At 55.9% G+C, this 55,421-nt stretch carries 61 protein-coding genes, 5 tRNA genes, 1 other RNA gene and 2 pseudogenes (1 of these 69 running past the window's edge); 53 read left to right on the top strand and 16 right to left on the bottom strand.

The features are described 5' to 3' along the window. From uvrB to G5179_RS15325, 3 genes are all read left to right on the top strand, one after another. On the top strand, nt 1-233 hold the 3' end of the coding sequence (gene uvrB / locus G5179_RS15335) for an excinuclease ABC subunit UvrB (RefSeq protein ID WP_421258679.1). 1,780 nt of this gene lie to the left of the window's left edge; the window shows 233 of its 2,013 coding nt (coding positions 1,781-2,013); its start codon lies beyond the left edge, outside the window; it ends in the stop codon at nt 231-233. Then, a complete protein-coding gene (locus G5179_RS15330; RefSeq protein WP_005360976.1) occupies nt 230-487 on the top strand; it encodes a YkvA family protein in 258 nt (85 codons plus the stop codon). Before uvrB ends, G5179_RS15330 begins: the two co-directional genes overlap by 4 nt. 179 nt (nt 488-666) lie before the next feature. After that, nucleotides 667-1,314 (top strand): DedA family protein, encoded by a 648-nt coding sequence (locus G5179_RS15325; RefSeq protein ID WP_047437729.1) that lies wholly within the window; start codon nt 667-669, stop codon nt 1,312-1,314. A 79-nt stretch (nt 1,315-1,393) separates the two neighbouring features. Here G5179_RS15325 and dsbB read toward each other — a convergent pair whose 3' ends face one another. Then, complete coding sequence (dsbB, locus tag G5179_RS15320; RefSeq protein WP_005336895.1) at nt 1,394-1,915, bottom strand: disulfide bond formation protein DsbB; 522 nt, start codon at nt 1,913-1,915, stop codon at nt 1,394-1,396. Between the two features lie 98 nt (nt 1,916-2,013). Further along, a complete protein-coding gene (gene nhaB / locus G5179_RS15315; protein ID WP_151286897.1) occupies nt 2,014-3,594 on the bottom strand; it encodes a Na(+)/H(+) antiporter NhaB in 1,581 nt (526 codons plus the stop codon). A 333-nt stretch (nt 3,595-3,927) separates the two neighbouring features. Here nhaB and fadR point away from each other — a divergent pair, with 333 nt between their 5' ends. The 4 genes and pseudogenes from fadR to G5179_RS15295 form a co-directional block, all read left to right on the top strand. After that, entirely contained in the window at nt 3,928-4,641 is a 714-nt protein-coding gene (gene fadR / locus G5179_RS15310) for a fatty acid metabolism transcriptional regulator FadR (RefSeq protein WP_026034983.1), read from the top strand. 265 nt (nt 4,642-4,906) lie between these two features. Then, nucleotides 4,907-5,047 (top strand): TIGR02808 family protein, encoded by a 141-nt coding sequence (locus tag G5179_RS15305; protein ID WP_005345965.1) that lies wholly within the window; start codon nt 4,907-4,909, stop codon nt 5,045-5,047. 188 nt (nt 5,048-5,235) lie between these two features. Next, a complete protein-coding gene (locus tag G5179_RS15300; RefSeq protein WP_005352343.1) occupies nt 5,236-5,793 on the top strand; it encodes a YaeQ family protein in 558 nt (185 codons plus the stop codon). Nucleotides 5,794-5,805: 12 nt separating this feature from the next. Continuing rightward, nucleotides 5,806-6,303 (top strand): annotated as a pseudogene (locus G5179_RS15295) (AEC family transporter); the annotation flags it as partial. A 276-nt stretch (nt 6,304-6,579) separates the two neighbouring features. On the opposite strand, the gene G5179_RS15290 reads toward G5179_RS15295, so the two are convergent. Beyond that, complete coding sequence (locus tag G5179_RS15290; RefSeq protein ID WP_421258678.1) at nt 6,580-7,326, bottom strand: LexA family transcriptional regulator; 747 nt, start codon at nt 7,324-7,326, stop codon at nt 6,580-6,582. A gap of 408 nt (nt 7,327-7,734) precedes the next feature. Here G5179_RS15290 and G5179_RS15285 point away from each other — a divergent pair, with 408 nt between their 5' ends. The 12 genes from G5179_RS15285 (at nt 7,735) to G5179_RS15230 (ending at nt 14,320) form a co-directional block, all read left to right on the top strand. Then, on the top strand, nt 7,735-9,948 hold the full coding sequence (locus G5179_RS15285) for a DNA-binding protein (RefSeq protein ID WP_421258677.1): 2,214 nt from the start codon (nt 7,735-7,737) through the stop codon (nt 9,946-9,948). A gap of 42 nt (nt 9,949-9,990) precedes the next feature. Continuing rightward, nucleotides 9,991-10,713, top strand: coding sequence for an AAA family ATPase (locus tag G5179_RS15280; RefSeq protein WP_029300291.1), 723 nt, complete (start codon nt 9,991-9,993; stop codon nt 10,711-10,713). A 45-nt stretch (nt 10,714-10,758) separates the two neighbouring features. Continuing rightward, nucleotides 10,759-11,361, top strand: a complete 603-nt coding sequence (locus tag G5179_RS15275) for a hypothetical protein (RefSeq protein ID WP_421258676.1) — start codon at nt 10,759-10,761, stop codon at nt 11,359-11,361. Next, complete coding sequence (locus G5179_RS15270) at nt 11,345-11,896, top strand: transcriptional regulator (protein WP_421258675.1); 552 nt, start codon at nt 11,345-11,347, stop codon at nt 11,894-11,896. Before G5179_RS15275 ends, G5179_RS15270 begins: the two co-directional genes overlap by 17 nt. Before the next feature lie 56 nt (nt 11,897-11,952). Then, nucleotides 11,953-12,201 (top strand): hypothetical protein, encoded by a 249-nt coding sequence (locus G5179_RS15265; protein WP_005353401.1) that lies wholly within the window; start codon nt 11,953-11,955, stop codon nt 12,199-12,201. Nucleotides 12,202-12,220: 19 nt separating this feature from the next. Then, complete coding sequence (locus tag G5179_RS15260; protein WP_421258674.1) at nt 12,221-12,400, top strand: hypothetical protein; 180 nt, start codon at nt 12,221-12,223, stop codon at nt 12,398-12,400. A 10-nt stretch (nt 12,401-12,410) separates the two neighbouring features. Beyond that, entirely contained in the window at nt 12,411-13,031 is a 621-nt protein-coding gene (locus G5179_RS15255) for a DUF3164 family protein (RefSeq protein ID WP_421258673.1), read from the top strand. A gap of 12 nt (nt 13,032-13,043) precedes the next feature. Further along, nucleotides 13,044-13,238 carry a hypothetical protein gene (locus G5179_RS15250; protein ID WP_005345945.1) on the top strand — a complete coding sequence of 65 codons (195 nt, stop codon included), beginning with the start codon at nt 13,044-13,046 and terminating at the stop codon, nt 13,236-13,238. Between the two features lie 7 nt (nt 13,239-13,245). Beyond that, nucleotides 13,246-13,315, top strand: an RNA gene (locus tag G5179_RS15245) — hammerhead ribozyme type II. A gap of 45 nt (nt 13,316-13,360) precedes the next feature. Then, entirely contained in the window at nt 13,361-13,618 is a 258-nt protein-coding gene (locus G5179_RS15240) for a hypothetical protein (RefSeq protein ID WP_148610690.1), read from the top strand. Continuing rightward, nucleotides 13,605-13,871, top strand: a complete 267-nt coding sequence (locus G5179_RS15235; protein WP_421258672.1) for a hypothetical protein — start codon at nt 13,605-13,607, stop codon at nt 13,869-13,871. The genes G5179_RS15240 and G5179_RS15235 overlap by 14 nt, the downstream gene beginning before the upstream one ends. Next, nucleotides 13,871-14,320, top strand: a complete 450-nt coding sequence (locus G5179_RS15230; protein WP_421258671.1) for a gp16 family protein — start codon at nt 13,871-13,873, stop codon at nt 14,318-14,320. Before G5179_RS15235 ends, G5179_RS15230 begins: the two co-directional genes overlap by 1 nt. A 51-nt stretch (nt 14,321-14,371) precedes the next feature. Here G5179_RS15230 and G5179_RS15225 read toward each other — a convergent pair whose 3' ends face one another. Then, complete coding sequence (locus tag G5179_RS15225) at nt 14,372-15,736, bottom strand: hypothetical protein (protein ID WP_421258670.1); 1,365 nt, start codon at nt 15,734-15,736, stop codon at nt 14,372-14,374. Then, a complete protein-coding gene (locus G5179_RS15220; protein WP_005353386.1) occupies nt 15,736-16,269 on the bottom strand; it encodes a hypothetical protein in 534 nt (177 codons plus the stop codon). Before G5179_RS15220 ends, G5179_RS15225 begins: the two co-directional genes overlap by 1 nt. 224 nt (nt 16,270-16,493) lie before the next feature. Between G5179_RS15220 and G5179_RS15215 the strand changes: the two genes are divergently transcribed. Next, nucleotides 16,494-16,913, top strand: a complete 420-nt coding sequence (locus tag G5179_RS15215) for a Mor transcription activator family protein (protein ID WP_421258669.1) — start codon at nt 16,494-16,496, stop codon at nt 16,911-16,913. 7 nt (nt 16,914-16,920) lie between these two features. Here the strand turns inward: G5179_RS15215 and G5179_RS15210 are convergent, their stop codons facing one another. Beyond that, the gene (locus G5179_RS15210; protein WP_421258668.1) at nt 16,921-17,739 is read right to left on the bottom strand and encodes a DUF2971 domain-containing protein; all 819 of its coding nucleotides are present in this window, start codon (nt 17,737-17,739) and stop codon (nt 16,921-16,923) included. A 124-nt stretch (nt 17,740-17,863) separates the two neighbouring features. Between G5179_RS15210 and G5179_RS15205 the strand changes: the two genes are divergently transcribed. The 11 genes from G5179_RS15205 (at nt 17,864) to G5179_RS15155 (ending at nt 27,171) form a co-directional block, all read left to right on the top strand. Next, nucleotides 17,864-18,439, top strand: coding sequence for a glycoside hydrolase family 108 protein (locus G5179_RS15205; RefSeq protein ID WP_421258667.1), 576 nt, complete (start codon nt 17,864-17,866; stop codon nt 18,437-18,439). Further along, a complete protein-coding gene (locus tag G5179_RS15200; RefSeq protein WP_421258666.1) occupies nt 18,436-18,753 on the top strand; it encodes a hypothetical protein in 318 nt (105 codons plus the stop codon). Before G5179_RS15205 ends, G5179_RS15200 begins: the two co-directional genes overlap by 4 nt. Next, the gene (locus G5179_RS15195; RefSeq protein ID WP_005353373.1) at nt 18,746-18,967 is read left to right on the top strand and encodes a hypothetical protein; all 222 of its coding nucleotides are present in this window, start codon (nt 18,746-18,748) and stop codon (nt 18,965-18,967) included. The genes G5179_RS15200 and G5179_RS15195 overlap by 8 nt, the downstream gene beginning before the upstream one ends. A 166-nt stretch (nt 18,968-19,133) precedes the next feature. Beyond that, nucleotides 19,134-19,361 (top strand): TraR/DksA C4-type zinc finger protein, encoded by a 228-nt coding sequence (locus G5179_RS15190; RefSeq protein WP_421258665.1) that lies wholly within the window; start codon nt 19,134-19,136, stop codon nt 19,359-19,361. Continuing rightward, nucleotides 19,342-19,656 carry a DUF2730 family protein gene (locus G5179_RS15185; protein ID WP_016350122.1) on the top strand — a complete coding sequence of 105 codons (315 nt, stop codon included), beginning with the start codon at nt 19,342-19,344 and terminating at the stop codon, nt 19,654-19,656. Before G5179_RS15190 ends, G5179_RS15185 begins: the two co-directional genes overlap by 20 nt. Before the next feature lie 79 nt (nt 19,657-19,735). Then, nucleotides 19,736-20,032 carry a hypothetical protein gene (locus G5179_RS15180; protein ID WP_098968945.1) on the top strand — a complete coding sequence of 99 codons (297 nt, stop codon included), beginning with the start codon at nt 19,736-19,738 and terminating at the stop codon, nt 20,030-20,032. 2 nt (nt 20,033-20,034) lie between these two features. Further along, nucleotides 20,035-20,610, top strand: a complete 576-nt coding sequence (locus G5179_RS15175; protein WP_005353368.1) for a DUF3486 family protein — start codon at nt 20,035-20,037, stop codon at nt 20,608-20,610. Next, on the top strand, nt 20,610-22,169 hold the full coding sequence (locus G5179_RS15170; protein WP_421258664.1) for a terminase large subunit domain-containing protein: 1,560 nt from the start codon (nt 20,610-20,612) through the stop codon (nt 22,167-22,169). Before G5179_RS15175 ends, G5179_RS15170 begins: the two co-directional genes overlap by 1 nt. Then, entirely contained in the window at nt 22,169-23,461 is a 1,293-nt protein-coding gene (locus tag G5179_RS15165; protein WP_421258663.1) for a DUF935 domain-containing protein, read from the top strand. Before G5179_RS15170 ends, G5179_RS15165 begins: the two co-directional genes overlap by 1 nt. Before the next feature lie 176 nt (nt 23,462-23,637). Continuing rightward, nucleotides 23,638-26,721, top strand: a complete 3,084-nt coding sequence (locus G5179_RS15160) for a hypothetical protein (RefSeq protein ID WP_421258662.1) — start codon at nt 23,638-23,640, stop codon at nt 26,719-26,721. A 132-nt stretch (nt 26,722-26,853) separates the two neighbouring features. After that, nucleotides 26,854-27,171, top strand: coding sequence for a phage virion morphogenesis protein (locus G5179_RS15155; protein WP_421258661.1), 318 nt, complete (start codon nt 26,854-26,856; stop codon nt 27,169-27,171). A gap of 85 nt (nt 27,172-27,256) precedes the next feature. Here the strand turns inward: G5179_RS15155 and G5179_RS15150 are convergent, their stop codons facing one another. Next, nucleotides 27,257-27,703: an HNH endonuclease gene (locus G5179_RS15150; RefSeq protein WP_421258660.1), complete on the bottom strand. Its 447-nt coding sequence runs from the start codon at nt 27,701-27,703 to the stop codon at nt 27,257-27,259. Between the two features lie 190 nt (nt 27,704-27,893). Between G5179_RS15150 and G5179_RS15145 the strand changes: the two genes are divergently transcribed. The 9 genes from G5179_RS15145 (at nt 27,894) to G5179_RS15105 (ending at nt 33,734) form a co-directional block, all read left to right on the top strand. After that, the gene (locus tag G5179_RS15145) at nt 27,894-28,094 is read left to right on the top strand and encodes a hypothetical protein (RefSeq protein ID WP_083243779.1); all 201 of its coding nucleotides are present in this window, start codon (nt 27,894-27,896) and stop codon (nt 28,092-28,094) included. Continuing rightward, nucleotides 28,095-28,286: a hypothetical protein gene (locus G5179_RS15140; RefSeq protein ID WP_156852870.1), complete on the top strand. Its 192-nt coding sequence runs from the start codon at nt 28,095-28,097 to the stop codon at nt 28,284-28,286. It begins immediately after the preceding gene. Next, complete coding sequence (locus G5179_RS15135) at nt 28,276-29,334, top strand: LPO_1073/Vpar_1526 family protein (RefSeq protein WP_421258659.1); 1,059 nt, start codon at nt 28,276-28,278, stop codon at nt 29,332-29,334. The genes G5179_RS15140 and G5179_RS15135 overlap by 11 nt, the downstream gene beginning before the upstream one ends. A gap of 33 nt (nt 29,335-29,367) precedes the next feature. Beyond that, the gene (locus tag G5179_RS15130) at nt 29,368-30,543 is read left to right on the top strand and encodes a phage protease (RefSeq protein WP_421258658.1); all 1,176 of its coding nucleotides are present in this window, start codon (nt 29,368-29,370) and stop codon (nt 30,541-30,543) included. Nucleotides 30,544-30,623: 80 nt separating this feature from the next. Continuing rightward, a complete protein-coding gene (locus tag G5179_RS15125; RefSeq protein WP_227342528.1) occupies nt 30,624-31,532 on the top strand; it encodes a Mu-like prophage major head subunit gpT family protein in 909 nt (302 codons plus the stop codon). Between the two features lie 205 nt (nt 31,533-31,737). After that, complete coding sequence (locus G5179_RS15120) at nt 31,738-32,115, top strand: Rho termination factor N-terminal domain-containing protein (RefSeq protein WP_421258657.1); 378 nt, start codon at nt 31,738-31,740, stop codon at nt 32,113-32,115. A 1-nt stretch (nt 32,116) separates the two neighbouring features. Next, nucleotides 32,117-32,542, top strand: coding sequence for a gp436 family protein (locus G5179_RS15115; RefSeq protein ID WP_041217425.1), 426 nt, complete (start codon nt 32,117-32,119; stop codon nt 32,540-32,542). Further along, entirely contained in the window at nt 32,539-32,985 is a 447-nt protein-coding gene (locus G5179_RS15110; protein ID WP_421258656.1) for a phage tail terminator protein, read from the top strand. The genes G5179_RS15115 and G5179_RS15110 overlap by 4 nt, the downstream gene beginning before the upstream one ends. Continuing rightward, complete coding sequence (locus G5179_RS15105; protein WP_421258693.1) at nt 32,985-33,734, top strand: hypothetical protein; 750 nt, start codon at nt 32,985-32,987, stop codon at nt 33,732-33,734. The genes G5179_RS15110 and G5179_RS15105 overlap by 1 nt, the downstream gene beginning before the upstream one ends. A 52-nt stretch (nt 33,735-33,786) precedes the next feature. Here G5179_RS15105 and G5179_RS15100 read toward each other — a convergent pair whose 3' ends face one another. Both G5179_RS15100 and G5179_RS15095 read right to left on the bottom strand, forming a co-directional pair. Further along, nucleotides 33,787-34,236: a hypothetical protein gene (locus tag G5179_RS15100; protein ID WP_421258655.1), complete on the bottom strand. Its 450-nt coding sequence runs from the start codon at nt 34,234-34,236 to the stop codon at nt 33,787-33,789. Continuing rightward, nucleotides 34,229-34,909, bottom strand: a complete 681-nt coding sequence (locus G5179_RS15095; protein WP_421258654.1) for a S1C family serine protease — start codon at nt 34,907-34,909, stop codon at nt 34,229-34,231. Before G5179_RS15095 ends, G5179_RS15100 begins: the two co-directional genes overlap by 8 nt. A 194-nt stretch (nt 34,910-35,103) precedes the next feature. Between G5179_RS15095 and G5179_RS15090 the strand changes: the two genes are divergently transcribed. The 11 genes and pseudogenes from G5179_RS15090 (at nt 35,104) to G5179_RS15040 (ending at nt 50,112) form a co-directional block, all read left to right on the top strand. Continuing rightward, a complete protein-coding gene (locus G5179_RS15090; protein ID WP_421258653.1) occupies nt 35,104-37,722 on the top strand; it encodes a tape measure protein in 2,619 nt (872 codons plus the stop codon). Further along, nucleotides 37,719-38,093 carry a hypothetical protein gene (locus tag G5179_RS15085; protein WP_421258652.1) on the top strand — a complete coding sequence of 125 codons (375 nt, stop codon included), beginning with the start codon at nt 37,719-37,721 and terminating at the stop codon, nt 38,091-38,093. The genes G5179_RS15090 and G5179_RS15085 overlap by 4 nt, the downstream gene beginning before the upstream one ends. A 4-nt stretch (nt 38,094-38,097) precedes the next feature. Continuing rightward, a complete protein-coding gene (locus tag G5179_RS15080) occupies nt 38,098-41,715 on the top strand; it encodes a curculin (mannose-binding) lectin protein (RefSeq protein ID WP_421258651.1) in 3,618 nt (1,205 codons plus the stop codon). 83 nt (nt 41,716-41,798) lie between these two features. Further along, the gene (locus G5179_RS15075) at nt 41,799-43,001 is read left to right on the top strand and encodes a hypothetical protein (RefSeq protein WP_421258650.1); all 1,203 of its coding nucleotides are present in this window, start codon (nt 41,799-41,801) and stop codon (nt 42,999-43,001) included. 3 nt (nt 43,002-43,004) lie between these two features. Next, on the top strand, nt 43,005-44,159 hold the full coding sequence (locus G5179_RS15070) for a hypothetical protein (protein ID WP_421258649.1): 1,155 nt from the start codon (nt 43,005-43,007) through the stop codon (nt 44,157-44,159). A 2-nt stretch (nt 44,160-44,161) separates the two neighbouring features. Next, nucleotides 44,162-44,566: a hypothetical protein gene (locus tag G5179_RS15065; protein ID WP_167569316.1), complete on the top strand. Its 405-nt coding sequence runs from the start codon at nt 44,162-44,164 to the stop codon at nt 44,564-44,566. A gap of 11 nt (nt 44,567-44,577) precedes the next feature. After that, entirely contained in the window at nt 44,578-46,530 is a 1,953-nt protein-coding gene (locus G5179_RS15060) for a hypothetical protein (protein WP_421258648.1), read from the top strand. Next, nucleotides 46,527-46,751, top strand: coding sequence for a hypothetical protein (locus G5179_RS15055; protein WP_040069247.1), 225 nt, complete (start codon nt 46,527-46,529; stop codon nt 46,749-46,751). Before G5179_RS15060 ends, G5179_RS15055 begins: the two co-directional genes overlap by 4 nt. Before the next feature lie 122 nt (nt 46,752-46,873). Next, nucleotides 46,874-47,263 (top strand): annotated as a pseudogene (locus G5179_RS15050) (AEC family transporter); the annotation flags it as partial. Between the two features lie 265 nt (nt 47,264-47,528). Next, nucleotides 47,529-47,993, top strand: a complete 465-nt coding sequence (locus tag G5179_RS15045; RefSeq protein WP_421258647.1) for a hypothetical protein — start codon at nt 47,529-47,531, stop codon at nt 47,991-47,993. A gap of 283 nt (nt 47,994-48,276) precedes the next feature. After that, nucleotides 48,277-50,112, top strand: coding sequence for a sigma 54-interacting transcriptional regulator (locus tag G5179_RS15040; RefSeq protein ID WP_421258646.1), 1,836 nt, complete (start codon nt 48,277-48,279; stop codon nt 50,110-50,112). Nucleotides 50,113-50,281: 169 nt separating this feature from the next. Here G5179_RS15040 and G5179_RS15035 read toward each other — a convergent pair. From G5179_RS15035 to G5179_RS15005, 7 genes are all read right to left on the bottom strand, one after another. Further along, a tRNA-Val gene (locus tag G5179_RS15035) sits at nt 50,282-50,358 on the bottom strand. 38 nt (nt 50,359-50,396) lie between these two features. After that, nucleotides 50,397-50,473: transfer RNA gene (locus G5179_RS15030), tRNA-Val, on the bottom strand. Nucleotides 50,474-50,507: 34 nt separating this feature from the next. Next, nucleotides 50,508-50,584, bottom strand: a tRNA-Val gene (locus tag G5179_RS15025). A gap of 18 nt (nt 50,585-50,602) precedes the next feature. After that, nucleotides 50,603-50,679 (bottom strand) — tRNA-Val (locus G5179_RS15020). A 12-nt stretch (nt 50,680-50,691) separates the two neighbouring features. Then, nucleotides 50,692-50,768, bottom strand: a tRNA-Val gene (locus G5179_RS15015). Between the two features lie 159 nt (nt 50,769-50,927). Further along, nucleotides 50,928-52,307 (bottom strand): MATE family efflux transporter, encoded by a 1,380-nt coding sequence (locus G5179_RS15010; RefSeq protein ID WP_106843628.1) that lies wholly within the window; start codon nt 52,305-52,307, stop codon nt 50,928-50,930. 149 nt (nt 52,308-52,456) lie between these two features. Continuing rightward, nucleotides 52,457-52,663 (bottom strand): YaeP family protein, encoded by a 207-nt coding sequence (locus G5179_RS15005; protein ID WP_005345813.1) that lies wholly within the window; start codon nt 52,661-52,663, stop codon nt 52,457-52,459. Between the two features lie 133 nt (nt 52,664-52,796). Between G5179_RS15005 and G5179_RS15000 the strand changes: the two genes are divergently transcribed. Beyond that, nucleotides 52,797-53,414: a riboflavin synthase subunit alpha gene (locus G5179_RS15000; RefSeq protein ID WP_421258645.1), complete on the top strand. Its 618-nt coding sequence runs from the start codon at nt 52,797-52,799 to the stop codon at nt 53,412-53,414. 522 nt (nt 53,415-53,936) lie between these two features. After that, nucleotides 53,937-55,217: an MFS transporter gene (locus G5179_RS14995; RefSeq protein WP_421258644.1), complete on the top strand. Its 1,281-nt coding sequence runs from the start codon at nt 53,937-53,939 to the stop codon at nt 55,215-55,217. Nucleotides 55,218-55,421: the final 204 nt, after the last annotated feature.

The following is a 55,421-nucleotide window of genomic DNA, read 5'->3' as shown; positions in this document are numbered from 1 at the left end:
GCGATGTGATGGACATGGGGGGCAGCCGCACGGCAGGCAAACCTGGCAAGGGGATGCGCAAGGCGGCCGAGCCGCAAGGGGAGTACCATGTCCGCTCTGCCAGCGAGATTGCCAAAGAGATCAAGCGGATGGAGGAACAGATGTTCCAGCATGCCCGGGATCTGGAATTCGAACAGGCGGCGGCACTGCGGGATCAGATCCAGCGGCTGCGCAGCGAGTTGATCGAATCATGAGCCGCAAACGCTGGCTGATTTGGCAACGACTGCGTCGTCTCTATCAGGGCTTTCGCCATCCCGGTACCCCCTGGTGGGCGAGGGGACTGGTGATCCTTATCCTGCTCTATGGCATCAGTCCGGTGGATCTTATCCCTGACGTGGTGCCCTTGCTGGGATGGTTCGATGATGTGACCCTGCTGCTGGTGTTGCTATGGGGCTGGGAGCGTTGCCTTCCCCCCGCAGTGCGCAGCGATCTGGAACAGGCCTCCTAGTTCACCTTTTCAACTCCATGCTCGGCATCTCTCTTTGTGCTCCCACCCTCGAAGGAAGCAGAAAAACGGTTTCATTTGAAGATGGGCGCTGCGGGATGAAAAAGAGGCTGCCTCGGTGATTGTCGCCCGAATGGCATTGGCGTAGACTCCACGCCGTTCACTTTATGGGTATGGAAAAAATGGATCTGATCCTCTTTGCAATCGACTTTATCCTGCACGTTGATGTGCATTTGAAAGAGCTGTTCGAGAACTATGGCGTCTGGGTTTACGCCATCCTGTTTCTCATCATCTTCTGTGAAACCGGGCTGGTAGTGACGCCGTTCCTGCCGGGTGACTCCCTGCTGTTTGCCGCCGGTGCGCTTACCGTGGGCAGCGTGCTGGACGTCCATACCCTGGCGGCCGTGCTGATCATCGCTGCCGTGCTGGGCAACGTGGTCAACTACACCATTGGTCACTTCTTCGGCGAGCAGCTGTTCCGTAACCCGGACTCCAAAATCTTCCGCCGGGATTATCTGGAGAAGACCCACGCCTTCTATGCCAAGCATGGTGGCAAGACCATCATCATCACCCGCTTCCTGCCAATTGTGCGTACCTTTGCGCCGTTCGTGGCAGGGATGGGGGCCATGACCTATCCGCGCTTTTTGGCGTTCAACCTGGTTGGCGGCCTGCTGTGGGTACTCTCCTTCGTATATGCCGGCCACTTCTTTGGCAATCTGCCGGTGGTGCGTCACAACTTTACCCTGCTGATCTTCGGCATCATCGGTATCTCCCTGTTGCCCATGGTGATTGGCGCGGTCAAGGCCAAGATGGGTACTGCCAGGGCGTAACCAGAAATACGGTCAGCCAGAACGAGAAAGGGGGGAGCCATAATGGTTCCCCCCTTTTATCTCCACACGGCCATGATGATCAGTTGCAGCAACGCCCTTTCACCAGATTGCCGATGGCCACTACGGTGAAGACCAACAGGTAAGCGGCGAAGATGACGACCAGCCACTGGGGCATGGAGTAACCGAAGAACTGCCAGGTGATCTGGGCACAATCCCCTTCCGGCATAAAGAGCCAGGGGAGCCACTGATCGAGCGGAGCCCAGCTCGGGAAGTCGGCAAACGGGCTGCAGACGTTGAACGGGGAGGGGTTGACCTGATAGTCCACATGCTTGAGGGCCAGCTGGAAGCCGCGGAAGGCACTGTAGCCCCACAGCAACATGGCACTCCAGCGAACATACCACTTATCCGGCGCCACCATGCCGAGCAGTCCAGCGGCCAGCACACCCAGGGTCGCCAACCGTTCGTAAACACACATCACGCACGGGGAGAGGCCCAGCACATGCTGGAAGAAGAGGGCGCACAACTCGAGGAACAGGGCTGATGCTGCCAACAGACCCCAGGCCAGCCGATGGGCGGCGATACGGCGGAGAAACTCGATCATCTCATTGATCTCTCAGAAAAAACAGTGGCTGAATTAGAGCAGAGCGGAACCGAAAAGAAAAGGGCCCTGAAAGGGCCCTCGGAAACCGTCGCAACGGATTAATGCAGTGCCGGCTGTACCGCTGGCAGCGCACTCTCCATCACCAGCCATCCGTGCTGATAGAACCACTCAGTGGCAGGACCAAGCAGCAATTCGACAGAGAAAAAGCCGATCAGCCCCAGCACCAATGTGTAGGGCAGCGCCATCCAGACCATGCGGCCATAGGAGAGGCGCAGCAGCGGCGCCAATGCCGAGGTGAGCATAAACAGGAAGGCGGCCTGACCATTGGGGGTGGCGACCGATGGCAGGTTGGTACCTGTGTTGATGGCTACCGCCAGCAGATCGAACTGGGCGCGGTCAATGGCGCCATTGAGCAGGGCAGTCTTGACTTCGTTGATGTAGACGGTTCCGACAAAGACGTTGTCACTGACCATGGAGAGCACCCCATTGGCCAGATAGAAGAGAGCCAGCTGGTTCTCCGGCTTGGCAGCCAGTACCAGCTGGATCACCGGCTTGAACAGCTGCTGATCGATGATGACGGCGACCACGCTGAAGAAGACCGCCAGCAGGGCGGTGAAGGGGAGTGCCTCCTGGAAGGCTTTACCCAGCGAGTGCTCCTCGGTGATCCCGGTCAGGGAGGTGGCCAGCACGATGACCGAGAGGCCAATCAGACCAACGGCTGCCAGGTGCATGGCCAGACCGACGATCAGCCAGACCGCAATCAATGCCTGAACGATCAGCTTGGCCTTGTCTTGCGGGCTGCGTTTTGCCTCTTCGTAGCGGTTGTACTCCTCCATGATGGCGCGCACTGTGTCCGGCAAGCGGGCGCCATAGCCAAACCAGCGAAACTGCTCCACCAACACGCAGGTCAGCAGACCGCAGATAAAGACGGGGACGGTCACGGGGGACATGCGAATGGCAAATTCGGCGAAGTTCCAGCTGGCTTGCTCGCCGATGATGAGGTTTTGCGGCTCGCCCACCAGGGTGCAGACACCGCCCAACGCGGTCCCGATAGCGGCATGCATCATCAGGCTGCGGAGGAAGGCGCGAAAATCATCGAGATCCTGGCGATTGCGCTCAGCCACTTCCTTATCGTCGGTATGGTCATGGCTGTGACCAAACTCCTTGCCGGAAGAGACCTTGTGATAGATGGCATAGAAACCGGTGGCAACGCTGATCACCACGGCAATGACCGTCAGTGCATCGAGAAAAGCCGACAGGAAGGCGGAGACCAGACAGAAGGAGAGGGAGAGCAGGATCTTGGAGCGAACGCCGATCAGCAGCTTGGTGAAGACATAAAGCAGCAACTGCTTCATGAAATAGATGCCTGCCACCATGAACACCAGCAGCAGCAGCACTTCGATATTGGCGACCAGCTCGTGCTTGACCTGATCGGCGGAGGTCATGCCGATCAACACGGCTTCGATCGCGAGCAGGCCACCCGGTTGCAGGGGGTAGCACTTGAGGGCCATGGCCAGGGTGAAGATAAACTCAACGACCAGTAACCAGCCCGCAATGAAAGGATCAAGGTAGAAAGCGACCGGATTGATCGCCAGAAATAGCAAGATGGCGCTTTTATACCACTGTGGTGCATTGCCCAAGAAGTTCTTGGCGAATGCCTGCCCTAGGCTTATTGGCATGATAATGGGTCTCAACTTTGTTGTTAGGATCTGCTTCTATGCAGTCAAGGATGATTCGACCTGTGCCTCCGGATGTTGGCCTTTATCTGTCTGATTCCTCGTGATTTTAATCAAAAAGCGTGACGATTATAAATGATAGCCGATGGATCTCTGCCCATCTGTCTGTTTTATAACCACCTTGTCGGGGTTGGCTGGCTCCCTCGTGGCGATTAGATACATATTCCCAACACTATATTTGCCATATGTGAGCAGAGGACTGACCTTATGCTTGCCAGCCATCATCGCTTTGATATCATTCGTCAGCCTTTTTACGCATTACAACAGAGTCAATTCATGGTTATAAAAGCGCAGAGCCCAGCTGGGTTTGCCGAGGAATACATCATCGAGTCCATCTGGAACAATCGCTTTCCTCCCGGATCTATTCTGCCCGCCGAGCGTGAATTATCCGAGTTGATCGGGGTGACGCGGACGACCTTGCGCGAAGTGCTGCAGCGACTGGCCCGTGATGGCTGGTTGACCATACAGCATGGCAAGCCGACCAAGGTGAACAATTTCTGGGAAACCTCCGGCCTCAATATTCTGGAGACGTTGGCTCGTCTGGATCAGGACAAGGTACCTGATCTGATAGCTCAGCTGCTCTCCGCCCGTACCCACATCTGCACCATCTTTATCCGCGGAGCGATCCGTCACAATCCGGAACAGGCAGCCGAGATCCTGCGTGGCGCCGATGGGGTCGAGAACAACGCCCAGGCTTATGCCGAGTTCGATTATCGCCTGCACCACCAGCTGGCGTTTGCTTCCGGCAATCCGATCTACGCTTTGATCCTGAACGGTTTCAAAGGGTTGTACAGCCGGGTCGGCAGCTACTACTTCTCCGACAAGCAGGCCCGCGAGACCGCAGATGCCTACTACAAGACCCTGCTCAATCTGGCGGAGACCAAGAACCACGAAGCCGTGTTCATGACGGTGCGTCAGTACGGTATCGAGTCCGGCAAGCTGTGGACCCGCCTGCGTCAGGACATGCCAAGCGATCTGTGCGACAACTGATCCCTTGCCTGTGCTGTCCAAGAAACGCGCCATCCGGCGCGTTTTTTTATTCTGCCGTGTTTGTGTCTATCCTTGATTGGCGGTGGTAATTGCTTGAACTGCATGGATATTTGGCCAAAAAGCTTGATCCAGCGCAAATGAACCCTGCATTTATCACTTTGGTGGCATAGGACCCAACCGCTGATTGAGGTCAAATGGAGGCATCAAGAGCGGAGCCAATATCCGCCAGAAGGAACACACCTTTCACCGGATGAAGGACACAACAATGAGTCTTCTTGAACACACCATCTGGACAGTACTGGGATACGGGGCCATGCCCTTTATCTTTCTGAGCGGATTCGTGGCGGTGGCAGTGACCTGTTGCATGCTGCTGAATGCGTTCGGGGTACAGTCCGCCGAGAAGTGAGTCGCTTCTCCATGCCGCCAAATGCCAGTCTTCGGACTGGCATTTGTTTTTTGTGTCTTTTAAAGCACTTATCCCGGCAGGGAAGGGAAAATCTATGGTCAGGATGGTCGAACCTGCCGCCGATTTTGATTACACTGGCGCCCGTATTTCCCACTCACCCTTCTCTTATCAGGTGTTCAAGGTTTTCTATGGCTCTCAAGGCAACCGTATTCAAGGCCCAGATCAGTTTGTCTGATATGGATCGCAATCTGTATCAGGACTTCTCCCTCACGCTGGCGCGCCACCCCTCCGAAACCGATGAGCGGATGATGATCCGGCTGGCGGCTTTTGCCTGGCACGCTGCCGAGCGACTGGAATTCACCAAGGGATTGAGCGCCGATGATGAACCTGAGCTCTGGTGCAAGAACTACTCGGACGAAATAGAGCTCTGGATCGAACTGGGCCAACCCGATGAAAAACGGCTGAAAAAGGCCTGTAACCGCGCCCGTCAGGTGGTGCTCTACCTCTACGGCGGTCGTGGTACAGCCGTCTGGTGGAAGCAGAACCAGGGCAAGCTGAGCCAGCATGACAACCTCAGCATCATCGAACTCTCCGACAGCCAGACTCTTCCGCTGACCGCCATGGTCGAGCGCACCATGCAGCTCACCTGCACTATCTCCGATGGTCAGCTCTGGGTAAGCAATGGCGCACTGGAAGTGACGCTGGATCCGGTGGTGCTGATGGGCAAACCGGCCCGCGAACTGTAACGGACGCCGCCCATGTTCAGCGCCTTGCTCAATATCGTCATTCCGGTGTTCGGTGTGGTCGGGCTCGGCGCCCTCTACGGGCGATTGCGACCGGGGGCTGCGCTCGGTTACGTCAATCGAGCCAATATCGAGCTGTTTACCCCGGCGCTGGTCTTCTCCGCGCTGGTCAAGTATCCGCTGGCGCTGGCGGAGCATATGCCGCTGATTGCGGCGGGGGCGCTGGTTATTCTGTTACCCGGTCTGCTGCTCGCACTGCTCAAACTCAAAGGGATTGAGCGGGCAGCCCTGATCTTGCCCGCCATGTTCCGAAATACCGGCAATCTCGGTATCCCCTTGATGTTGCTGGCATTTGGCGAGCAGCAACTGGGGGCTATCGTGATCCTTTTTGTGCTCTCCAATCTGCTGCACTTCTCGGTCGGTATGTTTATCCTCTCGGCCAATACCTCCCGCTGGCTGTGGCTGCGCAGCCCGGTGTTGTGGGCCGCGCTGGCCGGTTTGCTGGTGGCCAACTGTAACCCATCACCAAGAATGAAAAACCGGGAGCTGGTGAAAACAAGTGGGAGATGGCGGGACAAACTCAGGAATGGCGGGGCTTGTGGCGTGATGCGGTTAAACCAAGCCGCTTAACCGCAAAATGAAAAGTTGGTACGCTCAGGCGATTGGGATGCGCTGAAAATGAAAAACAGGCTGGCGCCTGTTTTTTCTTTTGTGTGACCGCTAGTAGTGGTTTAAATCTGGGTTTAAGGGCTGTACAAGCGAGACTCTCTCACTTGTGAGCATGTCTCGTTAAAAGAAATCGTGCCCTGCCCAGACTACCTTGCCGATCACGGCCAGGTTTTCCAGCTGATTGGCTGGAACGACCTGCAGGGGGTAATCATCGCGGTTGTCGCTGATGATAGTGATCCCGCCATCGAAGTTTTTCTGCAGGCGCTTGGCGTAGAGCTCTTCCCCCAGGCGCAACACGAAGATGGATCCATCTTCGATCTGATTCTTGCTGATATCGACCAGGATAGAGTCACCAGAGTGGATGGTGGGCTCCATGCTGTCGCCTTTGGCGAAGACCACCACCAGGTTATCCGGGTTTAACTTGCGAAACGTGAGCCACTTACGGCGAAAGGCCAGCTTGCGTTTAACCTCATGATCATCATTAAACGCACCATGGCCGGTACTGACGGTGACATGGTAGCCGTCGATCAGCGCGTACTCCTCATCAAACTCCTCACGTTGCACCATCTGCTCGGCCGTTCCATCGGGGTGTTTCGGGCCCTGACCGGTGGCCAGCCACTCCAGATTCACATTGAACGTCCGCGCGATGCGCAGCGCCTTGTCGATGGTGGGCAGTGAATTAAACGGAGGGAAGTATTTGCGTATCCCCGACTCACTCATTCCCACCAGTTCGGCAAATGCCTTGTAGCTCAGGCTCCCGCGCAGCTCATCCAGACGGTCACTCAAAGTATCCATTCCCGCTGTCAGAAAAGATACCTCACCGTCTTTTTGTACTGCTTGTGGTTTTTCTTCATAACGCTCTGACATACAAGGAATTCTCGGCTAGTGGCTAATGCTGGTGAGTCGATAGACAAAAAATCCCGCACAAAAAGACTTGTTAATCTTTTTGGGGTGATCAATCATTCATATGTGACGCGCTGCGACATAAAATCATTCTTTTATGAATGATAAAGATACGCACTGCGACACTTGATGATACCGAAACGGGGTGAGTATGTCAGGGAAAACACCAGAGTGGATCAGGGCTGAGCTCATAAAATGCGGATATTCCCAAGCTGCTTGGGCCCGCGCTAAAGGGTTGCACCCCCGAGCCGTACAGCGTTGCATCAAACACTATGCTCCGGCCAGAGGGATTAGCCCCAAGCGTCGGGAAAGCCGCGCCATCATGGCCCTGCTGTCCGAATCGCTGGGGATCGATCTGCTGGGAGGTGACCAATGAGCACCTGGTACACCGCTCAAGCACTGGCCGGATTGGTTGGCATGCCCGCTTACCCCGATGGTGTGCGCAAAAAGGCCGAGCGTGAAGAGTGGCAAAGCCGCAAGCGTGAGAAAGGCAAAGGGGCCGAATACCACATTGGCTCACTGCCGATTGAAACCCGCCGTTACCTGGCAGAACAAGCGGTGGCCGCACAAGGTCATGCGGTGACCGACCATGCGGCGGGTGGCAAGGCCATGGCCAAGTTGCTGGCACGCGAGGTGCCGGTCAAACCGGAGGCAGGCCGCAAATTGCTGACACTGGGGGAGGGGCCTCGCCAGAAGGTCGATGCCAGACTGCTGATCCTGCAGGCCGCCGATATCTTCCTGGCCCCCTATCACGCCTGCCAGCAAGGGGAGGTGGGGCGCCGCGCCTTTATCGAGGCATACCGTGCCCGCACTCTCGCCCTGCCTGTCAGCGTTTATGAAAGGCAAAAGCCATTCAGTCTGATCACCCTGCGCCGCTGGCAAAGTGCGCTGGCGGATGAAGGCCCCGCAGCCCTGGCTGGCAACTATCAGCGGGAGCGGCCATCAACCGTCGAACAGAGCCCGGATCTGGCCCAGTTTCTCACCGCCCTAGTCACCACCAAGCCCCATCTGGCCAACAAGTGGGGGGCGCTGCACGAACTGGCCAGCCAATACAGCGAAATGAATCAGCTGGGATGGCAGATCCCCAGCCAATCCTCCTTGCGTCGTTGGATGGTGAAATGGTTGGCAGAGAACAAGGTGGCCTTTACCTACACCACCAACCCGGATGCCTACAACAACAAATACCGCAGCGCGATCGAGGAGATGTACCCCTGGATGGCCCAGCCCAACGACGTCTGGGAGTTCGATAGCACCCCGGTCGATGCCATGTTGGTGGATGGCCGTCACAGCATCATCGCGGTGATCGATGTGTATACCCGCCGCGTCCGTCTGCTGGTAGCCAAGAGCTCATCGAGCGAAGGGATCTGCCTGTTGCTGCGCAAGACCCTGCTGGCCTGGGGCACGCTCAACGATAACGGCGTGATGCGCACCGATAACGGCTCTGACTATGTGAGCCAGCGGGTCATGTCCATCTGCACTCTGCTTGGTATGAACGTCAGCCGCTCCAACGCCTACTCGGGGTGGGAGAAACCCCATATCGAGCGCTTTTTCCGCACCTTGAGCCACGGCCTGATCGAGCTGTTGCCCTCCTATATCGGCCACTGCGTGGCAGACCGTCAGGTGATCGAGGCGCGCAAGAGCTTTGCCCAGCGGCTGGAGGAGAAGCGCAAACCGGATGCGCAAAAAGAGATCTACGAGCTGGCCATGACGGCCGCAGAGCTGCAAACCCTGCTCGATAACTGGCTCGATGCCCGTTACCACAACCGCAAGCACAGTGCCCTAGGGGTCAGCCCCAATGAAAAGTACCAACTGGCCCGTTATCAGCGCCGCGCCATCCCCGATGAAGCTGCGCTGGATCTGCTGCTCAACCATATCGGCGAGGCGACTGTCTCCAAAGGCTTTATCAAGGCCGGTGGCCTCAAATACAGCGCCCCCGAACTGTTGGAGCACAACTGGAAGAGCCAGCGGGTCAGCGTCTTTCTCGATCCGAGCGATGTGGGCCGCGCCATTTTGTACCGCACCGGCGATTGGAACGAGCGGATCGAGGCCATCAACATCGATCTGCTGGGCAATGGCATCAGCCCCGATGCCTTCCGGGCGGCCAAAAAAGCCGATGCCAAGGCGTTGGCCAGCTTTCGCCGCGAGATGCGCAACCTTGCCAAGACCTTTGGCATCGACCAGCTCCATCAGGATGTGGTGCGCCACTTCGTCGATCAGGCCAAGGGTATTGAAGCGTTCAGTCGGCGCGATCTCACCCTCGATAACCCGGCATTGGCCGCGCTCACCGGGGTCTCAACGCCCGCTGAACCCGCCCGTTTCAATGCGGCAGAACTGGCCGCCATAGAAGCCAGACGAGAAGCGAAAGCACAGCGGGCGCAAGCCACCGCAGGGCAGGAATCGAGAGCACTCAAGACCGAGTATGAGCAAGCCATCTATCTGGCAGAGCGGGAGCTGGATACCCCGCTGACAGGGCGGGAGAAGGAGTGGCTGACCCGATACCTCTACAGCCACAAGCTGATGGCAAAACGCATTAACCGCCATCTGGATGAAGTTCGGGCTACCCGCCGCACCCAGGCAAAAGGTTAGCGAGTAGCCCGAAAAGGCCCAAAAACAAAGGACAAACCCACTATGAAACACAAGATCGTTGAGGTCAAAAACATGATCAAGACCGAGCAGCTGCTCGACAACTTGCTCAACCGCTCCAGCATAGTGCCAGGCATTGGCCTGATCCATGGCCCCTCCGGCTTTGGCAAGACCACCGCCGTGGAATGGCTGTTCAACCAGGACGAAGTGAACGGCATCTATGTCCGCTGCTACAAGGCCGACACGGTGACCAGCCTGCTGGAGCAGATTGCCAAAGAGATCGGCATTCCCCAGCGCCACAACCTGCGTGCTCAGGTCGATAGCATCATCGAATCCGTGCGCGCCGAAGAGCTGGCCATCTTCGTGGACGAGGCCGATTACGTGGTCGGCAATGCCCGCATCATGGAGACCCTGCGCGATATCTACGATGCCACCGAACAACCTCTGATCCTGGTCGGGATGGAAGAGATTGCCCGCCGTATCAGCCAGCGCAAGCAGCTGTTTAACCGCATCTCCCAGTGGATCGAATTCAAACCGGCTGATCTCGATGATGTGTCCCTGATTGCCAGCGAAATGCTGGAGGTGGACGTGGAGATCGACGATGCACTGCTGGATCTGATCCGCAAGCGTTCCAACGGTGTGGTGCGCACCATCGTCTCGGCCCTCGACAAGATTGAAAAAATGGCGATGGCCTCCGATGCCCGGATTATCCGGCTGGAGGACGTTGACGCCAGCGAGCTGCTGCATGACGTGCGTCGCAGCCGCTAGCCGTCAGGCTACAGCCAATAAAAACAAAGCACGGGAGGGATTCCAGTGGTTGATACAAAAGCAACGCTAATGACGTTGCAAGCCTGGGAATGGATGTGCCAGCAAGAGACTTTTCTGATCAAGGACGTGATCGCCGTGACGGGAATGTCGGAGGCACATATCTACAAGGTCGTGCGTGACTGGTTGGCCGCTGGCCACCTCATTAAACACCCGGACGGCGTGGTATCCCGCCCGGCCTATTTCAAAGTGGTTAGCGCTCAATACATGCCACCGATTGGCAAAAGCAGTGGCCAGAAGCGGCCTAAATGCCGGAACAAGCGCAAAACCAATCAACAGAAAATGTGGAACACCATGAAGATCAGCCGCTTCTTCACCCTGACAGACCTGATGCTGACGGCAGAGACGGGTCAGAAACAAGCCTGGTTTTACACCGATAGGTTGGTGAAAGCCGGTTACGTCAAAGTGCTGTTCAAAGTTGACAGTTTGCTGCCTGTGCCCGCCAGACACGGCCTGACAGGACGTTATCAGCTGGTCAGGGATACAGGCCGTTACGCCCCGCTGTGTCGTGACCATGGTTGCTGGGATCAAAACCAGCAGCAGTTATACCTGTTCCAACGGGAGGAGGAGACACATGGAAACGTGGCTTGAGGTGTTGCAGGCCGAAGTGGCGGCCAGCTCGCTGGCTCAGGTGGCCGAGAAGCTCGGGCTCTCTCGTACCACCATCAGCCAGGTCTGCAACGAAAAGTATCCCGGCGATATGGCAAGGGTACAGACCCTGGTGGAAGGGGCCTTGATGGGCAACAAGGTGAGGTGCCCCATCCTGGGGGATATCCCGGCTCATCAGTGTCTCGCTCACCAACGCCGTGGCCCGAGCGAAGTGGGCAGCAGTCCGATGGATATCAAGCTCTGGAAGGCATGCCGCAGCGGTTGTCCCCATAGCCAGCTGACCGAGGCGCAGCAACTGCGCCGCCCGATGCGGTTATCGGTAGAGCAGGGCAAAGGGCCGCAGAAAACGGCTCGCTATGACGCCGAGGCCACCCTCTCGAGATTGCGCCGTCAGGCCAAAAGCGATGGCGACAATGCCAGCAGCAGCCTGCGCATTCTGAGTGAATTGCTGGCCGAAGAGCTGAAAATCATGGCCATCAAATACAACCGTCTGCTCGACAAGCAAGAAGGCAAATAAGGGTTGGTGGGGCTCTTTCGCGGTGGGCCCGGTGACGAGATCACAAGGAGAACGGGATGAAAAAGCATCTGCACAGCAATTTGCAAAAGACCGCCGAGCAACTCAGCCACTGGCTGACGGCCAAGGGATATGACGTTCGCACCAGTCGGGTTTGCCATACCCCGCTGCTGGCGGTTACCGGGCCACTGCCCAAAGAGATGCAGGCGCGCGCCGTGTTGAGCCGTGAATGTCTGGCGGGCGTGGTGCGTGAAGTTGCCCTGGTGCGCTTTGGCGGCTGCCTGCTCCACTGGCGCCAAGAATCCTGAAACCGGCAAGGGGGATGAGATGAGCAAGATCCAGCTTGATATAGAAGACGAGGCGCTGGCGCGGGTGGTACTGCGCCAGTTACCCAAGTTTCTCGAATTCTGCAGCGCGACCCATCAGGAGGAGCTGGCGAGCGCGACAGCAAAGCAACACTGCGCCGTGATGTGCCCTCCGGTGCCCGGCAGCAACAAGATCCATTAAGGAGAAGCCCATGCAAGAAGCACAAACCGCCAGCACAACTCCGATGCGCCAGAACGCTCAGGGGCACTGGGTACCGGAAAACCTGATCGCCCCGGCAGACAAACTGCGCGATGAAGTGGTGCTGGCCATTATCGCTGCAGCCCGCGTGCAGCGCGCACAGCTGGCCGCCTTCAAGATTGGCGCCATGCAGCAGATCGCCGACTTTGTGGATCTCTCCGCCGAGCAGTACGGGGTGGCATGGGGCGGTACCAAGGGCAATGTGACCCTGCTCAGTTTTGATGGCCGTTACAAGCTTATTCGGGCGGTGGGGGAGCACCGCAAATTTGATGAACGGATCCAGGCCGCCAAAGCGCTGATTGACCAGTGCATCGAACGTTGGAGCGATGGCGCCAGCAGCGAGATCCGCGCCCTGGTAGACCATGCCTTTCGGGTATCCAAGAGCGGGCATATCGACGTGAACCAGGTGCTCTCCCTGCGCCAGCTCAATATCGATGACCCGGATTGGCTGCTGGCCATGCAAGCCGCTGTTGATGCCATCCAGGTGACCGGCACCAGCCAATATCTGCGGCTCTACGAGCGTGACGCTCACGGGCGTTACATCCAGATGAGCCTGGATCTGGCCAAGGTATAGGGGGGAGGTGTGATGGAAATCAACGTGGAAAAAGCCGAAGAGCAGCTGCTGCTCTGTGAGCAGATCACCGAAACCGAGGGCACCTGCTACCCCGACGACACCTATGAGGATGGCATCAAGGCCGCCTTGCTCTGGGCGCTGGGGCTGGGGCCTGCCCCCCTCAATGCCGAGGAGTATCAAGGGGTGACGCCACTGCAGTTCGAGTAATGGCCCGCTGCGAAACAGGGCGGCGCTGCCGCCCTGTCTACCCGGTGTGGTGGCCGGGTACTGATGAGCAACCAAACGATCTGGGCCCAGGTCTTCACCGTCTTGATACAAGGAGCACGGCGATGACCAAAACAGAGATGGATATTCGGCTTACCAAGATATTCAGCAGCGCAGCCATTGCACTGGTAGCGGCTGACAAACGGGCTGTGTGCAAACAGCTCAAACAGTTTGATAAAGAGGCGCGCGCCCGTGGTTTTCATGCGCTGGCCGGAGAAGCCTGCCAGATGCGCTGGCAGCTGGTGGCCGAATTACAGCAGGCGAAATCGGCCAGAGATTGTGGCGGGGTACACGAAGCCGGGGATCGCCATGGCCATCTATAGCCCCCTGTTGGCTCCCCATATTCTGGCCTGTCGCCTGCAAAGCGGTCGGGCCTGCATCACCGAACTGGGGCTGGAGCAGCGGTGCCCCCGTTGTGGCGAGTTCTGGCCATGGGATACCGAGTTTTTCGGTTTGGCGAGTGATGCCACCCGGCTCTCCAGCTGGTGTCGGGGGTGCCTCAATGAGCACTACCAACAGCTGAGAGTGGCCGGGCAGCACCATGACAGCAAGGCAGAACGGGGAGGGGATAGCTGATGGACAAGCGCAGCAGACTGATCCGGTTGGTACAGTTAGGGCGCCGTGCGTTGGCGCTCGATGACGAGTGTTACCGCGACCTGTTGGCCAGCCACACCGGCAAGCGCAGCGCCGCCCTATTGAACGAGCAGGAGCTGGAACAGGTGCTGGCCGCCTTCAAGGCGGCGGGCTTTATTCCCAAGCCTGCTCGCCATGCAGCCAACAGACGGCTGAGTCCGGCGACCGGTAGTCACGTCAGGGTCAATGAAATTGCCAAGATCAGGGCCATCTGGTGCGAGATGGCCCGCCTTGGCATCGTCAGGGATGGTTCGGAAACCGCATTAAACCAATGGGTGCAACGGATGACCGCCCGTTTAAACGGCGGGGTAGGGGTGGCCGAGGTGGGCTGGTTGGATGCGCCTCTGGCTGTCAAAGTGCTTGAGGCGCTGAAGAAGTGGTCTGCAAGATAATATATTTACCTTTAAGAAAGCCCCGCGATGCGGGGCTGCATTTTACCAAGCCTATATCACGATGTGAGGGAGCATCTTAAGCTGTGTATCCAGCTCCTGATGAATGGCTCTGTAGTCAGCCATTATCTCGGTCTCAACCAGCTTTGCTCTCTCTTTTTCTTGGCCATAAATCAAATACATCATTTCTGGCATACCATAGCGCAGCAGCGTTAAAACGAGTGGCCAGCTAATAGATAAGGGGTTGCTGGTCACTGTCACTTTGCCTGCATTGATCACACCGGCCACACCATGTGCAATCAGCAGCTGGCGACGAAGTTGCGGATGCGCTGCATTGGGAAATGCCTCGGCCAGTGTCGCACCTGCATTGAGCTTTCTCACCATAAAGCCAAGCCGAACAATCAATTCACTGATCGCCAATGGCACTGATGCCGCAATGAAATGACGCAGGTCATATCCACTGCGATACATCTGTCTTGCAACTTCTGCGATGGTGTAGCCTTGCTTTCCTATCGTTCCGAATTGAAAGAAAGAGAGAAGGGGCATCAGGGGGGCGGGCAGGCCTGCTGATGTTGCTACATCTGATGCCAGATGACCGCCAACTTTTCTGATGGCCTCCAGGAGCCTAATAATAAAATGCTCCCCCTCCAGTAATGGCGCAGCAGTTTGTTGGACAATCACGTTGCCAAACTTATCAATGGCAGTAAATTCACCGCACAACACATCTTTGACCCCAAAAATGAAACCTAGGATGGGGTCATGTCCCAATGATTGGTAACGATGGGTGCGAGGGCCCAATCCAGCAACCGCTTCTTCCAGACCTTTGCTAGTTGAGGGATCGAAAGAGACTTTGTACAACCCCTCAAGCTCTTTGATCTTTTCTGGTGGCAGAACTTCGCCAAAAAGCTCCTTGACCTTGTTGGATAGCCATCCCCCTTCCGAAGCAGGGCTACCCAAAAACCCCGGATGTGCGGGCACCTGGACAAGAAAGATATCGATAAGCCCGGAGAGGATGCCCGCAGAAACAGCCAGTGCAACATCGTATCGATCAAGGCTGCCGAGCCAACCCAGGTGCTCACCGAGTTTCTGATGTTTTGCCAATACAGCATCAATTTCCGCTGGCGTCAGTACATCATTAAAATCGACCTCACCAGGTATTGCTTGTTTAGCCTCTGCAAGGATTTCTTCCCATGATTTTGTCCTGACAGGGGTAATTACGTGCAAAGAGTTTGACGTGCTGGAGTCCTTTACCGGTAATGCCTTACCCAAGCGTCGGAGCAAGGCTTCACTGGAGTTGATCGCAGCATCAAGGCTATGACGCTGTTCATCATGTTCGGAGCCCAGTTGATCAAGCATTTGCTTGTGATGAACTGCAACCCTCAATCCATCGGTGAGATAATCACCCTTGTCATTGCTCATCAGGCAGCCACCTTCAAGTCACCCTCAAGGTCAATGATGATTGATTGCAGGAGTGTGTTGAGTTTGGTCAGATAGTCTGCCCTTGCTTTGTTGTCGTCTGAGGATTTGCGCAGTTCTGAAATGATGGCGTTCTGCTTTTTCATCGCTTCTTGCAGCAACATCTCTTTCTTTTCTTTCAACTTGCGTTTGTTACGTTGTGATACGAAAGCGTAAGCGCCAACACCCAGCAGCACGGCAGGTGCCGCTAGAACAGCTACACCTGCAGCCATACCGCCACCCACGAGGCCACCTGCTGCAGCCAGACCAGAGGTAATGCCAGCAGCGGAGAGACCAGTTACGCCGCCGAAATAAAGACCTGCAAACCCAATACCCGCACCGGCACCGACACCGCCAGCGGCAGCCAGCACTTCCTTGATATCATCACTGTCAGAATCAATTCGTTCCTTATCGTTTAAGGCTTTGTCCACTTCCCCGAGTACCTTTACGACCGGTGCCAAAGATTCCAGATTTTTATAGATAGCTTCCTTACTCATCACATATCTCCATATGGCTACAAAAAAACACGCAGAGAAGTAATGTATACCCAATTCATACCTGTTCAATGGCAAATTGATGACATTGTTAATTCGGTCACGGTAAGGGACTCACACATGGCAGTTGATTCCATGGTGGCTGGCTGCAGTGCAACTAATATGTGCGCATAAAATGGCCTGTGTTCTAATCGGCGCACCGCTTTTTCTATTTTGCCGGGGGAGTCATGGAACAGCATCAGGATCTCTTTGCCGATGATCACGCCTCGCTGGGGCAACTGGTCGATCGTCTCGACCAGATCCCGGCCTCCGAACTGACGGCCAAATGGCCCAAAGCCCTGAGCGAGCTGGTGGATGTGCTGGCCTGCGAATTGGTCAGAGGGGGGATGGGGCAGGATCTAGCCAAGGCTCAGGCCCGCAAGCTGGCGCTGGTACAGGCCCACTATATGGGGGGCCGTGCCTACTACATCCCCACTGGGGATCATCTTAAGGCTGCGCTGCGAGACCGTGCTATCTGGGACGAGTTCAACGGCCGCAATATCGATCTGCTTGCCCGCAAGTACGGACTCTCTGTGCCGCAGACCTATGCAGTAGTCGCGGAGCAAAGAAAATTTTTAGTCAGCCGTTTACAGAGAGAGTTGTTGTAAAAAAGAGTTAAAAGCATCTAAATGGGATATTTGACTTTATAATAGAAAATTCATAACCATTAATACGTTTAAACTCACTCAAGGCGATAGATGCCAACTCTTGATGTTGCATCGGGCCAATAATAACTTGAGTGACTATATCTTTTGGAATATAAAGTGGTTTATATGGAGTTAATACGCTGCCTTTGGTGAAAAATTTTATTTCGTCGTTTATTTCAGTTGGTGCGCTCGTTGTATATATTCGAACTTCATTTTCGGTTTTAAAGTATGATTGTTTTGATGTTGCTAAGACATGTTCTATTTTAGTGACCAAATCGTACATAGTCATATCTCTATTGACACGATTTGATAGATCCACGAAGTTGTAATTATACTTTATGCTGTTTATTTGTGAGATTAATGTGTTTAGGCTGTTTACGTAATTGACTGGTGAGAAATTGATTTTATGATTTGTTTGATTTAGATGATTTTTAAGTTTTTCCTTGTCAAATCCTATAGCATATCCACCTTGCTGAGGGCAGTATGATAGCCATTGAGATAACTGCTCTGTCTCGAATGAGAATGATGTGCTGTAGAAGCTTTTTTGTGCAATTGAACCAAGAATCATACTCATGAATTCAGTATGTGTAGGGATACCAGGTAGAGTGGATTCAGCGTTATTACTATACTCATTAATTACTGCTTCAACTAGTTGGCTTCCATGTGTTATCTCTTCTTTGTCGTTTAGAAAACGGGTGTCAGTCATTCTTAAACAGACTTCTTTACTATCTAAAATCCCTTTTAATCCTTCTGCGCCAGTGTAGTGATAAATAATATCTCTATTCATTGATTTAGTATTCCTTTGTCTCAATAGTGTTTGCAAAACTGTTACTTGGAGTAATATACCATAAACCCATGCCATAGAGGCCCCTCGGTACGCTGCTGATAACGCAGTTCACCGAGGGGCCTTTATGTTATCACTCGCACTTAAATGGCTGCTTCGTCCCGATGTGGAAGGGGGCGAAGTCAACCATCACGCTGACCGTGGTGGCCATACCAAGTACGGCATCGCCGATGCCGCCGATGGCAAGAAGGACGGCATGGCCGACCTCGATCGGGATGGGGTACCCGATATCGCTATCGGTGATCTGACCCCGGCCCATACCGAGCCCTTTTACCGCCAGAACTACTGGGCGCCCGCCCGCTGTGACCTGATTGCCAGCTTAAGCCCGGCCCTCTCTATCGCCGTATTTGATGCAGCGGTGCATCACGGGCCGAAACGCGCCATCCAGCAGCTGCAGCAGGTCTTGGGGGTGATGGCAGATGGTCGCCTTGGCCCGTTGTCGATTGGCAGACTCAAGCAGCAATTGGGTGCCAAGGACGAGGGCCAGTTGTTGCTGGCGCTGATGATGCAGCGGGCCAGTTTCATGCACGGCATTGTGCGCAAAGACCCGAGCCAATGGGCCAATGCTGATGGCTGGATCAACCGGCTGCTGCGTCTGCAGAGCTACCTCCTTTCCGACGTGGTTGGCGAGGTGGTGGCATGAGCGTGCTGACCATCAAGCAACAGAAGGCTGCTGCCGCGATCCAGGCTGCGGGCTGCTTTGGCATCCCTGAGCTCAAAAACCCCCGTTATCTCGCTTGCTTCAAGGATGGGCGCAAAGCCCATCTCAAGGCCGCTTTGGCCAATCAGATCGCTGACCCGAAGGCGATCCCGCTCTATAGCCACCACCAGACCCGTCAATCCCTCTTCGAGAAAGGCTGGCGTTCGGTGACCGAACTGGATCGCCTGCGGGCCCGGGCCCGTCATTGCCAACCTCCGTTATTTCAACCCAAAAAGAAGGAAGCCCATCATGCCTGATTCCCTGTTACCTCAAGCGAAGTCTGCCTTTAAAAGCCGCACCGTGATCGGTGGTGTGATTGCCGTGGGGGCCGGTATTGCGGGTCTGTTCGGTGTGCCGGTCGATGCGGGTACCCAAGCCAGCTTGGCATCCACTCTGGTGGATCTGGCCAGTGCGGTGGGTGGCCTGCTTGCCATCTGGGGCCGCATCAAGGCGACTCATACCGTCCGTTAGAACACTGTATGAGCCTGTTCCAGTAGGCGTTATTGGCGCAGCCAGTTTGGTCTCGGACAGCGCGCAGAAACCGCAGCGTACACGCAGTACGTGAGGCTTTCGAGCACTGCCCAGGGCCAAAATGGCAAGCGAAATAGCCTGATGGATGGGCTCCGGGAGAGGTCATGTGACAGACCATATAGACCGCGCCCAGCAGGCCGATGCCGATCGGACTGGGCGCATTATCGAAGCCCACCAGAACAGGGCAAGGCCACACGGTGATGGTATCTGCTGCGATTGTGACGACGCCATCCCGCCCTCCCGCCTTGCAGCCGAGCCTGGTGCCGAGCGCTGTATCGAGTGCCAGACCCTGTATGAGCGCAAGGAGGCGACCCGTGTGGGAATTCATCGTTAAGAACTGGGGGCCTCTTTATGCATTGGCCAGTTTGGTTGGGCTGGTGGTCATCATCTTGCTCTCCAAGACCTACGCCAAGCGCGAAGACCTCACAGCCCTGGTGCAGAGGGTGCAGCGGGTGGAGCAGGTACTGGCTGATCTGCCGAGCGAGCGTGAGCTGCACAAGCTGCAGTTGGAGATCAGCGAGCTGCGGGGGGAGCTGCGGGAGGTAAAGCCGGAGCTGCGCCAAGCCCGCCGCCTTGCCGATCTGCTGTTGGAAAATGAGCTCGCTGCCGTACAGAAGGAGAAGCCATGAGCATTCAACAAATTCTGTTATGTGAGGCCCAGCAGTGTTTCACCAGGCTGCCGTTACCAATCGCACTTAAGGAGAAGGCATGAGTATTCAAGCGATATTGGACGCCCAGCAGCGGCTGGTGATCCTGCGCTCCCTGCTGGATATCGGTGGTGCCGCCAACGAGTCAATCCTCAATGACTGCCTCGACCAGCTGGGTACCGGCCGGGTGACGCGGGATCGGGTGAAGACCCTGCTGGCCTGGCTGGAAGAGCAGGGGCTGGTGCGCATCGAGCGGCTGGCCACGGTGCAGGTGGCTCACCTGACCGGGCGGGGCCAGGACGTGGCAGAGGGCCGGGCAACTGTGCCCGGCGTCAAGAAGCCCAGGGCGGAGGATTGACCATGGCCGATAAACCGACCCGAGGCCGCGCCAGCAAGGTGTGGCTGCTGCCTGAGTCAATCCGCAACGCGCTCAACGAGATGCTGCGGGACAAGGGCAACAGTCAGGCGGCCATCCTGGATGAAATCAACGGCCTGATCGAGGAGGCAGGGCTGCCCGATGATCTCAAGCTCTCCCGCTCAGGGCTAAGCCGCCATGCCAGCCAGGTTGAACAGGTCGGCCAGCACCTGCGGGATTTGCGAGAAACCACGGCCGCCTTGACCTCTCAGCTTGGCGATAAGCCGATGGGGGAGACCACCAAGCTCATTCTGGAGCTGGGTCGTTCCCAACTGTTCAAGGCGATGCTGGCTCAGGTGCAGAACCCGGAGGAGGCGGTGGATATCGACATGCTGAAAAACGCCATGCTGGCGGCCCAGCGGCTCGAATCGACCGCGATGCAGAGTCACAAGCGGGAGAAGGAGATCCGCCAGGCATTTGCCGAAGAGATCGCAGCCAAGACCGAAGCCATTGTGACTCAGGCGGGCTTGAGTGGTGAAGCCGCCGCCGAGATACGCCGCGAAATCCTGGGGATTGCCTGATGACCGCCCTTGCTCAGACCCCTATCGCCCAACAGTTGGCCCAGACCCTGGGTACCGAATACAACCCCGACGAGGTGTTGCTGCCGTACCAGCGCATCTGGATTGCCGACGAGAGCCCGCTCAAGATCGCCGAGAAGAGCCGCCGTACCGGTATCACCTGGGCAGAGGCTGCTGATGCTGCCCTGACGGCCTCCAAGACCAAGACGGCCGGGGGTTGCCACCACTTTTATGTGGGCAGCAACAAGGAGATGGCCCGCGAGTTTATCGATGCGGTGGCGATGTGGGCCAAGGCGTACAACAAGGCGGCCGGTGAGATCCAGGAGGAGGTGTTCACCGACGACGAGGATAAGGCGATCCTCACCTTCGTGGTCTATTTCGCCTCGGGTTTCAAGGTGCAGGCGCTCTCCAGCAACCCCTCCAACCTGCGGGGGATGCAGGGAAATGTGACCATCGACGAGGCCGCATTCCACGACCGACTGGCCGAGGTGTTGAAGGCCGCCATGGCGCTGACCATGTGGGGCGCCAAGGTGCGGTTGATCAGTACCCATAATGGTGTCGATAACCTGTTTAACCAGCTCATCAACGACAGCCGAGCGGGCCGCAAAGAGTATTCCATCCATACCATCAGTCTGGACGATGCTTGCCGCCAGGGGCTCTATCGCCGGATCTGCCAGGTCAAGGGCGGCCTTTGGACACAGGAAGCAGAGGACGCCTGGAAAGCGGGGCTGCTCAAGGCCACCGCTACCGAAGAGGATGCCCTTGAGGAGTATTTCTGCATACCCAAGCAGAGTAGCGGCGTCTATATCAAGCGCACCTTGATCGAGCGGGCGATGCAACCGGATATCCCCATCCTGCGCTTTACCGCCCCCAAAGACTTCGAGCTCTCGAGCGAGGAGACCCGCAAGGCAGTAGTGGATATCTGGTGCGAGGAGAACCTCAAGCCCTGTCTGGAAGCGCTCGATCGCAGTTGTCGCCATGTGCTGGGGGAGGACTTCGCCCGCAAAGGGGACTTGTCGGTATTCGTGCCGCTCTCCCTTGCCACTAACTTGCGCAAACAGGTGCCTTTTGTGGTGGAGCTGGTCAATGCCCCCTATGAGAGCCAGCGCCAGATCCTGTTCTACCTGCTGCATGGGTTGCACCGTTTCACGGCGGCGGCCTTCGATGCCACCGGTAACGGCGGCTATTTGGCAGAGGCGGCCCGCTTGCGCTGGGGGGCCGGGATGATCGAGTGCGTGATGCTGAACGATCCCTGGTATCGGGAGTGGATGCCCAAGCTCAAGGCAGAATTTGAGGATGGCAACCTGACCATCCCGCGCCATGCAGACGTGCAGGATGACTTGGGGAAAATCCAGGTCATCAACGGCATCCCCAAGATCGACAAGGGCAAGAACACCGGCCAAGGAGGCCAACAGCGCCACGGTGACTTTGCAGTGGCCTTGGCCATGGCGGTGCGGGCCAGCTGGATGGAGGGGGGCGCTATCGAGTTTACCCCGCTGCCCAACAAGCGCGATGAAGCAAGGGGCGATAACCATCATTCGTTCGAGAGAGGAGCCTGGTAATGGGCAGGATCATCGATATCAACGGCAATCCCCTGCGGATGGAAAAAGAGCCGCAGACCGAGAACTCGGCGGCGCTTGCCCAGTTGCGCCGTCACTATAGTGAACACCCCACGGTGGGGCTCACGCCGAGCAGGGTGGCAGCCGCATTGAAGGAGGCAGAACAGGGCAACCTGATCGCCCAGTGCGAGCTGGCCGAAGATATGGAGGAGAAAGACGCCCACCTGCAGAGTGAACTCGGCAAGCGTCGCCGCGCTCTGTTGGGGGTCAGCTGGACAATCGAGCCGCCCCGCAACGCCACCCCGGCGGAGAAGCGTGACAGCGAGATGATCCGCGAGCTGATTGAGGACTTTACCTGGTTTGATGATGCCATCTTTGACGCCACCGATGCGGTGCTCAAGGGGTTTTGTGCCCAGGAGTTTTGCGGCTGGGAGCTGGTGGAGGGGTTGCAGCTTCCCAAGGGCATCATCTGGCGCGATCCCGCCTGGTTTCAGACCCACCCTGATGATCGCAATCAGCTGCGGCTGCGGGATAACAGCCACGAAGGGGTTGCCCTCAACCCGTTTGGCTGGCTGCTGCACAAGGCCAAGTCAAAATCGGGTTATCTGGCCCGCACCGGCCTTGTCCGTACCCTGATCTGGCCGTTTCTGTTCAAGAACTACAGCGTGCGGGATCTCGCCGAGTTTCTGGAGATCTACGGCCTGCCGGTGCGGCTGGGCAAATACCCGGAAGGAGCGACCGAGAAAGAGAAGGCCACCCTGCTGCAGGCGGTGCTCTCCATCGGGCATAACGCTGGGGGCATTATCCCTCGCGGGATGGAGATTGAGTTCCAGAACGCTGCCAGCGGTCAGGCCGATCCCTTTGTGGTGATGATGGAGTGGTGCGAGCGCTCCATGAGCAAGGCCATTCTGGGGGGCACCTTGACCTCACAGGCCGATGGCAAGAGCTCGACCAATGCTCTGGGTAATGTTCATAACGAGGTGCGCCAGGAGGTACGGGATGCCGATCTCCGCCAGCTGGCCGCTACCCTGACCCGCGATCTGGTCTATCCGCTCTATGCCCTGAACGGCAAGAGCTATCAGGGGCCGCGCCGTAGTCCCCGGCTGGAGTTTGATGTGACCGAGCCGGAGGATATCTGCCGTTATGCCGACAGCCTGCCCAAGCTGGCCGCCTGCGGCATGCGCATCCCGCTCGACTGGGCTCACAAGAAGATGCAGATCCCGCAGGCCGAGCCCGATGAGCCGCAACTGGTTGCCGCTACGTCGGCCAGCAAACCTTTACTTGATAGAGACTGAAACAGCATAAAGCTCAAGTCTGGCAATCAACTGGATATAGGTAACAGTGTAGAAAAATAATGTGATTTATGTAGTAAAACAATAGTTTATGACTCGCATCCCTTGTATAAGCAGGCACACTGACATGTTTCAATTGAGGCATTTTGTCATAAAGTCGATACATAAGGTGGTGTGTTGTGTCTGATTCCGAAAATCATTTGTTTTATGGCCGCTCAGAAGAGCTTAAGCATCTTTTTAAAGCTTGGACATCTGCCAGTGATGGTGAACCTCAGTGGGTGACACTAGTAGCTGAATCTGGCACAGGCAAAACTCGCCTTTTGCATGAGTTTTATCGTTGCATCAGTGATCTGGAGTATCGACGTGAGAAAATGCCTAATGACATTCAGTGTGTGAAAGAGTTTGATGCCAATGATTATTGGCCCAATAGCCTTCCTATTGAAGGTGAGTGCTTGAAAATAAATCCAGAACCTGAACGTTTTGGTGAAATTACAGTAAGGGATTGCAATCAACTACCTTGGTTATGGTGGGGGCTCCGTGGAATTCCTAATGGTGTTCGTAATCGTACTGAGAGTCTGAGCTGCCTTCGTGATGCGTTGCCCCACCTTCAGCCTCATATCTCGATACTGGTAGAGCAACGATTGCGTCATGAATCCAATATGGATGCGGCGTTAGATATTGCAAAAAAAGCGGCTAATTTATTGACTGGCGGCTGGATAGATCCTTTGATCACGGTATGTGAACTTATTCAGAATGGTAAGGCACCATTACAGCGATTATTTGGTGGTTATGGTGTTGAACTGAGGGAGCAGCAAGGGAAAGCTCAAGTTGAATTAACTCAGACATTACTTGATTCGCTCGGCCGTTTTTTAGATGAAGGCATCCCAGTTATTCTGGTTTTAGATGACTGCCAATGGCTTGATAACAATACAGTAGACTTTTTAGCAAGATTAATTGAGCTGCGGCGGGTAAAAAAAAGCAAGTTGTTGATTATCACTACTAGTTGGGCGAGGGAGTGGGCTAGTTCATCAGATGGTGATATTTCTGATTTATTTTATAATCATTTTTCAGGAAGTAAAACAATAATACCCCTTGGGCGAATTGAACCCGAGTTTGCTGGTTTATATGTTAAAAAAATGCTCGCCGACCTGATTGATAAAGATGTACAGTTGTTGTTGGAAAGAGCTGATGGGAATATGCGCTACTTACGTGAACTTTGCTTGGCTGTACTAAAAGATAAAAGAAGTTATTTAACCAGAGAGGGAGGTTCGTTCTGTTTTACAGAAAGGGCAAAAGAGAAGTTGGAACAAAAAGAATTCGATATGGATCGACTGATCGAGCAAAGATTTCTGGAGTTAAGCGAGGATTCACAAATTGCGCTGGAGCGTTGCAGTTATCAAGGTGTGCGATTTGATCCTGATATCACTTGCAAGATTGGTGATGTTCTAAAGTTAGATAATATTAATACGCTTGAGGCTATTCGGAAGGCAGAATCACCAGGTTCCATGGTGCTTGAGGTAAAGCAGCATAAATTATGGGAGTTTTTACAAGGTCCTTACTGGCGCCTGATACACAAAAGATTCAGTGAAGTCGCAGAAAGTGAGCAGGTGATTTCAGCGTATAGACACTGGATAAGTGATAATTTGAATCAAGATATAGATAGCCGTGGCATGGAGCAACTCGTCAGAGCTTGGGCAAATGAGCTGCTAATAATAAATGTTGACATGCAACAGCAGCATGATTCTGGCATACCTGATCAGGTTGCGACAAAAAATATACTTCAGGAAGTACGATTGCGCTTCTGGTTGTTGAGGAATGCCATAAATCATAATGAATACACGTATGCCATCAAAACACTTAATCGTTTGAAAGTATTGTATTCATGTAATGCGTACGAGCTGTTACCAGAATTAACATTGAAAAATGCCTACTACTGCTTGTTGGTCATGAATCAATACCCATTCTATGGAGTAACTAATGCATGCCGTGATAAAAACTCCTCCGAACCAATTTTTTACATACTGATTCAAGGCGTTATAAATAAGGAGGTTTCAGCTGTTGCAAATAATTTCGAGCACTATGAAATGGATCATATTTTACATATGTATGAGTGCTCAAGGGCTCTTTACCTGAATCGACGTTATTGTGGTCATATGCATGATGCTCAATTATTATTGGGGAGACTTGTGATAATTGAAAAAAAAGCGACATCATTACTTACAAACAATAATAGTTTCTCTTTGCATGAAAGGTATGTGCTGGACTCTCTTCGCTATTTTGAGTATTTGGCACAACGTGCAAAGGATCAAAAAACATGGCAGTATATATTTGACCAGTATGCAGAATTAAATAGTTTCATAGAAATTTTCCCTAGTCATACGTTAAAGGATATTTTTTGGTCGTTATGGCAAATTGAAGTTTTGTATTTCGGATATGCCGCTCGGAAATATTATCCAGAAGATACTAACTGGGGTAACACTTATCATGCTTATTGCCGGGCAGCAAATAAAATAGGGGATATTATTTTCTCCATATCAGACCCTGATGCCATAACAGAATTTTGCGATAAATACAGTTATATAGAACAAGAGGCGATCGTGTATGCTGGCACGTTGATAAGTGAGTTTGCTGTCTCCCATCAATATGAGTTGGCCACAGAATTTAACGATCGTCTTGACGTATTGGTTGATGCCATTTTGGATAGGCAAGAAACAGGTAATAGTGTTTCGTTGGATTTAATCTCTACATGTCTGGATATGAGAGTTGCAACCGCCATTATGCAAGAAAGATCTATTAATAAAATTGAAAACGCAAATGATCATTATGCTTTGTCAGGCATTTTTGGGGAGAATGTTCTAGAGTATACCATAAAGTCTCGTGAGGTCGGTGATAAAGAATATATTGCATCACTGAAGAGAGTAATTGACGTTGGTCAACGTTATTTATCTAAAGATTTTATTACAGTTGAGTTGATAGTGGTAATGACGAAAGCGAAAATGATGCTTGCTAATGATCTATCAACCGCAAAAGACGCTTTTGATGAAGTATTGACTTACGTGTCACTTATACAAGATGATCTTCGAGCTTTATATGGAGAGCAAATACTCTTATTACCTCATCTGGTATGGTTTTATGATCGTTGGTTGTGTGGCACGTCATCAGAGGGGGAGGAGATGTGGTTAAAATTAAAGATGAGTTATGGAACATTAAGTAATCAGCACTTTGCTGAAGCAGTATCCAGGGTCAGAACTATGCTTAAATGAGATAGTCTCATTCTGCATTATCAATATATAAATTTTATTCCCCTGTCTCTTTTACACCGAGGAAAGAGACAGGGCTAAAGGATTTACAGTTGTGTTGAATTGAGTCTCCTTGGTGGTGAGGCGAGGAAACCGATGTCCAATAATGAGATGGTGCTGCATATGGTGGGGTTGGTGGCGGTGAGCGACTATCTGGCCAGCTTGCTGGCACGGCTCGCTGCACTGGAGCAGGGGAACGGTATGGCTGCGGTCAGCGCTTTGCCAGAATTGCTGGCTGCCCAGCCCGATCCCCAGACCCTCTACTTCGGTACGCCCATGGTATACGGTGCCGCCCACCAGTTCGGCCGTCCCGAGATCAACCTGCCAGAGCGCCGCGCTCTGGGGCTGTCAGAAGGGGATAAACAGAGCGTGCTGGAGACGCTGGAGGGGTATCTCAGCCCTGAGACATTGTAATGCTCCATACTCTGTTTGTGTCCCCAGCCGGTGCGGATGGTCAGCCTGATAGCAAGGAGTTGACCATTGGCGCGGTTAAACAGCCTTAAACACCATTGGTTTTGTTCCCCTTGACCTTGCTGGTGATCCCTTTAGGAAACCAGCTCCCTTTACCCACCCGTGACCGCACCTTTTTCTGATACTGCTCAGGGGATAGCACCTTGGGCGTTTTGTGACGGGTGCCGTTGCAGTGCCGACAAGCGGCCACGATATTGGTGGTCTGGTTCGAACCGCCATTGCTGCGTGGTTGTAAATGTTCCCCCGTGCACTGCAATAGCCGGGCTTCGGCAGGGGTGAGGCGGTATTGCTGCATCAGTGCGGCAGGGGAGGCTTCCCACATCGGCAGTCCGCAATAGAAGCAGTGAAAAGATTGACGAACGGCAGCTTGGTGGCGTTGTTTGGCGATGTTACCCATGGTCGTGACCTCAATAAGGTTGATATTGAAGTCCGTGACGGGATGGATTGGAGAATGGCCGGACGGACTTCGGTTCAAGTTGAAGTCCCGTCCTCCACATGTTCGCGGCGGCGGGTACCGACCAGAGGTCTCTGGGCAGCCTTACACCGCTCACCTTACGATACAGCGGCAGTCAATTGATAGCTGGTTTTATAATGACTGTAAAGTCATTAACGCAAAAAAACAAACATGATACCCTAGCTGCAAACAGGTCCACTCTGGAGAGGTTATGGAAGATACAGTGTCGGTTGTTGTTGAAGGGGTTGAATATAGCGCCAGCTATGAGGTTTTTGGCGATACCCTTGTGGTCACCCTACCTGATGGTTCACAGCGTAAAACGGAGTTAAGGGGGTTGTCCCCTACGAGTGCTGCAAAAGTGCATCTGAGAAGTTACGCATATGAAGCTAAGAGAGTCGGTCAGGGGGCTTAAATGGTTGAGTGGATTATTGCTAATAAAGAGTGGTTTTTTAGTGGTGTTGGCGGGGTTATTTTGACCATCGTTGTTGGGCTTTTCATTCGTACTGGTAATCAACTCAAGCAGTCACAAAAGTCTGGTAATAACAGCACAAACTATCAGGCTGGCACTTCGATTACCGTGGAGCATAAAGCCAATGATAAATGATCGCATTCAACGGCAGGAGGCTGGTGATAACAGTACCAATTATCAAGCGGAAAATATTAATATAAATCAAGGCATAACTTATCGGGATGCCAAGGATATTGCCCTAGATATTTACAGACAAAATTTCATGCAGTTGTCTGAACAGGCGGCAAAAGTTGCATTGGAGAGGGTTGAGGAGTTTGTAGATGAATTTCTCGACAAGTTACAATCAAAGAGTCCAAGTTTACTAGATGTAATGAATCAGCCCAGTATCCAACACTCCTTATATTCTGCACAGAAACAATATGCAGTTACCGGGGATGAGGAGTTGAAGGGGTTGTTACTGGATTTAGTTGTACAACGATGCGAAAAAGAAAATAGAAGTATACATCAAATCGTTCTTGATGAGGCTATTGCTGTTGCATCCAAGTTAACTGTTGAACAAATGGATGCTTTAACAATTAATTTTATAATATCAAGAACTGTTGATAATAATATTGTAAATCTTGATGCTTTTTTTGAGCATCTTGACACAAGTGTAATACCTTTTCTCGAGTCACTTAGGTTCGACTCTTCATGTTATGACCATCTCCCATATGTTGGTGTTGCGACAATCGAGTACACAGGTTTGATTCCGCAATTATATGAGCAGTATCGAGAAAAATATGCAGCCGCCTTTTCTAAAGGGCTTTCTAAAGAAATTGTTGATGAGGTTGTCAGTAGCGATCCATCTCTATCGAAACACTTTATGATATGTCATGAATACCCCAATTTGCTTCAAGTATGTGCCTTGAATGAAAATTCGTTGAGGTTTGTATGTCAGAAGGATGGGGTTTCTAATGAAGGCATCGATAAATTAATTTCCTTGCTAAGGCAAAGTACAATGTCAAGTGAGGAAGCGAAGGTGTTTTTGTTGGACAGAAGGCCAGCCTTAAAGAAATTATTTTCAATTTGGGAAAAAACACTAATAAATAAAATATTTCTGACTCCGGTTGGAGTTGCTATTGCGCAAGCCAATTTACAACGTAGAACAGGTAAAATGTTAATGCTTGATATGTGGGTAAAATAGCTCACTAACCCACCATAAACCCCATCTCCCTTCATGCCGCCGCACTATGGCGGCATGAACATATCCAAGATTCCATACTCAGCGCCCTTCGTGGCCATCCTCCAAGCCAACCCCGTCAGCGGGGAGCGGCTGGCGGTGCTCGATGCGCAGCTCACCCCCCAAGGCGATGGCTGGTACCAGCTGCTGCCGGTCGGCCCGTTCAAGGCCCGTGATGGTCGCCCGTTCGATGTGGCGAGTGGCCACTGGCAACTGGACGGGCAGATCGCTGCTGCCCTGATTGCCCGAGCCAAAGCCCTTGGGCAAGACATCCTGATCGACTACGACCACCAGACCCTCCATATCGAAAAGACTGGCAAGGAGGCTCCGGCTGCCGGTTGGTTCAACGGTGACGAGATTGAATGGCGTGAGGGGCTGGGCCTCTTTATCAAACCGCGCTGGACGGATCGTGCCGCTGCCATGGTGGCTGCCAAAGAGTACCGATTCCTTTCTGCCGTCTTTCCCTATGACGCCCAGGGCCGCCCGCTGGAACTGCGAATGGCCGCCATCACCAATGATCCCGGTGTGGTGGGTATGCAGGTTCTGGCGGCGCTCAGTGCGCTACCCGCTTCCCAACCTGGCCAGCTGGCCAACCCCTCCAAGGAGACATCCATGAATGAACTGCTGAAAAAGCTGCTGGCCAAGCTCGGCATCGAGCTGACTGGCGATCCCACTGACGAGCAACTGCAGAAGGCGCTCACCGAGCTCGATAGCCTGCAGGCCAGCGCCAAGAAAGCGCCGGAGCTGGAGGCAGCACTCACTGCCGAGAAGGCATCGCTGGCCGCGCTCAAAGCGCAGCCGGGTGGCCAAGTTGACCTGGCGCAATTCGTGCCGGTGGCGACCTATAACGCCCTGGTGACTCAGGTAGCGAGTTTAAGCGCCAAGGTGGAAACCACGGATGCCGCAACCCTGATCAAGGAAGCCCGTACCCAGGGCAAGGTGGTGGCCGCCGAAGAGGAGTATTTGACCGCCTATGCCGCCCAGAAAGGGGTAGCTGCCCTCAAGGCGTTGCTGGATCCCCGTCCGGCGATTGCCGCACTGTCCGCCAGCCAGACCACTCAGGTGACCCTGCCCGATCGAGCGGGGAATGCGGTGCTCTCGGCGGATGACAAGTATGCCGCCGACCAGCTCGGCATTTCCTATGAAGAGTTTGCCAAGGCAAAAGGCCGGTAGGTTCGATTAGCCGCGCAGCGGCGTAATCGGACGAACGCGACCGCCAGACCAACCTGTTTAACCAGAGAAGGAACACCCGTATGGCCATGATTACACCCGCGCTGTTGCAGTCCCTCTTCACCGGCTTCAAGAAGAACTTTGAAGACGCCAAGAGTGAAGCGCCTGCCCAGTACACCAAGATCGCCACCGTGATCAAATCGACTACCAAGTCCAACACCTATGGCTGGTTGGGCAAGTTCCCCAATCTGCGTAAGTGGGTCGGTGATCGGGTGATCGAGTCGATGAAGGCGCACGGTTACCAGATCGTCAACGAAGACTTCGAGGCCACCGTCGGCGTCGATCGCAACGATATCGAAGATGACGAGCTGGGTATCTACGCGCCGATGTTTGCCGAGATGGGCCGTTCGGCTGGCATTCACCCCGATGAGCTCTGTTTCGGTCTGCTCGGTGCTGGCTTCACCACGCCTTGCTATGACGGCCAGTATTTCTTCGACACCGATCACCCGGTCTATCCCAAGGCCGATGGCACCGGTACCCCTGTGATGACTGCCAACGTGGTGGTGGATGCCGGTTATCAGGGGGAGCCCTGGTTCCTGCTCGATACCAGCCGTGCCCTCAAGCCGGTCATCTTCCAGGATCGCAAGTCACCGCAGCTGATTGCCATGACCAAGATCGATGACGAAGCGGTATTCACCCGCAAGGAGTTCCGTTACGGGGTCGATTGCCGTGATGCCGCAGGCTTTGGCTTCTGGCAACTGGCCTTTGCCAACAAGCGGGCGTTGACCCCCGACAACCTGTGGGACTCCTTCTCCAAGATGCGGGAGTTTCAGGCTGATGGCGGCCGCAAGCTTGGGGTGAAGGCCACCATGTTGGTGGTACCCCCCTCCCTTGAGAAGCTGGCGACCCAGATGTTGGAGCGAGAGCTGTCGAGCAGCAGCAGCAACGAGCTGAAAGGCAAGTTGGAGCTGGTGGTGGCTGACTACCTCTAACCCTGCGTTATGCCTGTTTAAAGCGGGGTTAAACAGCTGCCAGGCACTGTTTAACCCCCGGTTTAAACAGCCTCTCTATCAGATACGACGAGGAAAACATGAGATGGAACAAGAGATGGAACTGGCTATTCGAGTGGGGATTACGTCAACAGTTCGTCAGGTCTATTTTCGCGCGGGCCTGCCGATTGTACCGGGCAAGTCTGAGATGGTTGTGTCGCCTGAGCAGTGCGCGACCCTGGAGAACGACCCGCGTCTGGTGGTCGTCCGGTTGGCTGAAGACACCAGCTTTCAGGCAGGTGATGCACCATCGGCGCCTGGGGATCTGGACGCAACACTGGGCGTCCTGACCGGTTCGGACTATCTGGCCGGTGTTGCCACCCAGCATAGTGACGCCACCGAGGCGGGCAAGGTCACGCCGCTGGCCGAGATGAAGGTCGATGAGCTGCGCGAGCTGGCGCTGCAGATGGGTATCCCGGAGGCGGCCAAGCTCAAGAAGGCCGAACTGGTGACAGCGATCGCCGCGACCGAAGTGCAATACCCGGTCAAGGATGAGCAGTCATCCGGCCAGAACGGAGAGCAGTGATATGTATGCCAGCGTCAATGACATGGTGATCCGCTTTGGCGAGGCTGAGTTGCTGCGCCTGGCCATGACACCGACCGGTGAGCTGGATCAGGCGGCCATCACCATCGCCCTGCAGGATGCAGGCGCCTTGATCGATGGCTATCTGGCGGGTCGCTATCCCTTGCCGCTGGCCCATATCCCGAGTGCCCTGGTACCTATCTGCGCCGATATCGCCCGTCACCGTCTCTATGGTGAACAGGCCCCGGAGCAGATAGCCAAGCGTAATGAGGCGGCCCTGGCCTTTCTGAAATCGGTTGGCAAGGGTGAGCTGGCGCTGGGGTTGGCATCCGATGGCGCCACTCTGGAGAGCCAGAATCTGGCTCAACTGCAGTCGGATGGGCGCGTCTTTGGCCGGAGTCAGGGGCGCGACAAGGGGGGCTTTTTATGAGCCAACCCGCCAACCAGTCGGGTACCGAACTCGACTACCTGCAGGCGGGCGAGCGGCTGCGTGAGCTGCTGGCCCCACTGAAAACTAAAGGGCTCAAGGATGTGTTTGTGGCCACCGATGTGGCGGCCATCGCCAATCTGGGCCAGCACAGTCCGGCGGTGCATGTGGTCTATCAGGGCGAACGTGAGAGCGAAGGCACTCAGTCAGGCCGAGCCAGCAGCTTTGATCAGCTCTGGTTGCTGGTGCTGGTGCATCGTGCCAGCCCCAGGGAGGTCAGTGCCGGGGTGTGGCTTGGCCGCATCCTGCAGGCCGTCAGTGGGCGAGCATGTGGTGACAGTACCTTTCGCCGGGTCACCCCACCGGTCAAACCCAGTTACAGCGGCGGTGCGGCTTATTTGCCGCTTGCCTTTACTACCCGAGTGAAATTCAAAGGAGAGCGATGATGAGCGAAACACTGCACCTGGAAGGGGATCTCTTTATCGAGACCTTTACCAACGTGGTCTCGGCCGGGGTGATTGGCCCCATCGATGTGGATAGCCTGGAAGTGAAACCCGACAGCCAGAAGATCTCGATTCCCAGCAAGCGCAAGGGGCAATACGGTCAGGCGCGGGAGAACTACCACATTCCCAAGCCTGCCATGGTCACCATCAAGACCACCGAGATCCCGCCCGTGCTGCTGGCCGCTGCCTTTATGGGTCTGGAGAGCCCCATCAATCAGGGGGCCGGGACGCTGACAGATCTGCCGGTCGTGCTCCCCGCCTGGCCGAAGTGGGCTCCGCTCGGCAAGATCAATATTGCCTCGACTGGCCTTGCTATCAAGGAAGGGGTCACCGCGCTGGTGGTGGGTACCGATATCGAGGTCAACTATGCGCTCGGGCTGGTACGGGCGATCAAGGGGGGCTCGGTAGCGGATGGCGGTAGCCTGACGGTCAGCGGTACCTATAACGCAGTGACCGGTACCCGCATCGCGGGCAACATCCAGCCGGAGATCAAGGCGCGGCTGCTGCTCGATGGCCGCAGTATCGTCAGCGGCGAGGCCATCAAACTGACGGTGCCCCGTGCCAGCTTGTCCCCCAAGAAGGCAGTGGACTTTATGAGCGACAAGCCCATCGAGATCGAGCTGGAGGGGGAGTTGCTGGCCGTGGATGGCGAGACCGCCCCCTTCTATGTGGATCGGCCGGTGACGGTGTGATGTTTGATGGTAAAACGGCGGGGAGACCCGCCGTCTTTTATATATACCGCATTTACTCTGGAGTGTTGACTTTGCACCAAGCGTTCTTTCCTATTTTTAGAACGCTTAGCAGCGCTATCGTCACTGCGCCAGTTACAACTCCAATAGCAATGTGAAAGCTCGAGGCAATCGCTGTAGCTAAAATTGTAATTAGCTGTTTAATAGTGGTTCCTGCCTCCCCTCTTTCTTTTGAATATTTTCTAGATGTTGTGCACATGTAATCATAAACTTCACGTTTGACCGCTCCCCATAGACTTCCGTCTGAGTTGTTTGGGGCTGATGTGGGAATTATAAAGCTTAATTCCTTTTTCTCTCCAGTCAAAGACAATCCCATTTGATCGTACTCTATTTCGTTATCTTGGGATGACTCTATGAAACTTATTATTTTTTTACGCTGAAATGCAGGTATCAACTCACCTACGGCTTCGATGAATTCTTGTTGGTTATACATTAATTCAGACATTCAATCCCTCGCTTTTCATAAGTTCAAGGGCGTAGTTGATAGATGTTGCATATGAAATTGTACTTTCAGTTCCAAGTGCATGGTTGCCTATGCGAACAGTTCCACCATTGCCTGTTGGGCTAAAACGCCCACTAATTATTCCGATTATTTTTCCAGATGCTAGTTCGATCAATGGACCTCCACTATTACCTTCGTGAATCATCGCATCCAATTGAAATTGTTTTGTTCCACTTGTGGACTTTACCTTTGAGCTAATAATGCTTTGTGAAATTTTTAGAGTATGTAGACCACTATGACCGAAGGGATATCCAAGATATCCGACACTAGAACCTACTTGAACAGAGCTTTCATTGCCAAATATATTATCTGGAACAGATACCGTAGGGAGGTTTTCTATCTTCAATAATGCCACATCATTATCAGAGTCAAATTGTGACACTGAAACGTTAATGAAGCTTACTTGTTCCAAAGTTGGCTGATTAAAATCATTCAAAGGTTGGGGTGGGATTATGGCAATTTTGTCGGTTAGGTTGATCGTGTGTGCACATGTGAGGATGTAACCATTGCGATGACATAAAAAACCACTTCCAATAAATTCTAGTCCTTGCTCATCTGTTTTTTTTACGATCATCATGCAGCCACCACCATGGTGCTGTGCTATTTGTTTAAACATTATTTACGGTCTCCTTGGTTCTTTAACCATTTTGATGCGACGAGTGGCTACGACTCCGAAGCCTTGCTTTGATTGATGTAACGTAACCGAACATTTGTAACCTTCTTGTGATATGTCTCAGTAATTCGCCATAAACCCCCGTATTTTGCCATCACTTTACCATGGGGCATATCTGAATCTGATCGGAATGTCCCATGTCCACCTCTACCACCCTCAAACTAGCCCTAGAGCTGGCGGCCAAGGTCACCGGCCGGGAAGACCTGGCCGCGTTGGCGAGTGAGGTGCAGGAGCTGGGCCCGATTTCGGATGAGACGGCCGCCGAGACGGCGCAGCTGGCTGAAACCCTCGAATCGTTAAGCCGCCAGCAGGCGCTGATCCAGCAGTTCAATGACTCAAAGGCCGCCCTGACCCAGCTCGAACTGGCGACGGTGCTCAGCCGTGACAAGCTGGAGCAGTTGCGCCGCGAGCAGCAAGCTGGCAGTGGCGATGCCAAGGCTCTGGCCGAACAAGAGCGGTTGCTGGCCTCCGAGGTCAAGCAGCTGGAGCGCCAGTTGGTCGCTCAGTCCGCCAGTCATACCCGCCTCCACGCAGGGCTCAAGCAGTCCGGGCTCGATACCAGGAACCTTGCCCAAGAACAGCAGCGCCTGCAGCGTGAGCTGACCAAGAGTGTCGCCCAGACCGAACGGCTGGGGCGCGAGTTTAGCCAGGGTAGTCAGCAGGCCGGTGGCTTGCAGGGGGCCATCGGCAGCCTGACCGGGCGCCTGGTGGCGCTCGCGGGTACCTGGTTCGGTATCCAGACCCTTACCAGCCAACTGATAGCCATGTTCCAGACTGGCGATCAGGCCGAGCGCCTCGATGTGCAACTCAAGGCGGTGATGGGGTCGATTGCCGGTGGCAAAGAGGCGTCAGCCTGGATCCAGGACTTTGCCAAGAACACCCCCTTGCAGCTCAGTGAAGTCACCCAGGTGTTCGTGCGCCTCAAGGCGTTCGGCATCGACCCCATAGCGGGGGCCATGCAGGGCATTGTCGATCAGGCGTTCAAATTGGGCGGCGGTTTTGAAGAGGTGCAAGGCATCTCCTTGGCGCTCGGCCAAGCCTGGGCCAAGCAGAAGCTGCAGGGGGAGGAGATCCTGCAACTGATTGAGCGTGGCGTGCCGGTCTGGCAGATGCTGGAGCAGGTGACTGGCAAGAATACCGCCGAGCTGCAGAAACTCTCTGAGGCGGGCAAGCTCGGCCGCGAGACCATCTCGGCCCTGATGAACGAGATTGCTGCCCAATCGCGCGGTGCGGCAGCAGACAACATGAGCCTGCTCTCTGGGCTTATCTCCAATGCCCAGGACAACCTCGCCAAGTTTTACCGGATGGTGGCCGAGAACGGGGCGCTGGCCTGGCTCAAAAACCAGCTGGCCAACCTTAATGCTGAATTTGAGGCGATGGCCAAGGATGGCCGCCTGCAGGAGTGGGCTCAACGCCTCTCCGATGGTTTTATCTCTATGGGGGAAACCCTCAAGTCGCTGATCCAGACCCTCTATGAGTGGCGCACCGCGCTGACCGTGCTGGCCCAGGCGTGGGTCGGCCTGAAAATCGCGGGTTGGATTGGTGATCTGCGCAGCCTCTACACCCAGTTTATTGCTATGCCGGTGGCGACAGCGACAGCAGCAGGCGGTATGACGACAGCGGGCACGGCAGCAGCCGGTGCTGCCATTGGGGTAAGGGTGCTAGGCGCCGCCGTCAAAGGACTACTGGCCGCCGTGGCGGTCGAGTCCATCATCCAGATCACCCAGTTCGCCTCTGCCCTGCGTCAACTGGTGCAGGCTGAGCTGGCGCTCCGGGAGGCGCAGGGGCTGCGCTCCGAGACTCAGGCCCGCCTCAATGGTCAGTTTGCCGCCCTGTCAACCGAGCTGGGTGTTGCCATCACCAGCATGGCGGATCTCGATCGCCTGGTGGCCGAGGGCAAGGTGCATTACGACGAGGCCACTGGAAGCTGGCGACAAGGCGCTGCAGCCGTTAAAGCGCTGGGTGATGAGGCCAAAAGTACCCGCGATTATCTGGCCGAGATCAATGCGGTGATCGTGCGTCAGAAGCAACTGGCCGCCCAGGGCAAGATCACCGGGGATGCGCTGGCCCGCGCCATGGCCATCGCCGCCGATGCCATGGCCAAGGTGAAAGGGGGGAGTGGCGATACCGCGCGGTCAGTCGCGGCCATTGGTGATGGCTTTGACGAGGCCGCCGCACGGGCCAAAGGGGCCACCGATGCGATGCGGGCAGGGCTTAAAGGGGTACAGGATGAAGCCAAGCAGACGAATGCCAGCCTCACCAGTAGTGGAGGGGGCGGTGGTCGAGGCGATATCACCCGCACCGTGAACGCTGGTTCCTTCTACTACAAAACCGTGGATATCAACAGCCTGCGCGGCAATGCCGAGGGGCTGGCCAATACCCTGGCCGGGGTGGAGGAGGAACTGGCCCGCTACAGCCAGAAGGTCAAGGACATTCCGGCCTACAGCGAGTGGAGCAAGTATTACGGCGAGAAGTTCCAAAAGGAGATGGAGGCGATGCAGGCCCGCCTCAAAGAGGAGCTCAACAAAGCGATGGCCAAAGAGAGTGCCAAAACCAACCAGGTCGCCGCTCAGCTACCAGTCCCAACTGCAGAGCCATCTACCCCCAGCACCAATACCCCAGGGACGCGCAGGCCCTTGTCCGAGCGGATCACCATCGAGCTCAAAGGAGCGGGAGGTTCGGCCGAACTGCAGGCCGATGAGGCCAATGCCAACGCCTTTATCAACATTCTTAAACAGCAAGGACTGCGGCAATGAACGTGACCTTAAACAGCGTGCTGCTACCAGATGATCTGGTCTGGCGCGACGAGTTCGAGTGGGCGCCGGTCGAACAAGTGGTGACCCCGACCCTGAGCGGCGCCCTGTTGGTGGAGGAGACCGCCAAGCCGGAGGGGCAGCCGCTGACCCTGAGCGGGCATTGCTCCCGCGCCAAGGTGCAGGAGCTCAAGGTGCTGGAGGCGCAGGTGGCCCAGCTGATGACGTTGACCCTGCTCGATGGCCTGGCTCGCACTGTGGTGTGGCGCCGCCCTGGTGTGGTAGCCACTCCCTTGTACGAGTTGGCTGACCCGGACGGTGATCACCCTTATGCCCTGACCCTGAATCTGACCGAAATTGAGCGCGGAGAGTAACCCCATGACCATTCTATCTGGCGATATCAAGCTGATGGCCAGCCAGCGGATGACGGACACCGAGGACGGTGGCGGGCGCATCACCGGCAAGGAGATCGTCAGCGGCGAACATAACAGCATGTTTCCCGATATCAGCGATCTGGATCGGGCCTATGGGGTGGTGAACCTGCGCAAGGTATTTCTGGCGGTGCAGACGGACGACACCGACACCTACTATGGTGCGAATGCCGCCGTGCTGCTGCCGCCCTACGATCCGAACGTGGGCCTTGCCCTGATGACCACCAAAGACCACCACGACACCCGCAACAACGCCCGCGATGTGGTGGAGCGCTATCTGGCGCGTGGCCCCAAGTGGCAGGGTTTTCTCTACGATACCCAGCTGGCTGGGCAGCGGGCGATCCGCTTCTTCCAGCGGGTTGAGGCCCGCTTGCCGGAGGTGGGCGAAACCTTGGTGATGGTCGGCAACGAGAACAAGGCCGGGGAGTTCGAGCAGTATGTGCGGGTGCTGGAGGTAACCCAGAAGCTGACCAAGTTCCAGGTACAAGGTCTGCCCGAGTTCACCCGCAACGTGGTCACCTGCACCCTGGCGGATCCGCTGCGCTACACCTTCGAGGGTGAGCAGCCGACCCCCTATGATGTGGTGACCAACCCCAAGACCGCCCTGCGCGAAACCGTGGTGGCGGATGCGGCCAACTACTTTGCCAGCACCAAGATGGTTGAAGATGCCGCCTTTGGCTCGATGCAGGTACGGGCCAAGACCATCTTTACCCAGCTGGTGCCAGCGGCCCGCAGCGAGACCCCAGCGGTGGATCTGACCGCTGCCGGTGAGCTGGCCAGCCTGGTGGATTCTGGCCGTGGGCTGGTGAGCATCAACACCGCCGCCGTGATCGCCCCGAGCCGTGGCCTGTTCCTGGGCAGCGGTGCCAAGCCTGGCACCGTGACCATCACCATCGGCGCGGCCACCATCACCGACAAGGGCGGCGAGCTGGTTGTTGCCGGGTCGGTGGTCGGCTCCATCGACTATGGCCGTGGCCAGCTGGAGTTCAATGCCCAGTGCCCGAACTACGGCACCCAGAGCAAGACCGTCTCTTTCTGGCCAGCGGCCCGCCCTGCCCGTATCGCTGACACGGCGCGGATCGAGGTCAAGGCCAACAACCGGGGCTATGCCTACACCATCACTCTGCATCCAACCCCGGCGCCTGGCACCACTACCGTCAGCTTTATGGCGCAAGGCAAATGGTATGACCTGAAAGACAACGGGCGCGGGGAGCTGCTGGGCATCGACCGCTCTTATGGCTCTGGCACCATCAACCTGGCCACCGGGTCGGTGATGCTGACCCTTGGCGCCCTGCCGGATGTGGATACCTCCATCATGTTCAGTTGGGCCACCCCGGTGAACTACACCAACCGCAGCGGGCAGGCCATCAGCATCGGCAAAAGCGCCTGGCAGCTCCCCCACAAGGGGATCACCCCCAAGAGCGTGATCCTTACCTGGGGCGATGGCAAGCGGGCCACCGATGTGGCGGGGGACGGCAAGATAAGCGGCGATATCACCGGCATCATCAACTATGCCGAGGGGATCATCGATCTGGAGCACGTTACCTTGCCCGCCTTGGGTCAGGAGTACGCCGCCCAGTACCAGTACGGTGAGCCGGTGACCGAGCGCCATATCGAACCTGGTCGCCTGAATACCCCCGGCCAGGTGGGGCACCTCTCCATCACCCTGGACGGCAAGGACGGTGGCGGCGCCCACAACCTCACACCGGGATCGGTGCGGGTCAAGTTCAACGCCCTCTATCACAAGTTCGATGTGGACGATCAGGAGCTGGTGATCCAGACCCGTGATCCCATCATCACCTTGCGCGATGACGGACTGGGCAAGCTGATCGATGCCAGCGGTGTGGTGCTGGGTGCCATCGACTACGGCGCGGGAACCCTGCACTTTATGCCGGATGGCTCCAGCCCTCTGCCCAAGCCGAAATACGCCTGGGTGACCGTGGGTACTCGCTGGGAAGGCAACAACCAGATCGCAGTGCAGCGCTGGACGATGACCGGTATCGAATACCACAACACCGCTTACACCTTCCCTGATGGGGAACAGGGGTGGGTGGATGTGACCTACCGCAACAACAACAGCGCCGAGGCCCAGAATGCCACCCTGACCGCCCAGGCGCTGCGCATAGACGTTACCCCAGGCTTTGCCGAGGCGATTCTGGAGGGGTCGATGCGCTTCACCCTGGGGGGCTCTACCTACGTTGACCGGCAAGGGCTGCTCTACCGCGACCCGGATCCCTCAACCGGGGCAGGCATTCAGGCGGGCACCATCGACTATTCCAACGGGTTGGCGGTGCTGGCCGACTGGGCAGCCGGGCAACCGGCCCAGCCATCGCTCCAGAGTCTGGCCACCTCATTCAGTGCCCAGTCAGTGGATGCGGTGACGTTCCGCACCCCTGGCGCACCCCTGGCTCCGGGCAGCCTCTACATCAGCGCCAACACCGCCAGCGGGCGCCGTATCGAGGCCACGGCAGACGGGGACGGCTTTTTCACCACCACCGACATGGATGGCAAGGTGAACTATCAGACCGGCATCGTCACCGTGCGCTTTGGCCGCAAGGTCACGGCAGCGGGCAACGAGACCCAGCCATGGTATGACGCCGAACAGGTGGGGGAGGATGGCAAGATCTGGAAGCCGATCAGCGTGGTGGCTGACTCCATCCGCTTCAACTGCGTGGTTTTCAGCTATCTGCCACTCGATGCCGACATTATCGGGCTGGATCCGGTGCGGCTGCCGTCTGATGGCCGGGTGCCGTTTATCCGCAAGGGCAACATCGTAGTGGTGCATAGCACCAAGCGCGGTGCCTACCCGATGGGAGTGACGGCTGGCCAGCAGTTCAACACCGGGCGCCAGCGTCTGGCTTACTGCCATGTGGAGGATAAGAACGGCAAGCGGCTCGATCCTGCGCTCTACAGCGCCAATCTGGATAGCGGGGTGGTCACCTTGGCCACCCCGTTGAACCTGACCGGCTATGTGGAGCCGTTGGCGGTGGTTCACCGGATTGAGGATATGAGCCTGGTCACCGATGTGGAGATCTCTGGCCGCCTGGTGCTGGCTCGCCCCCTGTCTCACGCCTATGACGCTGCTGACACCCTGGTGTCGTCAGCACGGATCATGGGCGACTTGTGGGCGCGTTACACCAACCTGTTTGACCAGAAGGTTTGGACGAACAAATGGCAGGACTTTGTAGACGGTGAACCGACTACGGCGCAGTACAACGACACCGACTTTCCCATCGTGGTCACCAACCGCGCCACCCTGGAGGAGCGCTGGGCCATCATCTTCCAGACCAGTACCAGCTTTGTGCTGGTCGGGGAGCATGTGGGCCAGATTGCGCTGGGGGATGTGAATACCGACTTTGCCCCCATCAACCCCAACAACGGCCAGCCCTATTTTCGGCTGGACAAACGCGGTTGGGGCGCGGGCTGGGCGAGTGGCAACGTGCTGCGGTTCAACACCAAGGCGGCCAACTTCCCGATCTGGGCCATCCGTACCGTGCTGCAATCGGTGGCGGCCAGCGAGAGCGACCGTTTTGAGCTGCAACTGCGCGGCAACGTCAACCGCTAACCGGGTGGGGCACCGTGCCCCGCCCATTATTTTTTGTGGGGCACTCTTTTGTAGAGCTGCGCCCCACCATGGAGAACGGCAACATGGCTGAATACAAGGTCAAATGGTTTGCAAGCGAAATGCAAGGCGCCCCGAGCCTGGGCGATACCGCAGATGGCGCCCTGGCTGCGCTGCTCAAGGCGGTACTGGTCACCGGCTTTGGCACCCTGACGATTAACGCCCTGTCGTTTGATGCCGCCAAGGGGTGGGCGGTGGCCACCTTTAGCGGCGGCCATGCCTATCTGCAAGATTCAGTTATCCAGGTTGATGGGGTATCGCCTGCTGCCTACAACGGTGAGCATCGGGTGATGCAGGTCACCGCCACTCAGGTCTGGTTTGAGATTGACGGTGGCAACCCCGGCGCGGCGGGTTCCGGCGCGGCCATGACCATGAAGGTGGCGCCGCTGGGCTGGACGATCACCCATGAAAGCGGTGACGGCAAGGTGTTTATCGTGCGCCCCACCAACGTCAGCGAGTCTGGCAATGTCAGCCTGCGCATCGACAACACCGCATTCAGCGGCTGGTCTAGCAGCACATCCCCTGTGGGGTATCTGGCCAAGGTAGCAATGGTGGAGGATGTGGTGGATATCAACACCTACACCACCATTTACGAACACCGCTGGCCAGCCACCAAGCGCTACTCATCGGGTCGCTGGGATCTGATAGGGGATCCCCAGCTGTTCTATTTCCTGCCCTACTACGGTTCATATAGCCGCTCTGCGCTCTATCTGTTCGGCTACATGCGCAGTCTAAGGCCCGGTGATCGCTACCATGCCTTGCTGGTTCACTATCCTGTAACCGCTGCCAACGATACGGCCAGGCGGTGGGATTATGGCGTGGGCAGCCAAAACTCAAACTACTACAACAACGGCGGGCTGTTTGACTCCTCCTCTCATCGGGCTATTGCTCGCCCCTACCATCAGTTGTTCGGCTCCACAACCTGGTGGCTAAAAGGGTTGTTTGGCCGATTTGGCAACGGCTTGAGCATCCCGAATGGCCCGGATAACGGCTTTTATATCAGCACTGATCCGGTCATGGTGGTGGAGAACGGCAACCATTTGCGTGGCTATCTGCCCGGCATTATTTGCCCGTATGGCACCTTGCCAAGTTGGGATCGCAAAAACTTCGGTAACTTGCCAGCCATACCCGGCAAGCTGTGCCGCTTCATCAACGTCCAGCCAAGTGAAGATCCCTTTAGTAACACCGCGGTGTTGATCGGTTTTGATCTGACCGGGCCATGGAGGTAGGTCATGGCGAGTTACGATGAACGAGTGGTCTATGACTGGTCATCACCGACCCAGCTTAATGATTGGGATATCCAGTATTCAGGCCCAGCCGGTTCAGTTGCCATCACCAACGGCAAGCTGGTACTGGCACCCAATCGCACCGCGATATCTGGCGTTAACCTGATTAGCAAGGCGATTGGGTTTGATGCGCTGGAGATGGAGTTCAACACCGGCAACCTTGGCAGTGGGCTGACCCGTTATCTCACCTTGAGTTTCGGCACCGGTGGCGTATGTGACGATGCCGGTAGAGTGCCAGGTACTGACTTTTGGCACCAGGGGATGGCCAATAGTGTCACCTTGCACTTGCAAGATCCCGGAGCCAATGCGAATGGCTCGTTTGTCCGAGATTACGCCAATGGCGGTCGGATTGAGCGCGGGTATTATCCACTGGCACCAGGTTCAGATCTCACCAAGCAAAACAAGGTGCTGGTTATTTTCAAACCGGGTGAATATCAGGTCTGGCTAAATGGCAGTCAAATACTCAGCATTCCAACTGTAACAACCCAACCGCCGACCAAGGTGATGATCCATCAGGGGTGGTATGCCCCAGGGGTATGGGGCGCCGATACCACCATCAGCCGGGTGATCCTATATCGGGGCTATGACCATTTTTCTGACATGACCATGAAGGTTCATCCGGTGAAATGTGTACCCGCCAACCCGGAGCCTAGAGCTGTGTTTCAGCCGCAAGATGTGGCCTGGCGCGGCACCCCGCCGATGTATGCGGGGCCGGTCAACCTCCAGCAACAGATCCATATCGCGCTCTGCAAGGGGCGGGACACATTCTGGATCCGCGATGGGGTGCGCAATGTGGAGCAGGGGTTTATTGAAAGCACGGTGACCATCAGCGGGGTGGGGGTGCGGCGGCGGGTGCTCTGCTTTACCCAGGATGGCGAACTGGTTGGCGAGACCTACAGCCGCGCATCGGATGGGGTATATCGGTTCGATCTGCTGTGGCTGAATCGCCGTTATATGGTGGTCGCCCAGGATGACCCTGCCTATGGCCCCGCCGACTATAACGCCGTGGCTGCCGACTACCAGGCACCGAAACCCTACCCGCCTGGCGGGGGTGTGGCCCCTGCGCCCTTCCCCATGCTGGCCCCGCTCAAGAGGAACTAGCCATGCTCACCTATGTGGACACGCTGCGCACCAGCCGCGCCCAGCTGCTGGCGACTGCCATCGACACCGGCAGCGGCCCCAATGCCACCCTGACCGTCTACACCGGCACCAGACCGGCGCCGGGGGCGGCCATCACCGACCAGCTGGCTCTGGTGGTGCTCAAGTTCACCCATCCCTGTGCCAAGACGGTCAGCGGCGGGGTGCTGACCCTGAAACCCCTGGCCGAGCAGATGGCCACCGCCAGCGGCGCCCCCACCTGGGGCCGCATTGCTGACCGGGATGGTGCCTTTGTGGCGGATCTCGATGTAGGGGTGCCGCTCAGTGGCGCCGATCTGGAGATACCGGCGAGCGAGTTTTTTGCCGGTGCGCTGATCCGCATCAATAACGCCACCATCACCGAACCGTAACCGGGGGCTATATGGCCAGAAAGGATGCGAGCTTAGAACTACGCAAGGCCCGCAGTACCACCGGACAGCTGGAGCTGAACCAGGCCGAGGTGGTGCGCTATGAGGCGATCTTGGTTGGCGCCTCCATGCCGCCGCGCCTGGCCGTCTCCCCCGACCTGCTGACCCTGCCAGCCAGCTGGGCCAGCCAGCCAGACCGCCCCATAGCCGCGCTGGGCGGCGCCGTGGTGCTGGAGGGGAGTCTCGCCAGTACCACCGCCCCAGATTGCGCCATGGTGGGCGCATTCGTCATTGAGTGCGGTATAGCGGCCAGTAATCAGCAGCCGGTGCCGGTGCTAGCTGGGGAGTACGATATCAACGTATTCCGTGGCCCGAGCGCCGCCCAAGAAAGCCAGTGGGAGCGGGCCGGGCTGGTGAGCAGCCGGGTAGCCAGCACCTGGGAGCGGCCAGAACTGGCCCGCACCGTGGGCGCCGTCAGCTGGCAGGAGGCCGAACCCGCTAACAGTGAGCAGGTGGAGCAGAGCGCCATCATGCCCCAGCGCTATGAGCTGGCCAGCAGTCAGTACCAGGAGGGACTGGCCACCGGTCACGATCATGGCCAGCAGGTGGAGCACCTGGCCCCCGGCCATGCCGTCAATCGCTCCCTCTGGGTCGAGGGGGAAAAGGCCGGTATGTGGCAGGCCAGCGGTTATCGCAACCCACCGCGCCTTGACCAAGAATGGCAGGCCGACCAGTGGAGCCATGGCGCTGCCGTTGGCCTGCTGCTCTATGGCCGCCGCTTGCGCCTTGGCCTGCCGCTCTGGAAGGGGTGGCGCGATGGCTGGGAGGAGGCGATGCAGCCGGGGCCAGGCACCAGCCCGGATCCGAAGCCGCCGATCATCCCAGAGCGCCCAGACAAGCGCACCCTGCGCCTTGAGTTCGGGCGCAAGCGGGGCGAGGCCGAGCTGGAGTTTGTTTGGCACGGCAGTGATGCCGCAATCGTTATTCCAACCAGGAGGGTTTATCTGGTGAGCAATACAGCGAAGATCGTGCGGGTACGCGATGGGCTCGATATCCCTGCCACGGCGGTAAGTATCGAGCTCGATACCGACTCCTGGGCATGGCAGTTCAGCGCCCAGATCCCCCGTATCGCGGCGGCTGCGCTGACCGATGAGGAAGAGGTCAGCATTCATATCAACGGTCAGCAATGGGACTGCGTGTGTGATGGCTGGCAATCGAGCCAGAGCTTTGGCCGTGAGTCAGCAACGCTGACGGGACGCTCTCGCACTGCTTACTTGTCACCGACCCATGTATTGGCGCAGGCGGTAAGCGAGCCTGCTGCCGCGACCATGGCCCAGCTGGCTGCTGCTGTATTGCCGGTGGGTTGGACGCTGGATTGGCAAGCGGCTGACTGGTTGGTGCCTGCCGGATTCTTTAGCCTGGATAACCAGACCCCGATCGAGGTGGTTAGGTACCTGGCCGAGGCGGCCGGTGGCTTTGTGCTGCCACACCAGCGCAACCGCCATCTGGTCATCAAACCGCGTTACCCCACAGTGCCATGGCAGCTTGACACTGCTGTGGCCGATGTGGCGATCCCCCGCGCCATCATTACCACCTTGGGCAGTGACTTCCAGCCGGGTCATGCCGCCAACGGGATCTGGGTAAGTGGTGGCCATCAGGGCATCAGTGCGCGGGTGGTGCGCCAGGGGACGGCTGGCGAGCAACAAGCGCCGACCATCACCCACCCGTTGGTGTGTGATGTGACGGCAGCCCGTGCCCAGGGTGTGGTGGGGCTGGCCAAGACCATGCCCAAACGTACCCAGACCATTGAACTGCCGTTGTCAGCTGATACCGGCTTGATCCTGCCAGGTGCGCTGCTCGCCGTGGACGGTTGGAAGGGTTACAACCGGGGCGTCAGGGTCTCTGCTGCGTTGCAGAACAGGGCCATGACGGTGCGCCAGCAACTCAGTGTGGAGCGATTTGTATGAACCTGTTTAAGCGATTCCTTGAGTTGGTACCGGGCGCTGATCCCTTGCTGGTTGGTACCGTGACCGCAGTAGGTACCACGACCACCACTCTTACCGCGTTGGCGGGTGGAACGGTCACAGTACGGGGTACCGGGGTAGCCATCGGCAAGAAGGCATTTTACAGGGGAGGGGAGCTGGCAGGAGAGGCGCCGGATTTACCGACCTATGAAATAGAGGTTTAATGCCGGTTTAACCTGCTTATCAAACTGGGCGATTCCGGTGCCACCAAGTTTGATAAACTACTGGGCCTGTAGCTTTTCATTTTCCCCGTAACTCTTTTTCATTTTCGGCGGCGGGCTACACCAACCTGCACATTGCGCTGCCGGAATATGTGGTCACTACGGCCTCGCTGCTCGGCCAGATCTCGGTACCTCTGATGCTCTTTGCGCTGGGCATTCGCCTGATGGAGGGAGAACTCGATCACCTTGGCCTCGCGCTCAAGTGCAACCTGCTCTATCTGCTGGCGGGGGGATTGTCGCTGCTGCTGGCGATCTGGCTGTTGCCGCTCAAGACGGAGTGGATCCCGCTGTTGATGTTGTCGGTTTCCTTGCCCCCTGCGGTCTTGAATTACATGCTCTGCGAGCAGTATCACTGCCAGCCGGACAAGGTGGCCAGTATCGTGCTCGGCGGCAATGCCCTCTCTGTGCTGGTGATCCCGCTGGCGGTCTGGTTGGCACTTCATCTGCCCGGCTAAGCCAGATTGCATCGCTGCGGCGGTGCGACTCACTGGCCAATTGCTTGATCGAACCGAGTCACAGTCGTTCGCATCTCATCCTTGCAGGGGAAAGTTAGCCTATCAGGATCAGCAAGCTCTTCCATGCCATCTCTGTCCATCATTGCCTCCGTAATATATCTGTCGTCCCCGTATCTGACCCTGAGCCCCGGGCCTAACGGCGACAGCTATAGTATGAAAAAGAGCTGACTGACACTGTTTAACCAATGCCAGTGAGGGAAACCGGATGAGCACAAGTGAGCAATCTGATCCTGTGGGGCAGGCAAAATCGCGCTATGACCCGGCATTGCCTACCGGTTATGACTGGCGCAGACACCGCCGTTTTATCCTCAGTGGCGGTGGTTACAAGGCGGAATGTCGCCGTCGCAACTGGTTTTTGGAGTTGCTCAACCCGGTGCCCTATGTGGTAGTGCGCGACATAGCCATCGGCGGCATCGGTATTCTGGGGGCCATACGGTTGAAAGAGGGGGATGAGCTGGTGATTGCCATTCCCTCTGGCGAGAAACTGCGCGGTCTGGTCGTGAGATCCCAGCCAGACCCACTCTTTCCCAAACTCTATCGCACCGGTATTCGTCTGCATCGTTATCCGACGGCCGAGCTGTTTTCCCGCTGGCAAAGTTACATTCAGCCGCAAGATAAAGCGGATTTCGACCATGAGTGCCAAGTCTTGAAACAGGTACGTGGCGCGTGAGCCAAATGCCATTTCAGTGGCTGTTTTCCCCACCTTCAGCATGATTTGTCGGTGGATTCCGCAGATCTGCACGCTTGGCTGTCCCGAGTGGTTTATCTTGCTGTATGTGTTTTGATCTGTATGTTTTTATTGAATTTTATCTGTGCCTCTGAAGTCGCAGAGGATACGGATCATTTTCCCTTTTCGTGATCCCCCCCGAAGTAGTTCCCCCTGATATCCCTTAGTATCTGGCCAGCATGACTCCCTTTCGGGGGAGGATAACAAGAACAAAAAGGAATGATGGATGAGATCCGTGAGCAACCAGTGTCTGTTGATGCAGATCCAGCCGACCATCTTGCGCTTTGCCAAGATGCTGGCGAGTGTGCTGCAGCTTGAGGTCGAAATTGTGGATGCCGATATGGTTCGGGTGGCTGGCACTGGGCCCTATGGCAAGTTCTTCGGACGTCAGCTGGAGGGCGACTCCCGCCTGCTGCGCTATGTGATTGATAACCAGCGGGAGAAGATCGTTACCCACACCAGCGATGATCCGGTGTGTGACGGTTGTACCTGCAAGGAGAGCTGCCGTGAGCGCGCCTTCCTCGGGGTGCCCATCATGGTGGACGAGCGCTGTATCGGGGTGATCAGTCTGGTGGCCTTCAGCGACGAGCAGCAGGCGCGCCTCAACAACAATCTGCAGGATGTGTGCGACTATGTGCGCCACATCTCCACCATCTTTGTGGCCAAGTTGCTCGATTCGCGTGGGCTGTCGGACGGGGTCAACAAGGTGTTCCTCAATCTGATGACCAACATGGATCAGGGTTGCCTGCTGCTCGATGACAAGAGTCAACTGCTCTACGCCAACGAGGCGGCACTCCATCATCTGGGTTGCCAGCAGGAACAGCTGCAGGGGCGCGAAGTGGGGATCCGACCGCTCACCTTCTCCCAACAGGGGCTCAGTGGTCATCTTCAGCACATCATCACCTTTGAGGGGCGTCAGGAGCTGATCATTGGCCAGCTACATCATGTGCAGGGGCAGCAGCTCTTTCTGATGGCGTTTCACCAGTCCCACTCCGGTCAGGTTCAGGAGCCGGATCCAGATGTGCGGATCGATCAGCTGATCGGCGAGAGCAAGCCGATGCGCACCCTCAAACGACTGCTGCACCGCATCGCCCAGAGTCCCTCCAGCGTGCTGATTTGTGGCGAGAGCGGCACCGGTAAAGAGGTGGTGGCACGCGCTGTCCATCGCCTGAGTCCGCGGCAGGACAAGCCCTTTATCGCCATCAACTGTGCCGCCATTCCCGAGCAACTGCTGGAGAGCGAGCTGTTTGGCTATGTGAAGGGCTCCTTTACCGGTGCTTCCAGCGGTGGCAAGCAGGGCCTGATCCAGGCAGCCCATCAGGGCACCCTGTTCCTTGACGAGATTGGCGACATGCCGCTGACCATGCAGGCCAAGCTGCTGCGGGTGCTGGAGCTGCGGGAGGTGACCCCCATCGGGGCCAGCCGACCGGTGCCGGTGGATATTCGCATCATTGCCGCTACTCACCAGCATCTTGATCAATACATCGCCGAAGGGAAGTTTCGCGAGGATCTCTACTATCGCATCAACGTCATCCCCCTCAACCTGCCGCCGCTGCGGGAGCGGGAAGGGGACGTGGAGCTGCTGACCCACTACTTTCTCAACCTGCACACCAGCCGCATTGGCATCGTCTATCCCGGTCTGGCACCCGAGGTGATGGCGCTGCTCAAGGGGTATCGCTGGCCGGGCAACGTGCGCGAGCTCAGCAACCTCATCGAATATCTGGTCAACGTCAGCCAGGCGGGCGAGGTGATTGACGCCAGTCTGCTGCCCCCCAACATCATCCGCAATCAGGAGCCCCAACGCGTCACCGCCCAGTCGATCCCGGTGACCAACCTGGATGCGGCGTTCAATGTCCCTGCCACAGCTCCGCTCGCTGCCACGGCGGAGAAACTGCCTGAGCCCGTCCCGGGTGAGAGCGGTCTTGAGAGCATGGAAAAACAGATGATAGAAGAGACCCTGCAGCGGCTTGGCAACAAAAAACTGGCCGCACAGGCGCTGGGGATTGGGATTGCCACCCTCTATCGCAAGATAAAGAAGTACGAGATTGCCGTGCAGAGCTGAGGCGCTGGCGGCATCGATCTGGCCCGTGCCGTTTATCAGACGACACGGGCTTTTTATGGGAACAAGGTTCTGCGCCATTGCCGAATTGTGCTGAACGGAGTGGTGGGGCAGGGGAGTGGCTGCATGGCAGAATGCAAAAAGCCTGCTCGATGAGCAGGCTTTTTTAATCTGGTGCGTCCTAGTGGATTCGAACCACCGACCCCCACCATGTCAAGGTGATGCTCTAACCAGCTGAGCTAAGGACGCAGGGTGCGCAATGCGGCTTTTATTTCTTTATGCAGAAGTGGTGGGTTTAATTGGATTCGAACCAACGACCCCTACCATGTCAAGGTAGTGCTCTAACCAACTGAGCTATAAACCCACATCTGGAATATCTGCAAAGTTTTGAAACTGAATGGTGCGTCCTAGTGGATTCGAACCACCGACCCCCACCATGTCAAGGTGATGCTCTAACCAGCTGAGCTAAGGACGCATAATCAGTGTTCTGTAATGGTGCGTCCTAGTGGATTCGAACCACCGACCCCCACCATGTCAAGGTGGTGCTCTAACCAGCTGAGCTAAGGACGCATCACAGAAAATTGGTGGGTTTAATTGGATTCGAACCAACGACCCCTACCATGTCAAGGTAGTGCTCTAACCAACTGAGCTATAAACCCACTTTCTCTTACTTCACTACGCCAGCGCTGCTGACGTGGTCGGCATACTACCCATGCCCCCCAAGGCTGTCAACAGGCCATATGCACAAAGGAGACTGTTTGCCCAGTTCTTGCGCAGCCTGTTGATTTTGCAGGCGAGTTGTCGCTTGCCAAGCCCTGTTACTGAGATCGCGACAGGGTAGTGCAGGCTTCCGGAGTGGCAAAACGGCCATAGATGTAGCGCAATCTCGCTCCCAGCATCAGGGCCGCACTGGTGAGGCCGACGATAAAGCCGATCCAGAAACCCTGCGGCCCCATCCGCGGTACCAGCCAATCGGTCAGACCCAGGATCATGCCGGTGGGCAGCCCCAGTCCCCAGTAGGCGACGATGGTGACGTAGAAGATCGCCTGGGTATCCTTGTAACCGCGCAGTGCGGCGGCCGCGACCACCTGCACCGAGTCGGAGATTTGATAGATGGCGGCGAAGAACAGCAAAATGGCCGCCAGGACGATCACCTGCTGATCATCGGTATAGATGGAGGCGATCTGCTCGCGCAGTAGCACCGTCATTGCGGCAGTGGCAGCGGCGATGGCCATCCCCAGCATCAAGCCGGTGCGAGCCGCCACCCGGGCGTGATGGGGCAGCCCTTCACCGATACTGTGACCGACCCGGATGGTGACACCCACCCCGATGGAGAGGGGCAGCATAAAGACCAGGCTGGAGAAGTTCAGTGCAATCTGGTGGCTCGCCACCGTCTCGGCGCCGAAGGGGGCCAGCATCAGGGCTACCACGGTAAACAGGGTCACCTCGCAGAAGATCGCCATGGCGATGGGGAACCCTAAGCGGAACAAGCGCCAGATCCGGCTGCCGTTGGGGCGAGCCAGTTGGGAGAAGAGGCGGATCTCGGTGAAGTGACGGGAGAGCTTCACATAGAGGATCATCGCCAGCAGCATGGCCCACAGCACGATAGCAGTAGCCACGCCACAGCCCACCCCGCCCAGTTTCGGCATGCCGAAGTGGCCGTGGATGAAGATGTAGTTGGCGGGAATATTGACCGCCAGCCCGACAAAGCCGATCACCATGGTAGGCATGGTGTGGGAGAGCCCCTCACTGAAGTTGCGCAGCACCTGGAACAGCACGAACGCGGGCAGACCCCACAGGATGGCGTGCAGATAACCAGTGGTCTTGGCCGCCATCACCGGCTCCACATCCATGAACTGCAACGCCAGCGGGCTGTAATAAAGCGCAATCATCGCCAGCGGGGTGACGATCAGTGCCAGCCAGAAGCCCTGATGAACTGCCGGACGGATTGCCTCCCGTTTACGGGCACCATTGAGTTGGGAGACGATGGGGGTGAGCGCCATGATGATCCCCTGCACCAGCAGGATCACCGGTAGCCAGAAGCTGGACGCCACCGACACGGCGGCCAGATCGACCGCACTCACCTGACCCGCCATCACGGTATCGACGAAGTTCATGGCGACCTGGGCGACCTGGGCGACCAGAATGGGGCTGGCTAGACGGACGAGCTGCTTCGCCTCGGACCAATAACGTTGCACTGACACCTCCGAGTGGATCAGATAAGAGTAAAAAAGAGCGGAAATCAGGAAGAGCCTTTGCACTTTCGGACGAAAGTGCAAAGGGTGGGGGAGGCATTCTAGCCTGAAATTCAGCCAGGACGAAATAGTTGCCACCCCAAGGGGCAGGATCAGGCGTCTTCGTGATCGCTGATCAGCAGGTTGGCGGCAGCATAGGCAGCCTGTTCACGCAGCTCGGCGGGTACCCGCTCATCGGCGGCGACCGCGTTGAGGGCGCGGATAGTAGCGGCGATGGCGTTTGGCACATAGCCCTGCTCGCCGGAGCCAATCTGGTTATAGGCGATACGGATCGCTTCACAACATTGATATACCTGCATTTCTTTTTTCCTTGTTTACCCGGATGTGAACGGCGTCACTATAGCGATCGGGCGCAAGCTTGTCAGCCTGTACCCTTGTCTCACCCTCTGCCCGAGGTTAACCTGCCCTTTTTGCCGTAGCAGGAGACGAGAGATGTTCACTGGCATAGTGCAGGGGACCGCCGAACTGGTGGCCATCGAGGAGCAACCCAACTTCCGTACCCATGTTATCCGCATGCCAAGCCCGGCGTGGGGGGAAGGGCTGGTCCTCGGCGCTTCGGTCGCCCACAACGGCTGCTGTTTGACCGTCACCCGGGTCGAGGGTGAGCTGGTCAGCTTTGATCTGATGCAGGAGACCCTGCGTCTCACCAATCTCGGCTTGTTGCAGGTGGGGGACAAGGTCAATGTGGAGCGGGCCGCCCGCTTTGGTGACGAGATCGGCGGTCATGTCATGTCTGGCCACATCATTGGCATGGCAGAGGTTACCTCGGTGATCGACACACCCAACAACCGTCAGGTGTGGTATCGCCTTGCTCCCGAGCTGATGAAATATGTGCTGACCAAGGGATACATCGGCATCGACGGCATCAGCCTGACCATAGGTGAGGTGCGCGAGCGGGAGTTTTGCGTTCACTTGATCCCCGAGACCCTGGCCCGCACCAACCTGGGTTGGGTCAAGGCTGGCTGGCAGACCAATATCGAGATCGATCCCCAGACTCAGGCCATCGTCGATACGGTGGAGCGGGTACTGGCGGCGCGCGCGGGTAACTGAAGGCACTGTCCCAGTTATATGTTGAAAGGGAGCATTGTTGCCCAAATTGATGCAGCTTGAATGAAACTAACTGAGGACTCGGTGATCTGATCACCACTACCCTCTATCAAGTCTGCATCATGGGAGCGTCCCTGCCCCCCCATCACCAACGGGTTTGTAGTGGTCTAATCATCTTGGCCACCATCGTAGGGGGAGCAGTTATCACCATGGTCTGCTTAATGACCTGATGAGATCAGGTCGCTATCTCTATAACCTCCATCTACATAATTTCGATTCTATTAATGAAGCTGCTTTAATTTTCCATATTTTATTATTTTTATAATCAGAAATTTATTATTTGATTGTGCTAGTGGGGTCTCTTTTTTATATACTTCCATATGGTGCTGGTGTAATCGTTTACATCGATGTGTGTTACGTCACAATATCCATCGTAATTAGTTCGTAATATTGTCATGAGGCGAGGGCAGTCTGAGGACATTCTCTCAAGTCAATGGTTTATTATGGACAATGGATGGATATTTGATGAGTATAGAAAGATTGTTTGGATTGAATAGGAATATGGTAATGTTCGGTGCCATATTTTTTCTTTACTTTTTTATAATGGGAGCTTATTTTCCATTTTTCCCGATTTGGCTGCATGATGTCAATGATATCAGCAAGGCTGAAACTGGAATTGTCTTCGGCACTATTTCTTTATTTGCACTTCTATTTCAGCCAGTATTTGGGCTGATTTCTGACAAGTTAGGGCTGAAAAAGCATTTGCTCTGGATAATCATTGGACTACTGGTATTCTTCGCGCCCTTCTTTCTTTATGTATTGGCACCATTGCTGAAATTGAACATCTATCTCGGTTCTATCGTAGGGGGCATGTACATCGGTTTTGTATTTGCAGGCGGGGCTCCAGCCATAGAGGCTTATGTTGAGAAGGTGAGTCGCTCCAGTCAGTTCGAGTTTGGCCGAGCAAGGATGTTTGGCGCAATAGGCTGGGCCCTTTGTGCCTCTATTGTAGGGATCATGTTTACCATCAACAATGAGTTCGTGTTCTGGGTGGGGTCTGCTTTTGCTGTTGTAATGGCGGTTTTATTCTATTTTATCAACCCTGGTCGTGGTAGCACCAGTGAAGTGCTAGATAGTATTGGCGCCAATCAGAAAGGGTTTAGCGTAAAACTGGCAATGGGATTGTTAAAACAACCAAAATTCTGGTTCTTCACCCTCTATGTCGTCGGGGTGGCATGTACCTATGACGTATTTGATCAGCAATTCGCGAATTTTTTTACCGCATTCTTTGATACAAAAGAAGAAGGTACTCGTTACTTTGGTTATGTCACTACGATGGGGGAGTTACTGAACGCCAGCATCATGTTTTTTGCCCCACTGATTGTGAATCGAATTGGCGGAAAAAATGCCCTGCTAATCGCTGGGACCATCATGTCTATTCGAATCATCGGCTCCTCATTCGCCGAGACAGTTAGCCATGTCATTTTGCTGAAAACTCTACATATGTTGGAAGTTCCATTCCTGTTGGTCGGTACATTCAAGTACATCACTAGTGAATTTGATGTTCGCTTTAGTGCGACTATCTGGTTGATTGGCTATCAGTTCTTCAAGCAGCTAGCAACCATGTTTATGTCTGTGTGGGCTGGATCTATGTATGAGGTGATGGGCTTTCGTGAAACCTACTTGGTATTGGGCATTATTGCCGCAACTTTCACCTTTATTTCTGTCTTTACCCTCTCGGGAATGGGACCACTTGGGCTGTTAAAGGGTAGAACGATGGTTTTAAAAAAAGCCGCTAGTTACTAACCGACCATTTTGTAATCAGAGATTTGAAAAAGGTTATAAAAGATGAATAACAGTATGGCGTTACACCAAATCATTTGTCGTGCCGATTGGCAAACACAGGCTGTGACCAGTGTTAATCGTTTACCCACCCATACCCCCATGTTCAGCTGGCGCAGCGAAGCGGATGCCAGGGGTGATCTGGCCTCTTCCTCCCGTCTCTTGCTC

The organism is Aeromonas sp. 600886 (assembly GCF_049174935.1).
GTDB lineage: Bacteria > Pseudomonadota > Gammaproteobacteria > Enterobacterales > Aeromonadaceae > Aeromonas > Aeromonas veronii_A.
Note: the sequence above shows the minus strand (reverse complement) of the source record. Positions and strands in the feature narration are given on the sequence as shown.

Excerpts from the sequence above, each read along its gene's own strand:
- G5179_RS15175 (WP_005353368.1), top strand. The coding sequence starts at position 20,035 with ATGGCCGATAAACCGACCCGAGGCCGCGCCAGCAAGGTGTGGCTGCTG.
- G5179_RS15285 (WP_421258677.1), top strand. The coding sequence starts at position 7,735 with ATGAGCACCTGGTACACCGCTCAAGCACTGGCCGGATTGGTTGGCATG.
- G5179_RS15205 (WP_421258667.1), top strand. The coding sequence starts at position 17,864 with ATGTTATCACTCGCACTTAAATGGCTGCTTCGTCCCGATGTGGAAGGG.
- G5179_RS15135 (WP_421258659.1), top strand. The coding sequence starts at position 28,276 with ATGATAAATGATCGCATTCAACGGCAGGAGGCTGGTGATAACAGTACC.
- G5179_RS15145 (WP_083243779.1), top strand. The coding sequence starts at position 27,894 with ATGGAAGATACAGTGTCGGTTGTTGTTGAAGGGGTTGAATATAGCGCC.
- G5179_RS15210 (WP_421258668.1), bottom strand. The coding sequence starts at position 17,739 with ATGAATAGAGATATTATTTATCACTACACTGGCGCAGAAGGATTAAAA.
- G5179_RS15045 (WP_421258647.1), top strand. The coding sequence starts at position 47,529 with ATGAGCACAAGTGAGCAATCTGATCCTGTGGGGCAGGCAAAATCGCGC.
- G5179_RS15230 (WP_421258671.1), top strand. The coding sequence starts at position 13,871 with ATGGACAAGCGCAGCAGACTGATCCGGTTGGTACAGTTAGGGCGCCGT.
- G5179_RS15100 (WP_421258655.1), bottom strand. The coding sequence starts at position 34,236 with ATGTCTGAATTAATGTATAACCAACAAGAATTCATCGAAGCCGTAGGT.
- G5179_RS15080 (WP_421258651.1), top strand. The coding sequence starts at position 38,098 with ATGACCATTCTATCTGGCGATATCAAGCTGATGGCCAGCCAGCGGATG.
- G5179_RS15250 (WP_005345945.1), top strand. The coding sequence starts at position 13,044 with ATGGAAATCAACGTGGAAAAAGCCGAAGAGCAGCTGCTGCTCTGTGAG.
- G5179_RS15125 (WP_227342528.1), top strand. The coding sequence starts at position 30,624 with ATGGCCATGATTACACCCGCGCTGTTGCAGTCCCTCTTCACCGGCTTC.
- G5179_RS15200 (WP_421258666.1), top strand. The coding sequence starts at position 18,436 with ATGAGCGTGCTGACCATCAAGCAACAGAAGGCTGCTGCCGCGATCCAG.
- G5179_RS15000 (WP_421258645.1), top strand. The coding sequence starts at position 52,797 with ATGTTCACTGGCATAGTGCAGGGGACCGCCGAACTGGTGGCCATCGAG.
- G5179_RS15220 (WP_005353386.1), bottom strand. The coding sequence starts at position 16,269 with ATGAGTAAGGAAGCTATCTATAAAAATCTGGAATCTTTGGCACCGGTC.
- G5179_RS15110 (WP_421258656.1), top strand. The coding sequence starts at position 32,539 with ATGAGCCAACCCGCCAACCAGTCGGGTACCGAACTCGACTACCTGCAG.
- G5179_RS15225 (WP_421258670.1), bottom strand. The coding sequence starts at position 15,736 with ATGAGCAATGACAAGGGTGATTATCTCACCGATGGATTGAGGGTTGCA.
- G5179_RS15155 (WP_421258661.1), top strand. The coding sequence starts at position 26,854 with ATGTCCAATAATGAGATGGTGCTGCATATGGTGGGGTTGGTGGCGGTG.
- G5179_RS15265 (WP_005353401.1), top strand. The coding sequence starts at position 11,953 with ATGAAAAAGCATCTGCACAGCAATTTGCAAAAGACCGCCGAGCAACTC.
- G5179_RS15060 (WP_421258648.1), top strand. The coding sequence starts at position 44,578 with ATGGCCAGAAAGGATGCGAGCTTAGAACTACGCAAGGCCCGCAGTACC.
- G5179_RS15115 (WP_041217425.1), top strand. The coding sequence starts at position 32,117 with ATGTATGCCAGCGTCAATGACATGGTGATCCGCTTTGGCGAGGCTGAG.
- G5179_RS15075 (WP_421258650.1), top strand. The coding sequence starts at position 41,799 with ATGGCTGAATACAAGGTCAAATGGTTTGCAAGCGAAATGCAAGGCGCC.
- G5179_RS15040 (WP_421258646.1), top strand. The coding sequence starts at position 48,277 with ATGAGATCCGTGAGCAACCAGTGTCTGTTGATGCAGATCCAGCCGACC.
- G5179_RS14995 (WP_421258644.1), top strand. The coding sequence starts at position 53,937 with ATGAGTATAGAAAGATTGTTTGGATTGAATAGGAATATGGTAATGTTC.
- G5179_RS15070 (WP_421258649.1), top strand. The coding sequence starts at position 43,005 with ATGGCGAGTTACGATGAACGAGTGGTCTATGACTGGTCATCACCGACC.
- G5179_RS15305 (WP_005345965.1), top strand. The coding sequence starts at position 4,907 with ATGAGTCTTCTTGAACACACCATCTGGACAGTACTGGGATACGGGGCC.
- G5179_RS15065 (WP_167569316.1), top strand. The coding sequence starts at position 44,162 with ATGCTCACCTATGTGGACACGCTGCGCACCAGCCGCGCCCAGCTGCTG.
- G5179_RS15085 (WP_421258652.1), top strand. The coding sequence starts at position 37,719 with ATGAACGTGACCTTAAACAGCGTGCTGCTACCAGATGATCTGGTCTGG.
- G5179_RS15120 (WP_421258657.1), top strand. The coding sequence starts at position 31,738 with ATGGTTGTGTCGCCTGAGCAGTGCGCGACCCTGGAGAACGACCCGCGT.
- G5179_RS15270 (WP_421258675.1), top strand. The coding sequence starts at position 11,345 with ATGGAAACGTGGCTTGAGGTGTTGCAGGCCGAAGTGGCGGCCAGCTCG.
- G5179_RS15280 (WP_029300291.1), top strand. The coding sequence starts at position 9,991 with ATGAAACACAAGATCGTTGAGGTCAAAAACATGATCAAGACCGAGCAG.
- G5179_RS15235 (WP_421258672.1), top strand. The coding sequence starts at position 13,605 with ATGGCCATCTATAGCCCCCTGTTGGCTCCCCATATTCTGGCCTGTCGC.
- G5179_RS15130 (WP_421258658.1), top strand. The coding sequence starts at position 29,368 with ATGCCGCCGCACTATGGCGGCATGAACATATCCAAGATTCCATACTCA.
- G5179_RS15095 (WP_421258654.1), bottom strand. The coding sequence starts at position 34,909 with ATGTTTAAACAAATAGCACAGCACCATGGTGGTGGCTGCATGATGATC.
- G5179_RS15255 (WP_421258673.1), top strand. The coding sequence starts at position 12,411 with ATGCAAGAAGCACAAACCGCCAGCACAACTCCGATGCGCCAGAACGCT.
- G5179_RS15140 (WP_156852870.1), top strand. The coding sequence starts at position 28,095 with ATGGTTGAGTGGATTATTGCTAATAAAGAGTGGTTTTTTAGTGGTGTT.
- G5179_RS15300 (WP_005352343.1), top strand. The coding sequence starts at position 5,236 with ATGGCTCTCAAGGCAACCGTATTCAAGGCCCAGATCAGTTTGTCTGAT.
- G5179_RS15330 (WP_005360976.1), top strand. The coding sequence starts at position 230 with ATGAGCCGCAAACGCTGGCTGATTTGGCAACGACTGCGTCGTCTCTAT.
- G5179_RS15055 (WP_040069247.1), top strand. The coding sequence starts at position 46,527 with ATGAACCTGTTTAAGCGATTCCTTGAGTTGGTACCGGGCGCTGATCCC.
- G5179_RS15215 (WP_421258669.1), top strand. The coding sequence starts at position 16,494 with ATGGAACAGCATCAGGATCTCTTTGCCGATGATCACGCCTCGCTGGGG.
- G5179_RS15090 (WP_421258653.1), top strand. The coding sequence starts at position 35,104 with ATGTCCACCTCTACCACCCTCAAACTAGCCCTAGAGCTGGCGGCCAAG.
- nhaB (WP_151286897.1), bottom strand. The coding sequence starts at position 3,594 with ATGCCAATAAGCCTAGGGCAGGCATTCGCCAAGAACTTCTTGGGCAAT.
- G5179_RS15005 (WP_005345813.1), bottom strand. The coding sequence starts at position 52,663 with ATGCAGGTATATCAATGTTGTGAAGCGATCCGTATCGCCTATAACCAG.
- G5179_RS15195 (WP_005353373.1), top strand. The coding sequence starts at position 18,746 with ATGCCTGATTCCCTGTTACCTCAAGCGAAGTCTGCCTTTAAAAGCCGC.
- G5179_RS15170 (WP_421258664.1), top strand. The coding sequence starts at position 20,610 with ATGACCGCCCTTGCTCAGACCCCTATCGCCCAACAGTTGGCCCAGACC.
- dsbB (WP_005336895.1), bottom strand. The coding sequence starts at position 1,915 with ATGATCGAGTTTCTCCGCCGTATCGCCGCCCATCGGCTGGCCTGGGGT.
- G5179_RS15105 (WP_421258693.1), top strand. The coding sequence starts at position 32,985 with ATGAGCGAAACACTGCACCTGGAAGGGGATCTCTTTATCGAGACCTTT.
- G5179_RS15165 (WP_421258663.1), top strand. The coding sequence starts at position 22,169 with ATGGGCAGGATCATCGATATCAACGGCAATCCCCTGCGGATGGAAAAA.
- G5179_RS15325 (WP_047437729.1), top strand. The coding sequence starts at position 667 with ATGGATCTGATCCTCTTTGCAATCGACTTTATCCTGCACGTTGATGTG.
- G5179_RS15290 (WP_421258678.1), bottom strand. The coding sequence starts at position 7,326 with ATGTCAGAGCGTTATGAAGAAAAACCACAAGCAGTACAAAAAGACGGT.
- fadR (WP_026034983.1), top strand. The coding sequence starts at position 3,928 with ATGGTTATAAAAGCGCAGAGCCCAGCTGGGTTTGCCGAGGAATACATC.
- G5179_RS15240 (WP_148610690.1), top strand. The coding sequence starts at position 13,361 with ATGACCAAAACAGAGATGGATATTCGGCTTACCAAGATATTCAGCAGC.
- G5179_RS15260 (WP_421258674.1), top strand. The coding sequence starts at position 12,221 with ATGAGCAAGATCCAGCTTGATATAGAAGACGAGGCGCTGGCGCGGGTG.
- G5179_RS15180 (WP_098968945.1), top strand. The coding sequence starts at position 19,736 with ATGAGTATTCAAGCGATATTGGACGCCCAGCAGCGGCTGGTGATCCTG.